Genomic DNA, 47354 nt, shown 5'->3' on the forward strand with positions numbered 1-47354 from the left:
GGCGGCGGGGGCGCACCGGGCGGCGCGGGCAGCCCGTGCCGGGCGTGGAGGCAGACGACGCCGGGGATGGAGGCGGCCGACGCCGGGCGTGGCGGGCAGGCGACCTCGGCGGTGCGGGCAGGCCATGCCGGGCAGTGCGGGCAGGCGATAGGGCCCGTTCGCACTTACCTGCGGGCCCCGGTCCGGCCACCATGGGAGAGGCAGTTTGGCCATTTCTGGCTGGATTGAGCTGATATCCCTGGAGGGCTCATGGACGCCCCGACCGCGACGACGGCCGACCAGGTCGCGCAGGACGACCCGCACGACGACGCGACCGATCCGACCGTTCACATTCTCTGGATCAACGCGGGGCTGAGCTGCGACGGGGACTCGGTGTCGCTGACCGCCGCGACCCAGCCGAGCATCGAGGAACTGGCGCTCGGCGCCCTGCCGGGACTGCCCAAGGTGGCGGTGCACTGGCCCCTGATCGACTTCGAGTGCGGGCCCGTCGAGGGCGCCGACAATTTCGTCGAATGGTTCTTCAAGGCCGACCGCGGCGAGCTGGAGCCCTTCGTGCTGGTCGTCGAGGGGTCCATCCCGAACGAACGGGTCAAGCCCGAGGGCTACTGGTGCGGTTTCGGGGACGATCCGGAGACGGGCCAGCCGATCACCACCAGCGAGTGGCTGGACCGGCTCACCCCGAAGGCGCTCGCCGTGGTGGCGATCGGGACGTGTGCGACGTACGGCGGGATTCACGCGATGGCCGGCAACCCGACTGGGGCGATGGGCGTGCCGGACTATCTGGGCTGGGAGTGGAAGTCGAAGGCGGGCATCCCGATCGTCTGCATCCCGGGCTGCCCCGTGCACCCGGACAACGCCTCGGAGACACTGCTGTATCTGCTCTACCAGGCGGCGGGCGCGGCGCCCATGATCCCGCTGGACGAGGAACTTCGGCCGACCTGGCTGTTCGGCGCCACCGTGCACGAGGGCTGCGACCGGGCCGGGTACTACGAGCAGGGCCAGTTCGCCACCGAGTACGGGTCCCCCGAGTGCCTGGTCAAGCTGGGCTGCTGGGGGCCGGTGGTCAAGTGCAACGTGCCCAAGCGTGGCTGGATCAACGGGGTGGGCGGCTGTCCGAACGTCGGCGGGATCTGCATCGCCTGCACGATGCCGGGCTTCCCCGACAAGTTCATGCCGTTCATGGACGAACCGCCGGGCGGCCATGTGTCCGCGACGGCGAGCGGTATCTACGGCTCGGTCGTGCGGCGGCTGCGGCACATCACCGAGAAGACCGTCGAGAAGGAACCCAAGTGGCGCGGCAAGGGCGAGAAGCTCACGACCGGCTACAAGGCCCCGTGGTGACCACGGTCATCCGCTGAGCAGGACATCCGACAGGAAGGCGGCGCGGCACCATGGCGACGGCGACGAACAAGCCGGCCGGTGACGGCCTCACGGAGATGTCGTGGGATCCGATCACCCGGATCGTGGGCAGTCTCGGCATCCACACCAAGATCGACTTCAAGGCCAAGCGGGTCGCGGAGTGCTACAGCACCTCGTCCGTCTTCCGCGGGTACAGCGTGTTCATGCGCGGTAAGGACCCGCGCGACGCGCACTTCATCACCAGCAGGATCTGCGGGATCTGCGGCGACAACCACGCGACCTGCTCGGTGTACGCGCAGAACATGGCCTACGGGGTGGCGCCCCCGGCCCTCGGCGAGTGGATCATCAACCTCGGCGAGGCCGCGGAGTACATGTTCGACCACAACATCTTCCAGGAGAACCTGGTCGGGGTGGACTACTGCGAGCGGATGGTCCGCGAGACCAACCCGGGCGTGCTGGAACTAGCCGAGCGCACCGAGGCCCCGCACGCCGCCGACCACGGCTACCGCACGATCGCCGACATCATGCGCTCGCTCAACCCGCTGGAGGGCGAGTTCTACCGTGAGGCGCTCCAAGTCAGCCGCTACACACGGGAGATGTTCTGTCTGATGGAGGGCCGCCATGTGCACCCCTCCACGCTCTACCCGGGCGGCGTCGGCACGGTCGCGACCATCCAGCTCTTCACCGACTACCTGACCCGGCTCACCCGCTACGTGGAGTTCATGAAGCGAGTCGTCCCGCTCCACGACGACCTCTTCGACTTCTTCTACGAGGCGCTGCCGGGCTACGAGGAGGTCGGCAGGCGCCGGGTGCTGCTCGGCTGCTGGGGCGCGCTCAACGACCCGGAGTACTGCGACTTCCAGTACGCGCACATGGAGGACTGGGGCCGGCGGATGTTCGTCACCCCCGGGGTCGTGGTGGACGGCAAACTCGTCACCAACAGCCTGGTGGACATCAACCTCGGCATCCGCATCCTGCTCGGCAGCTCGTACTACGAGGACTGGGCCGACATGGGGAAGTTCGTCGAACGCGACCCGCTGGGCAACCCCGTCGACGAGCGGCACCCGTGGAACCAGCACACGATCCCGGCGCCGCAGAAGCGCGACTTCGAGGACAAGTACAGCTGGGTGATGTCACCGCGCTGGTTCGACGGCAAGGACTATCTCGCGCTGGACACCGGGGGCGGCCCGATCGCCCGGCTGTGGTCGACGGCGCTGTCCGGGCTGGTGGACACCGGCTACGTGAAGGCGACCGGGCACAGCGTCCAGATCAACCTGCCGCGCACGATGACCAAGCCGGAGATGGCTCTGGAGTGGCGAATCCCGCAGTGGAGCAACGCGCTCGAACGCAACCGGGCCCGCACCTACTTCCAGGCGTACGCGGCCGCCGCCGCGCTCTACTTCGCGGAGCGGGCGATGGAGGAGATCCGCGCCGGACGCACCCAGACCTGGGAGAAGTTCGACGTGCCGGACGAGTCGATCGGCTGCGGCTTCACCGAGGCCGTACGGGGCGTGCTGTCCCACCACATGGTGATCAGGGACGGCAAGATCGCCAACTACCACCCGTATCCGCCGACGCCGTGGAACGGCAGCGTGCGCGACAGCTACGGCACACCGGGACCGTACGAGGACGCGGTGCAGAACACGCCCATCTTCGAGGAGAACCCGCCGGAGACCTTCAAGGGCATCGACATCATGCGGGCCGTGCGCAGCTTCGACCCGTGTCTGCCGTGCGGCGTGCACATGTACGTCGGCGGCGGGCGGACCGTCGAGGAGACGCACATGCCGACCGGGCTGAGCGGACTGGCGGTCTGACCTTCCTCAGGAGAGGTGCTTGCCGATGGCCGGACAGGAGACGGGCGAGCGGATCGAGGCGCTGCTCGACGAGCTGGCGCAGCGGGCGGGGCCGGAGGCGCGCGACACCGCGGACGAACTGGTGCGCTCCCTGGTCGAGTTCTACGGCGAGGGCCTGGAGCGGGCGGTACGGCTGCTGGGCGCCGCGCCCCGGGGCGCCGACCCGCTGGCCGTCCTCACCGCCGACGAACTGGTCAGCGATCTGCTGATCCTGCACGACCTGCATCCGGAGGACACCGCGGCCCGGGTGGGCCGGGCGCTCGACAAGGTCCGGCCCTATCTCGGCTCGCACGCGGGCGACGTCGAGGTCGCCGGGCTCGACCTGGCGGCCGAGGACGGTCCGACGCTGCGGCTGCGGCTGCGCGGCAGTTGCGACGGCTGTCCTTCCTCCACCCAGACCGTCCGCTGGACCATCGAGGAGGCGGTCGCCCGGCTCGCCCCGGAGGTGGCGCACATCGAGGTCGAGGGAGTGGCCGCCGAGGAGCCGCGGCCGGCCCTGCTCCAGATCCTCCCGCACCGCCCGGACGACGCACCGGGGCCGGACGGCACAGCGAGCGCGGCGGGTACGGCGGGTGCACCGGGCACGGCGGGCGCACCGGGTACGGCGGGCACGGTGGGCGCACCGGGTACGGCGGGCACGGCGATCACGGCGGGCACGGCGGGCACGGCGGGTGCACCGGTCGGGACGGCCGGTCCCGAGCACGCGGAGGACCCGGCCCGCTGGTACACCCTCGGCCCCGGCACACTGCCCGTCGGCGAACACACCACCGGCGTCACCGAGGTGTCCGGACGCGCCCTGCTCCTCGTCCGGCTGCCGGGCCGTTGGTACGCCTACCGCGACCGTTGTCCGGTGTGCGCGGCGAGCCTCGCTGCCGCGGCGCTCGACGGTGAGCTGCTGCGCTGCGCGGAGTGCGCCGCCGTCTTCGACGTGCACCGGGCGGGCCGGGGCGACCGGGCCCATCTGGAGCCCGTCCCGCTGCTGGAGGAGAACGGCGAGGTACGGGTGGCGCTGCCCGGCGAGCTGCTGGGGGCGGGACCGTGACCACCGACGTGCTCAGGCAGTTCACCCGCCGGCCGCCTCCGGTGGGGGAACGCTGCGACCTGTGCGGCGAGCCGCTGCCGGCCGAGCACCGGCACCTCGTCGACACCGCCCGGCGGTCCCTGAAGTGCGCCTGCCCGCCCTGCCATCTGCTGTTCACCCGGCCGGGCGCGGGACAGGGCCGCTTCCGGGCGGTGCCCGGCCGGTATCTCACCGATCCCGGGTTCGAGCTGGCCGAGGCGGACTGGAACCGGCTGCAGATCCCCGTCGCGCTGGCGTTCTTCTTCCGCAACTCCGACCTCGACCGGCTCGCGGCCTTCTACCCGAGTCCGGCCGGCGCCACCGAGAGCGAACTCGACCCGCGGACCTGGGACACCGTCCTCGGCCGCGGCCGGCTCGCCGCTCTCCTCGAACCGGACGTGGAGGCCCTGCTGTTGCACCACGAACCCGGCACCCCGGTGACCTGCACACTCGTCCCGGTGGACGTCTGCTACGAACTCGTCGGACGGATGCGGCTGCACTGGAAGGGCTTCGACGGCGGAGCGGAGGCCCGCGCGGACATCGCGGAGTTCTTCGAGCGGATCACGGCGGCGGCCCGGCCACTGGAACCCGACCAGAGCCCGGAGACGGGCCGCCCGGCTCCCGGCGGCACGGGGACAGCCGGCACGGGGACAGCCGGCAAGGGGCCGGGCTCCGGGAGCACGGCCACGCACCCCGGAGGCGCCCCGTGACCGATCTCCGCTTCACCTGCACCGGTGTGCGCCCCGAACCCTTCGGCGCCGGGCCCACGCTGCTGTTCGGGCTGCGCATCGAGGAGGCCGACCACCAGCCCGTGCACGCCGTCGCGCTGCGCTGCCAGATCCGGATCGAGCCCGCGGGACGCGCGTACGACCCGGACGAAGTCGGCATGCTGGGCGACCTGTTCGGTGAGCCGGAGCGCTGGAGCAGCACGCTCAAGCCGCTCCAGTTCGCGCACGCCTCCATCACCGTGCCGGGATTCACCGGCGCGACCGAGGTGGATCTCCCGGTGCCCTGCACCTACGACACCGAGGTGGCCTCGGCCTCGTACTTCCGGGCGTTGTCCCGGGGCGAGATCCCGCTGCTGCTGCTCTTCTCCGGCACGGTGTTCACCGGCCGGGACGGTTTCCGGGCCGAGCCGGTGCCCTGGCACAAGGAGATCGCGTACCGGATGCCGGTGGACGTGTGGCGGAACATGATCGAGCAGTACTTCCCCAACTCGGCCTGGCTGCGCGTCCGGCTGGACGTGCTGGACGCCCTGCGCCGCTACCGCTCCTCGCGCGCGCTGCCGTCCTGGGAGCGGGTCTTCGAGGAACTCCTCGCGAGCACCGAGGCGAAGGGGGCGCAGTGAGATGAGCAACCCTCTGGAGGACGGCTTCGAGCAGGCCCGCGCGGTCGCGGACGCGGTGCTGTTCGAGGGGTACGTCCTGTATCCGTACCGCGCCTCGGCCGCGAAGAACCAACTGCGCTGGCAGTTCGGCGTGTTGGTGCCGCCTGCCTGGACCGCCACCACCGGGGAGCACGCCGTGCAGCGCACGGAGTGCCTGCTGGAGCCGCGCGCCGCCGACCGGCTCCACGCCGAACTGCGCTTCCTGCACATCCGCCGGCGCACCGTCGAGCGGCTCGACGCGGACGGCGGCTACACGGAGGTGCCCGAACTGGAGCTGCCCGACCGGGTGCTGGTGCCCTGGGACGAGGGGCACGAGGAGCGCGTCCTCGTGCACGAGACGTTCGCGGAGCTGACGGGCGATCAGGCGGCGTCGCACGCGGTGCGGTTCGAGCTGCCGGCCGCCGTCGAGCACGAGCCGGTGACCGACGCCGAAGGCCGGACGGTGGGCCGGCTCGTCCGGCGCCGCCAGCGGCTGACCGGTGAACTGCGGCCCGGCATCGAGGAGTTGCCCGGCCCCTACCGGGTGCTGCGACTGACGGTGGGCGTGCACAACACCACCGCCGTCGAGGAGGACGCCGGGACCGGCCGGGAGACGGCCCTCGCCCACGCCATGATCGGCACCCATCTGCTCCTCGGTGTGCCCGGCGGCCGGTTCCTGTCGCTGACCGACCCGCCCGAGTGGGCCCGGCCGCTCGCGGCGGCCTGCTCGAACGACCACACCTGGCCGGTGCTCGCGGGCCCGCCCGGCACCGAGGACGTCATGCTGTCCTCGCCGATCATCCTGGAGGACCACCCGGCCGTCGCCGCCGAGAGCCCAGGCCCGCTCTACGACGCCACCGAGATCGACGAGATCCTCTCGCTGCGCACGGCCGCGCTCACCGAGCGGGAGAAGCGCGAGGCCCGGGGCACCGACCCGCGCGCCGCGGAGGTCATCGACCTCGTCGACGAGATGCCGGAGGCCGTCCGGGAACGGCTGCACGGGGCGATCCGCGGGCTGCGCGACATCACCGGAGAGGGTGTCCCGGGCGAGGCACCGGCCGGTCCGCAGAGCGGGCTGAGCCTGCCGGAGGGCCCCGGCCGGCCCTGGTGGGACCCCGCGCTCGACCCCGAGGGTCCCGAAGTGCCGGCCGGTGTGGTGATCGACGGCGCCACGGTACGGGCGGGCAGCCGGGTGCGGCTCACCCCGGGCGCCCGGCGCTCCGACGCCCAGGACTCCTTCCTCGTCGGCCGGCACGCCACCGTCGAGGCCGTGGTCGGGGACCTCGACGGCGAGACCCACCTCGCGGTCGTCCTGGACGACGACCCGGGGACCGACCTGCGGCGCGCCCAGGGCCGCTTCCTCTACTTCAAGCCGGACGAGGTGGCGCCGCTCGGGGAGCGGCTACAGGACGGGAAGGAGGCCGCGCCATGACCGGCCCCGAACGCACCGGCCCAGAACGTACCGGCCCCGAACGCACCGGCCCAGAACGCACCGGCCCCGACGGCACCGGCCCAGAACGTACCGGCCGCGACCGCACCGGCCCGGACGGCACCGGCCGCGAACGCACCGGCCCGGACGGCACCGCACCCGGACACACGGCCCCCGTGGGCTCCGCGCCGTCCGGTCCCGCCGAGCCCGACGGCGACGGGCGGGTGCTCGTGGCCGGGGTCGGCAACGTGTTCCTCCAGGACGACGGGTTCGGCGTGGAAACCCTGCGGCGGCTCGCCGTCCGGACCCCCGAACTGCCGCCCGGCGTCGAGCTGATGGACGCCGGCATCCGAGGGGTGCACCTCGCCTACCGGCTGCTGGAGGGCTATCGCACCCTCGTCCTGGTGGACGCCGTCGCCCGGGGCGGCCCGCCGGGCACGCTCTACACGATCGACGTCGGCCCCGCGCCCCCCACGGAGCGGCCCGCCCCGGGCCCCCTGGACACCCACGCCATGGACCCCGCGACCGTGCTGGCGCTGCTGCACGACCTGCACGCCGGCGCGGGCGGCACACTGCCCGGCGAGGTGTACGTCATCGGCTGCGAACCCGGCGCGACGGACGAGGGCATGGGCCTGACACCGCCGGTCGCCGCGGCCGTGGACGCCGCCGCCGGCCTGGTACTGGACCTGGTGCGCCGCGACAGCGCCGTACCGCAGAGGAGCTGAGGACGATGGAGGCAGGCATGGAATGGACATGGGTCGGCGTGGCCGCCGGACTCGTGGTGGCCTACGGGCTCGCCAGGAACCTGTCCGACATCCGCCGCTACTTGCGCATGCGGCGCATGTGATCCGGCGTGCGCGCGTGATCGGGCGAACCACCCTCGGCGGCACCCGGGCCCCCGCCCTCACGGCCGGGACGTCCGGCGACCCCGTCGAGCTGCACGTACCGCTCCAGGAACAGGTGCAGTGTGCCGTGCAGGTCGCCGAGCCGGACGAACCACAGGGCGAGGTTCATGGCGCCCTGCTGGGTGATGGCGTAGACCCGGCGGGCGGGGCCGCTCTCCGAGGCGTGCCAGTGCGAGGTGACCTCGCCGCCGCTCTCCATGCCCCGCAGCAGCCGGTACACGTGGGCCGGGTCCGCGTCCGCGCAGCCGAAGGCGCCCAGGCGCTGAACGAGCTCGTAGCCGTGGCCCTGTCGTTCGGCCAGCAGCAGGAGCAGCACCGGGGTCAGCAGCGCGCGTCGCTCGACCTCGTGGCCAGTCATCGTCTTCTCAGACTAGCCAGTCGTCCGCGCACCACCCACCGGAGCGCGACCCGGGGTCACCGCAGAGCGACCCCGGCCGGGGCGGCGGCCACGGGAGGTGAGCGACGTGCATGAGCTGTCCATCGCCGTGGCGGTCGTCGAACAGGTCGAGGAGGCCGTCGGCGGTCAGGGGCGCCGGGTGGAGTCCCTGACCCTGCGGATCGGTGAGCTGGCCGGGGTGGTGCCCGAGGCGCTGGACTTCGCGTTCGCGCTGGCGACGGAGGGCACCTCGCTGGCGGGCGCCCGGCTGCTGATCGAGACTGTCGAGGGGCGGGGGCGCTGCGAGGGCTGCGGCCGTGAGGCGCCGACGGGGATGCCACCGGTGCTGTGGTGCGCCGCCTGCGGGGCGACGCTCTCCCTGCTCGGCGGCCGGGAGCTGGAGATCGTCCGGGTGGTGCTCGCCGACGGGCCGCCGGGCACGCGGGGCGCGCAGGACGGGCCCCGGCCCGCCGTGGCCGGGCCGCCGACACGCGACGAGGAGGCGGGCCATGTGCCGCACCGTTGATCTGCATCAGGCCGTGCTGGCGAGGAACGACGAGAACGCGCTCGCCCTGCGGGGCTATCTGGGTGACCGAGGCGTGGTGGCGGTCAATCTGCTCTCCAGTCCGGGCAGCGGCAAGACGGCCCTGCTCGAACAGTTGCTGGCCCACGCGGTGGCGGGCGGTGTCCCGGCCGCCGCGGTGACCGCCGACCTGGCGACGGAGAACGACGCGACCCGGCTGGCCCGGTCGGGTGCCCCGGTGCGGCAGATCCTCACCGACGGGCTGTGCCATCTGGAGGCGGGCATGCTCCAGGGGAAACTGGAGGGCTGGCTGCCGGAGGGCACCCGGCTGCTGTTCGTGGAGAACGTCGGCAATCTCGTCTGCCCCGCCTCCTACGACCTCGGCGAGACGCTGCGGATCGCGCTCGCGTCGGTCACCGAGGGCGAGGACAAGCCGGTGAAGTACCCGACGGCTTTCGGCCTCGCCCAGCTCGTCGTGATCACCAAGACGGACATCGCGGACGCCGTCGGTTTCGACCGGGAGGCGTTCCTGGCCGGAGTCGAGCAGGTCAACCCCGGGGTGCCGGTCCTGGAGACCTCGGCCCGCACCGGGCAAGGGGTGGACGCCCTGCTGGCCCACGTCCTGAGCGCCGCCGACGGCGCGCGATCCCACGTCCCCGTCCTGGCCCGGGACCACGAGCGGTACCTGCACAGCCACGACCACGGGGACGGGACGCACCCGCACCCGCACCCGCACGACGACCACGGTCACGGTCACAGCCCCGACCACGCGACCGGGCCGCACTCCCACGACGACCCCGACCACCATCACGCCGACGGCCACCGGCACGACGGGACGCCCCACGGGGCCGACCCCGCCACCGCCGAGGCAGCCGCCGCCCCCGTAACCGCCGCGCCACGCGGGGAGGTGCCGTGACAGGCCCCCCGGAGCGCGAGCGCCGGCACGTCACCGTCACCGGTGTCGTGCAGGGCGTCGGCTTCCGGCCCTTCGTCTACACCCTCGCCGAGGAGTTCGGCCTGTCCGGCTGGGTCACCAACAACGCGCGCGGCGTCGAAGCCGAGGTCGAGGGCCCGGCCGCCGCCGTGGCCGGGTTCTGCGCGGCCCTCCGGACCCGGCCGCCGCCGCTGGCGGTGGTCGAGTCCGTCGAGGCGCGTGCCCTGCCGCCGGAGAACGACGGTCCGGTGTTCACCATCCGCCCCTCCTCCGGCGGCCCGGGGCGCACGCTGGTCTCCCCCGACACCGCCACCTGCGACGCCTGCCTGCGCGAGCTTGCCGATCCCGACGACCGGCGTTACCGGCACCCGTTCATCACCTGCACGCACTGCGGGCCCCGCTTCACCATCGTCACGTCGCTGCCCTACGACCGGGACCGCACCACGATGGCGGGCTTCCCGATGTGCGCGGACTGCGCCCGGGAGTACGCCGATCCCGCCGACCGGCGCTTCCACGCCCAGCCGATCGCCTGCCCCGCCTGCGGCCCCCGGCTCACGCTGCGCACCGGGATCGGCGAGTCCGGCGATGCGGGTGATCCCGGCGATCCGGGCGTGCTGCGCGACGCCGACGCACTGGCCGAGGCGCGCCGGCTGCTGGCCGGGGGTGCGGTGGTGGCGGTCAAGGGGATCGGCGGCTACCACCTGGCGTGCGACGCGGGCGATCCGGCGGCCGTGCGCGCCCTGCGCAAGCGCAAGAACCGGGGCGGCAAGCCGTTCGCGGTGCTCGCCGACTCCCCGGAGACCGTACGGCGCCTCGCCCTGCTCGGCCCGGCGGAGGAGGAACTGCTGACCGGGCCGCGCAAACCGGTGGTCCTGCTGCGGCGCCGGGACGCCGCCGCCGACGCGCTCGCCGCGGGGGTCGCGCCCGGCAGCCCCGACCTCGGCTTCATGCTCCCGTACACCCCCCTGCACCGGCTGCTGCTCGGTCTGCCCGGCGATCCAGCGGGGCCCGCCGTCCTGGTCATGACCAGCGGCAACCGCTCGGGCGAGCCCATCGTCACCGACGACGAGGAGGCGCTGACGAGGCTGGCGGGGCTGGCCGACGCCTGGCTCGCGCACGACCGCCCGATCCACGTGCCCTGCGACGACTCGGTGGTCCGGATCTGCGCCGGCGCCGAACTGCCGGTGCGCCGCTCGCGCGGCTACGCCCCCTTCCCGGTCGCGCTGCCGGTCCCGGTACTGCCCGCGCTGGCCGTCGGCGGCGACCTGAAGAACACCTTCTGCGCAGGGGACGGCCGCTACGCCTGGCTGTCCGCGCACGTCGGGGACATGGACGACCTCGCCACCCTGACCGCGTTCGAGCGGGCCACCGGACATCTGACGGACCTCACCGCCGTCACACCCCGGCTGCTGGTCGCCGACCGGCATCCCGGCTACCGCTCGACCCGCTGGGCGCAGCGGGCCGCCGAGGCGCGCGGGCTGCCGCTGCGCCGGGTGCAGCACCATCACGCCCATGTCGCCTCCTGCATGGCGGAACACGGCCTGGACGGCTCGGCGCCGGTGATCGGCGTGGCCTTCGACGGGACGGGGTACGGCGACGACGGCGCGGTGTGGGGCGGTGAGGTGCTGCTCGCCGACTACGACGGATACCGGCGCTTCGCGCACCTGGACTACGTGCCGCTGCCGGGCGGCGACGCGGCGGTCCGCAACCCGTACCGGATGGCGCTGTCCCATCTGCGGGCGGCGGGTCTGCCCTGGTCGGAGGAACTGCCGTGCGCGGCTGCCGCGACTCCCGAGGAGCGGCGGCTGCTCGAACGGCAGCTCGAACGAGGGCTGAACTGCGTGCCCACCTCCAGCATGGGCCGGCTCTTCGACGCGGTGTCCTCGCTCGCCGGGGTCTGCCACCGGGTCGAGTACGAGGCGCAGGCGGCGATGGAGCTGGAGAACGCGGCGCTCGCCGATCTGAGCGGGCCGCCGGGCGAGCTGTCCAGGCCGCTCGGCGACGACGAGCGGGACGGCGCCTACCGGTTCATCCTGAAAGCGGGCCCGGAGGGTTCCCAGGGGCCCCGGGGCCGCCGCGAGGACACCGGGTCGACGCCCCCGGAGGCCGATCCGGGGCCGGCCCTGGTAGCCGATCCGGGGCCGGTCCTGGCCGCCGCCGCGGCGGACGTCCGGGACGGCGTCACGGCGGGTCCGGTGGCCCGCCGGTTCCACTGGGCGGTGGTCGCCCTGGTCCAGGAGGTGTGCGCGGTGGCACGAGACCGCACCGGAATCCGCACGGTGGCCCTCAGCGGCGGGGTGTTCTGCAACGCCCTGCTCTCCGAGGGCTGCGGCGCCGTCCTCGAACGGGACGGCTTCACCGTACTGAGGCACCACAGGGTTCCCCCCAACGACGGCGGTCTTGCCCTCGGGCAGTTGATCGTCGCCGCCCGAGCACAGGACTAGCGAGGAGCGCGTCATGTGTCTGGCCGTACCCGGCCGAGTGCTGGAGATCGAAGAACGCGACGCGACGCGGATGGCCAAGGTGGACTTCGGCGGAGTCGTCAAGGACGTGTGTCTGGAGTACGTGCCGGACATGCGGGTCGGGGACTACGCCATCGTCCACGTCGGGTTCGCCCTGCAACGGCTGGACGAGGAGTCGGCGAAGCAGACCCTGGAGCTGTTCGAGAACCTCGGGGTGCTGGAGGAGGAGTTCGGCGACGCCTGGGGCAAGGCGGCCCGGGACGCGGGGGCCGAACGCCCCGCCGGAACCGGACCGCCGCCCGTGGACGGCACCGGGAAGCCCGTGGAGGAAGCGGGGAAGTCCGTGAACGGCACCGGGACACCCGTGGAGGACGCGGGGAAGTCCGTGAACGGCACCGGGAAGGAGGCGCTGTCATGAAGTACCTGGACGAGTTCAGCGACCCGGTCCTCGCCAAGCGGCTCTTCGACGACATCAGGGCGATCACCACCCGGCCCTGGGCGCTCATGGAGGTGTGCGGCGGCCAGACGCACTCGATCATCCGGCACGGCATCGACCAGCTCCTGCCCGAGGAGATCCAGCTCATCCACGGCCCGGGCTGCCCGGTCTGCGTGACCCCGCTGGAGATCATCGACAAGGCGCTGGAGATCGCCTCCCGTCCCGACGTGATCTTCTGCTCGTTCGGCGACATGCTGCGTGTGCCCGGCAGCGGACGCGATCTGTTCAAGGTCAAGAGCGAGGGCGCGGACGTCCGGGTCGTCTACTCGCCGCTGGACGCGCTGAAGATCGCCCAGGAGAACCCCGACCGGCAGGTGGTGTTCTTCGGCATCGGCTTCGAGACGACGGCACCGCCCAACGCGATGACCGTCTACCAGGCGAAGAAGCTCGGCATCCCCAACTTCAGCCTGCTCGTCTCGCACGTGCGGGTGCCCCCGGCCATCGACGCGATCATGCGCTCGCCGGACTGCCGGGTGCAGGGCTTCCTCGCGGCGGGCCATGTCTGCACGGTGATGGGCGTGGCGGAGTATCCCGCACTCGCCGAGGAGCACCGGGTGCCGATCGTGGTGACCGGCTTCGAGCCGCTCGACATCCTGGAGGGCATCCGGCGCGCGGTACGGCAGTTGGAGGCGGGCGAGCACACCGTGGAGAACGCCTATCCGCGCGCGGTGACCGCCGAGGGCAGTCCCGCGGCCAAGGCCATGCTGGCCGACGTGTTCGAGGTGACCGACCGGGCCTGGCGCGGGATCGGCGTGATCCCGGCGAGCGGCTGGCGGCTCTCGCCCAAGTACCGCGACTACGACGCCGAGTACCGCTTCTCGGTGACCGGCATCGAGACGCGGGAGTCGACGGTGTGCCGCAGCGGCGAGGTGCTCCAGGGGCTGATCAAGCCGCACGAGTGCGCCGCGTTCGGCAAGGAGTGCACCCCGCGCAATCCGCTCGGCGCGACCATGGTCTCCAGCGAGGGCGCGTGTGCCGCCTACTACCTCTACCGGCGGCTGGAGACCCCGGACAAGGAGGCGAGTTCCGTTGGCTGATTCCGCGTCGGCTCCGGTCGACTTCTCGTCCTGGACCTGTCCCGCGCCGCTGCGCGACCACGACCGGATCGTCATGGGACACGGCGGGGGCGGCACCCTCTCCGCCGAACTGGTCGAGCACCTGTTCGCCCCCGCGTTCGGCAGCGACGTGCTGGCCGAACTGGGCGACTCCGCGCACCTGAACCTGGGCGGCGCCCGGCTCGCCTTCTCCACCGACTCCTTCGTCGTACGGCCGCTGTTCTTCCCCGGCGGCAGCATCGGGGACCTGGCGGTGAACGGCACGGTCAACGACCTGGCCATGGCGGGCGCGGTGCCCGCCTATCTGTCCTGCGGGTTCATCCTCGAAGAGGGCATCGAGCTGTCCGTGGTGGGCCGGGTGGCCGAGGCCCTGGGCGAGGCCGCCCGCACGGCCGGCGTGGTGGTCGCGACCGGCGACACCAAGGTGGTCGACGCGGGGCACGGCGACGGCATCTTCATCAACACCGCCGGGATCGGGCTGATCCCGGACGGCGTCGACATCCGCCCGCAGCGCGCGGCACCCGGTGACGTGGTCCTGGTCAGCGGGCCGATCGGGGTGCACGGCGTGGCGATCATGAGCGTCCGGGAGGGGCTGGAGTTCGGGGTGGAGATCCAGAGCGACACCGCCTCCCTGGCCGGGCTGGTCACGGACATGCTGGCCGCCTGCCGCGACCTCCATGTGCTGCGCGACCCCACCCGGGGCGGTCTCGCCACCTCGCTGAACGAGATCGCCGCGGCGGCGGGCGTCGGCATCACGCTCGACGAGCGGTCGCTGCCGATCCCGGACACGGTCGCCAACGCCTGCGCGTTCCTCGGCCTCGACCCGCTGTACGTGGCCAACGAGGGCAAGCTCGTGGCGTTCGTGCCGGCCGAGCACGCGGACGCCGTCCTCGCGGCGATGCGCGCGCATCCGCTGGGCAAGGAGTCGGTGGCGATCGGCCACTGTGTGCCCGAGCATCCGGGCATGGTCGTCGCGGCCACCGGACTGGGCGGCACCCGGGTGGTCGACATGCCGCTCGGCGAGCAACTGCCCCGCATCTGCTGACCCCGCCCGCCTGATGCCCGGCCGGTGTCCGGCTCCTCATGCCCGGCCGGTGTCCGGCTTCTGATGCCTGGCCGGTGTCCGGCGGGGTGTCCGGCTCCTGCAACCCCGTCGCAACGTCGGGCGTGGTGTGCTGATCGGCGCCCTCGTATCAGTCGTGGTGCGCCCCGGTGGGAGTCGTAGGAGGCGGCGGGCGCGAGGGCCGCGTAAACAGCCGCGAGGAGCCGCAAGCAGTCGTGAGTAGCTGACGGGATGTGCCGATGGACGACGACAAGGACGACGTCGCGCGAGTGGAGCTGACCCCGGCCGCCGCCGATCTGCTCCGGCGGCTGCACGGCCTGCACGGGCCGCTGATGTTCCACCAGTCGGGCGGCTGCTGTGACGGCAGCGCGCCCATGTGCTACCCGGCGGGCGAGTTCCGCACCGGCGACTCCGACATCCTGCTCGCGGAGCTGGAGGTTGAGGGCGTCAAGGAGCCGGTGACCTTCTGGATGTCGAAGAGCCAGTACGAGCTGTGGAGTCATACGCGCCTCACGGTCGACGTGGTGCCGGGCCGGGGCAGCGGCTTCTCCCTCGAAGCACCCGAAGGAGTGCGTTTTCTGATCCGTTCCCGGGTCGTCGGCGGCTAGCCACCGGCCCGGGCACCGTCCTCTGGTGCAATCCCCCTGAGTCCTGGGAAGGTTGACGAGACATCAGGGGGAACCGTGACGCGTCGCGACGGACGGTTCAGATCGGCACTGACGGTTTTCACGGCATGCGGAGCGCTGGCCGGTATCGCCCTCGTCGGGGCGGCACCGGCCAGCGGCGCGCAGGGCACCGCCGCACAGGGCACCGGCGCGCGGGACACCGCGACCACCACCATCGCGCCCGGTGTCGAGTACAGCGAACTGGACATCCCGGCCGCCAGGGGAGTGGCGCGCGCCCACGTCCTGACCGTCGACCTGCGCGATCCCCGGGTGCGGGTCGACCTGCTGTATCCGGGAACCGTGGCCGCGCGGGCGCCCGTGTCCCGGCTGGCCGCCGACCGGGGCGCGGTCGCGGGGGTGAACGGCGACTTCTTCGACATCGAGGAGTCCCAGCACCCGGGCGTCGAGGCGACGGGCGCGACCGTGGGGCCCGCGATCGCGGGCGGCCACGCGCTCAAGGCCGCGGTCCCGGACGGCCAGCGTTTCGGACCGGCGCTGCCGCCCGGCACGCACACCGAGGACGTGTTCGGGGTCGGCGTCGACCGCACGGCCCGGCTGGACGCCCTGGACCTCGACGGGTCCGTGCGCGGCGAGGACGGCATCTGGCCGCTGGGCGGGTTCAACCAGTACGCGCTGCCGGTCGGCTCCGTCGGCGCCTTCACCGCGGACTGGGGCGCCGTCTCCCGGCTGCGCGCCACCTGCGGTACGGACACCGACCGCGCCGCGCCGTGCGGCACCGACACCTACGAGGTGACGGTGCGCAGCGGGCGGGTGACCGCCGTCGCCGATGTCCCCGGCAGTGGGGCCATCGCGGCGGGCACGACGGTGCTGGTGGGACGGGAGGCGGGCGCCCAGCGGCTGCGGAAGCTGTCCGTCGGCGAGCGCGTCCTCGTGCGGCACGGGCTGGTGGCCAGGTCGTCCCGAGTCCCGTTCCGCTTCGCGCTCGGCGGCTATCCGATGATGACCGGCGGTGTGCCGCTGCCGGGCCTGGACGACACGGTCTCGGCCGTACGGACCGCGGTGGGCCTCTCCGACCACGGGCACCGGCTGCGGCTCCTCGCCCTGGACGGCGCACCGGAGTTCCGCGGCGGGCTGACCATCGCCGAAGTGACGGGCGTGATGCGGGAGTTGGGCTCGCAAGACGCCTTCACCCTGGACGGCGGCGGCTCCACCACGATGGTCGCCCGGCAGCCGGGCTCCGAGACCGTCGGCGTCCTCAACCACCCGACCGGCGGCGCCGAACGCCCGGTGCCGAACGGCATCGGGGTGTTCTCCCGTCCGTGACACACCGTCACTCCCCTTGCCTCCGGGGCGGCCCGTCGGGCCGGGCGCGCCCCGGAGCGTCAGGGCGTGAGGCTGCCGACGATGTCCGCGGTGGCGGTGAGTCCGCTGTGGATGGTCGGCGCCATGCTCGTACTGGCCAGCAGGAAGCCGAGCAGGGCGCAGACCAGGGCGTGGGAGAACTTGAGTCCCCCGCTGCGCAGGAAGATCACCGCCAGCACCAGGAGCAGCAGCACCGCAGAGATGGAAATCGCCATCGTCACCCTCCTCCGCCACGTCCGCTTCGCGGCGTTCGGCCGCAAGTGTGGCGCAGCGGGGAGTTCGTCCGGGTGACTGACGTGTCCTCCGAACGAGTGGTGTCCTCGGCCCTGTCGTCAAATCCCCGCCCCCCTGCCTGCCGGCCGAACGACGGGGATGCGACGAGAGGACCTAGCGACGGTCGTGGGCGTCCAGGAACCGTTGGAGACCGCCCAGGTCATCGGTGTTGAGGTAGTCGACGCCCGCGGCGAGCAGTTCGCGCCACAGGGCCTCGCGCTCCGGTCCTGCCACGTCCGGCGTCGCCCAGAACCGCACCTTCTGCCCACGCCGGTGTGCGGTGGCCGTGATGCTGCGCAGCTTGGCCCGTTCGGCGTCCGGGAAGGGTCCCGAGCCCAGCCAACCGAAGCTGAGCGTCCAGTTGTCGCTGATCAGCGGGACGAAGGAGGCGGGGGCGGCGCTGCCGAGGTCGGTGAGCCGGCCGTCGTAGAAGGCGTGCCGGACGGTCTGCGCCTCCATCGGCGCCCGGGCCGCGCGGTCCCCGGAGATCACGGCCGTGACCGGCCCGGGGTGCACCCGGCCGTGCGCGTAGGTCGTGAACAGGTGTCGGTGGCGGCGCAGTTGGCGGTCGAGTTCGCGGTACGCCGCGGAGCCCTCGGTCTTGATGTCGATGAGCAGTTGCAGCGGGGTGCGGTGCCCGCGGTAGACCGAGCCGTGCTGGGCGCGCACGCGAGCGGCCAGCGGCTCGAGGTAGAGGGATTCGAGGGTGCGGGCGGGGTCGAGGTCCACCGGGTCGTGGGCGACGAGGAGTTGGCCGCCGACGAGGTAGATGTCGGCCTCGACGCTGCCGAAGCGGTGGTCGAGCGCGTCGAGCAGGGGGCGCGGGTGGTCGTAGTCGTTGTGGGCGTGGGCGCGCCACAGGGGCCGGGTGCGGGGCTTCGCGTCGGCGGCCAGGGCCCGGGACGCGGGCGGCGCGACCGAACCGGCGAGGGCGGCGCCGAGGGTGCCGAGGGCTCTGCGGCGGGTGGTGAGGGCCATGCTCTGCCTCCCTTGAGGGGTGCCGTACGGGACCTCAGGGAGTATGCGGTGCGGCGGCGGGCGGCCAACCCTGTCCGCGCGGGAGTTGGCCGGACCGCCGCGGGGCGTTCACTTCACCGGATCCGGGCGTTCCACGGCGTATCCGCACGGGTGGTGACGCCCCGTCACGCGCCGGGACCGTCCTCGCTCGGGCCGCCTGTGCTCGGGCCGCTGGACCGTCTCCGCTCAGGCCGCCCCCGCTCGGACCACCTGCGCCGGGCCGTCTCCGCTCGGCTGTGGCCGGGCGCACGGCGAAGGCCCGCCCCGAGGGGGGCGGGCCGTGCGGGGCGCGATGTGCCGTGGGCCTCAGGGGGCCTGGAGGTCGACCAGGCCGGCCAGGGCCGTCCGGTGCGCGCCCGCCGTGCCGTAGGCGATCGAGTCGGCCTTGGCGCGCTTCAGGTAGAGGTGCGCCGGGTGCTCCCACGTCATGCCGATGCCGCCGTGCAGTTGAAGGGCCTCCTCCGCCGCGTGGACGGCGACCGGGGCCGCGTACGACTGGGCGACGGCCACCGCGATGTCGGTGTCGGCGCTGCCGGTGGCGAGCGCGTCGGCGGCGTTCCGGGCGGCGGCACGGGTGTTGACGACCTCCAGCCACACCTGGGCCAGCCGGTGCTTGAGCGCCTGGAAGCCGCCGACCGGCCGGTTGAACTGCTTGCGCTCCTTGAGGTAGCGGACGGTCTCGGTCAACGCCCAGTCGGCGAGGCCGAGTTGTTCCGAGGCGAGCAGTCCGGCACCGGCCCGCAGCGCGCGCCGTACGGCGGTCGGCGCGTCGTCGGTGAGCAGGCGGGCGGGCGCCCCGTCGAAGGAGATCCGGGCGAGCGGCCTGGTCTGGTCGAGGCAGACCTGCCCGGTGACGGTGACGGCGTCCGCGTCGACGGCGTACAGCCCGCCGTCGTCGGCCGGTACCAGCAGGACGTGGGCGGCCGCCGCGTCGGCGATGCCCGTCAGCTCGCCGTGCAGGGCGCCGTTCTCCAGCCGGACGGTCCGGTGGGCGCCGCCAGGGCCGGTGTTGAGCGCGACGGCGAGGACGCCGACGGTGCGGCCCGAGGCGAGGGCGGTGAGCAGGCCGGCCGCCTCCGGTGTCGTACGGGCGAGCAGGGCCTCGGTCGCGACCACGGCGCTCGTCAGATAGGGGACGGGGGCGACGGCGCGGCCCAGTTCCTCCAGGACGACGGCGGCCTCGCGGTGGGTGGCGCCCTGGCCGCCGTGCTCCTCGGGGACCAGGAGTCCGGCGAGTCCCATGCCGTCGGCGAGGGCCTTCCACAGCTCGGGGTCGTGCGGTGTGGCGGACTCGCCGCGGGCGATGACGTCGGCCGCGGCGCAGCGGTCGGTGAGGAGGTCGCGGACGGCGGCGCGCAGCGCCTCTTCCTCCTCCGTGTAGAGGAGATCGGGCTCGGTGCTCACCTGGCTCATCGGGCGAGGTCCTTCCATGCGACGTCCTTGTCGGTGCGCGGCTCGGAGGGCAGGCCGAGGACGCGTTCGGCGACGATGTTGAGCAGGACCTCGCTGGTCCCGCCCTCGATGCTGTTGCCCTTGGAGCGGAGGTAGCGGTATCCGGCGTCCCGGCCGGTGAAGTCGACCAGTTCGGGCCGGCGCATGGTCCAGTCCTCGTACAACAGGCCTTCCTCGCCGAGGAGTTCGACCTCCAGGCCGCTGATCTCCTGGTTGAGCCGGGCGAAGCCGAGCTTCATGCCGGAGCCCTCGTGGCCGGGCTGTCCCGCCACGAGCTGCTGACGCAGGCGTTCGCCGGAGAGCCGGGCGACCTCGGCCTCGACCCACAGCCTCAGCAGGCGCTGGTGGGTGTCGTGGGTGCGCAGTTCGGGCCGTTCGCGCCAGGTCTTCGCGACCGGGCCGATCATGCCGCCCTCGCGCGGGACGCGCATGCCGCCGATGGACACGCGCTCGTTCATCAGCGTGGTCTGGGCGACCCGCCAGCCGTCGCCGACCTCGCCGAGGCGGTGGGCGTCGGGGATGCGGACGTCGGTGAGGAAGACCTCGTTGAACTCGGCCTCGCCGGTGATCTGGCGCAGCGGCCGCACCTCGACACCGGGGTCGGTCATGTCGCAGATGAAGTACGTGATGCCGCGGTGCTTGGGCACGTCCGGGTCGGTGCGGGCGATGAGGATGGCCCAGCGGGCGAGGTGGGCGCTGGACGTCCACACCTTCTGCCCGTTGATCACCCACGTGCCGCCGTCGGGCGCGTCGGCGCCGGTGCGGACGGCGCGGGTGCCGAGCGCGGCGAGGTCCGAGCCGGCGCCGGGCTCGCTGAAGAGCTGGCACCACACCTCCTCGCCGGTCCACAGGGGGCGCAGGAAGCGCCGCTTCTGCTCCTCGGTGCCGAAGCCGAGGATGGTCGGGGCGGCCATGCCGAGGCCGATGCCGATGCGCCGCGGGTCGTTGTCGGGCGCGTCGGCGGCGGCGAGTTCGGCGTCCACGACGGCCTGGAGGCTGCGCGGGGCGCCGAGGCCGCCGAGCCCCTGCGGGTAGTGCACCCAGGCGAGTCCGGCGTCGAAGCGCGCCTTGAGGAAGCCCAGCCGGTCCGTGTCGGCGGGCGGGTGCGCGGCCAGCAACTCCTGGGTGCGGCGGCGCAGTTCGGCTGCGTCGGTCATGCGGCGGCTCCGTTCTCCAGTGCGGGCACCACGGCGATACGGCCGGTGGTGACCCCGTCGGCGACGCGCTGCACGGCGGCGGCGGCCCCGCCCAGCGGTACCCGCTCGCTCACCAGCGGCTTGATCGCGCCGCGTGCCGCCAGCTCGGTGAGCTGTTCGTGGCAGTGCTGGACGAGCTTGGGGTTCTTGGTGTTGTACAGGCCCCAGTGCAGGCCGAGGATGGCGTAGTTCTTCACCAGGGCGTGGTTGAGCGCCGGGCTCGGGATGGTGCCGCTCGCGAAGCCGACGACCACGATCCGGCCCTCGAAGGCGACGACCTTGGTGGACTGGGTGTAGGCCTCACCGCCGACGGGGTCGTAGACGACGTCGGCGCCGCGTCCGCCGGTCGCCTCCTTGACCGCGCCGATCACGTCCTCGGCGCGCCGGTCGATGACGACGTCGCAGCCCAGTTCGCGTGCCACGGCGGCCTTGCCGGCGCCGCCGACGACCCCGATGACGGTCGCGCCGGCCGCCTTGCCTAGCTGGACGGCCGCGCTGCCGACCCCGCCGGCGGCGGCGTGCACGAGCAGCGTCTCGCCGGCTTCGAGGCGGGCCCGGCGGTGCAGGCCGAACCAGCCCGTCTGGTAGCCGATGTGCAGGGCGGCGGCCTCGGCGTCGTCGAGGGCGTCCGGGGCCGGCAGCAGGGCCGCGGCGTCGGCGACCGCGTACTCGGCGAATCCGCCGTACGGCAGCACGGGGTTGGCGATCACCCGGCGTCCGTCCTCGGTCTCGCCGCAGATCTCCACGCCGGGGGTGAACGGCAGCGGAGGCCTGACCTGGTACTGGCCGCGGCACAGCAGCGCGTCGGGGAAGTTGATGTTGGCGGCGCGGACCGTCAGCAGGACCTGGCCGTCACCGGGCGTGGGCCGGTCCACCTCCTGGAGGCGCATCGCCTCCGCGGGCTCGCCGTTCTGGTGCACTTGCCATGCCTGCATGCGGGGCCTCCAGGGGACTGCGTCGTCTGACCGGGGTCGATCGCATACTAAGCGGTCGCTTGCCCACCTGGGAACAGGGGACGCCCGTCCTCTTCACCACGCCCCGCGGGATGCCCGCCCCGCCCGGATGGCCGCACCCGCCCCCGAATCGCCACGCCCGATGGCCGCACCCGCCCCCGAATCGCCACGCCGCCCCGCCGGACGCCCGCACCGCCCCCGGATCGCCACGCCGCCGGATCGCCGCGCCACCCCGCCGAAGCGCCCCCAGCCAGTCAGACCTCCCGACCGCGCACCTTCGGCCGGGCCCGTACGTGCATCCGCTCGCCCTGCGGCCCGAACAGGCTCAGGAACTCCACCGGCCCCTCCCCCGTCGACCCGAACCAGTGCGGCACCCGCGTGTCGAACTCCGCCGCCTCCCCCGGGCCGAGCACCACGTCGTGCTCCCCGAGCACCAGGCGGAGCCGCCCGGACAGCACGTACAGCCACTCGTAGCCCTCGTGGGTCCGCGGGTCCGGGGCCATGGTCCGCTGCGGTTCGAGCACCTTGTAGGCCTGGAGGCCGCCGGGCTGGCGGGTCAGCGGCCAGTGCGTGCGCCCGCCCCGCACGATCGGCTCGGCCCGCACCCGGGGGTCGCCGACCGGCGGGGCCCCGACCAGTTCGTCGAGCGGGACCTGGTGGGCCCGCGCGATGGGCAGCAGCAGTTCCAGGCTGGGCTTGCGCAGCCCCGACTCCAGCCGCGACAGGGTGCTCACCGAGATGCCGGTCGCCTCGGACAGGGCGGCGAGGGTCGCTCCGCGCTCCTTGCGGATACGGCGCAGCCGGGGCCCGACCTCGGCGAGCACCTCGTCCGTCCCGGCGTCCCCGTCCGCCCCTGGCCGGGCCGCCGGGTGCGCATGCGTGTGCGTGTGCGTCTGCTCGCTCATCCCTTCATTGCAGAATCGGCAAGCCGATTTGTCAATCCGGTGGTCGTCGGCGACGTTCGGGGGCGGAGGTGGTCACCATGACCCAGACACCCGGAGCAACCGGGACATACGAAGCGGTCGTCGTCGGCGGCGGCGCGGCCGGACTGTCCGCCGCGCTGGTCCTCGGCCGGGCGCGGCGCCGCACCCTCGTGGTCGACGCGGGCGAGCCGCGCAACGCGCCCGCGGCCCACACGCAGGGCTATCTGACCCGGGACGGCATGCCGCCCGCCGCGTTCCTCGCCGAGGGCCGGCGGGAGGTCGAGGGCTACGGGGTGGAGGTCGTCCGGGACCGGGTGGTGGACGTGGCCCGGGACGGCGCCGGCGAGTTCGAGGTGACGCTGACGGCCGGCGGCGGCGTCCACGCGCGCCGGCTGATCGTCACGACCGGTCTGGCCGACGAACTGCCCGCGGTGCCCGGCGTGGCCGAGCGCTTCGGACGCGATGTGCTGCACTGCCCGTACTGCCACGGCTGGGAGGTCCGCGACGAGGCCTTCGGCGTGCTGGCGACGACACCGATGGCCGTGCACCAGGCGCTGATGGTGAGCCAGTGGTCGAAGGACGTGACGCTGTTCCGGCACACGGTCGCCGAGGACGAACTCGCCGACGAGGATCTGCGCAGGCTGTCCGTCGCCGGGGTGGCCGTGGTGCCCGGGGAGGTCGCGGAGCTGGTGGTCGACGCCGACCGCCTCACCGGTGTCCGCCTGGCCGACGGTTCCACGCACGAGCGGTCGGTGCTGTTCGTGGCGCCTCGCGCGCTGCCGCGGACCGGCCTGCTCGAACGGCTGGGCGCCGAGCTGACCCAGACCCCGTTCGGCTCCTATCCGGTGACCGACCAGAGCGGGCTGACGAGCGTGCCGGGCGTCTGGGCGGCGGGCAACGCGGCCGGCTTCGCCGAGCAGGTCGTGAACGCGGCGAGCGGCGGCTATCGCGCGGCGGCGGCCCTCAACGGCGAACTGCTCTTCAGCGACCTGGACGCGGCCGTGGCGCGGACCCGGACCTGACGCGGCCGGTCCTCCTCGGCCCCGCACGGGTGTGAACCCGGCGTCCGCGTTGCACCATGGCTGCATGCTGCTGAGCCGGCTCGCCCATGTGTCCCAGGAGGTCGCCGCCACCTCGGCGCGGACCCGGAAGACCGCTCTGCTCGCGGAGCTGTTCCGGGACGCCGAGCCCGACGACGTGCCGATCGTCATCCCGTATCTCGCGGGCCGGCTGCCGCAGGGCCGGCTCGGTATCGGCTGGAAGGTGCTGGGCAACCGGGTCGCCCCCGCCGCCGAGCCCACCCTCACGGTGCGCGGGGTGGACGCCCGGCTGACCGCGCTCGGCCAGGTGTCCGGCGCCGGATCACAGGCCGAACGGGCCCGGCTGGTGGGCGAGTTGATGTCGGCGGCGACCGAGGAGGAGCAGCGCTTCCTGTTCGGGCTGCTGACCGGGGAGGTGCGGCAGGGCGCGCTGGACGCGGTCGCCGTGGAGGGGCTCGCCGCAGCGACCGGCGCCCCCGCCGGGGACGTACGGCGGGCGGTGATGCTGGCCGGTTCGCTCCAGACGGTGGCGCGGGCGCTGCTCGCCGACGGTCCGGAGGCGCTGGCCGCGTTCCGGCTCACGGTCGGCCGGCCGGTGCTGCCGATGCTGGCGCACAGTGCCGCGTCGGTGTCCGAGGCGGTCGGCAAGCTCGGCGCCTGCGCGGTCGAGGAGAAGCTCGACGGCATCCGCGTACAGGTGCACCGCGACGGCGAGGTGGTGCGCGTCTACACCCGCACCCTCGACGACATCACCGACCGGCTCCCCGAACTGACCTCTGCCGCGAGGGAGTTGCGGGGCGAGCGGTTCATCCTGGACGGGGAGGTGATCGCGCTGGACGAGGACGGCCGGCCGCGTTCCTTCCAGGAGACGGCAGGTCGCGTCGGGTCCCGCGTGGACGTCGAGACGGCCGCGCGGGCGGTGCCCGTCTCCCCCGTCTTCTTCGACGCCCTCTCGGTGGACGGGCGGGATCTGCTGGACCTGCCGTTCACCGAGCGGCACACGGAACTGGCCCGCCTGGTGCCCGAGCCGATGCGGGTCCGGCGGACGCTGGTGCCGGGCCCGCAGGACACCGCCGACGCCGAGCGGTTCCTCGCGGACACGCTGGCGCGCGGCCACGAGGGTGTCGTGGTGAAGGCGCTCGACGCCCCCTACAGCGCGGGCCGGCGCGGCGCGTCCTGGCTGAAGGTCAAGCCCGTGCACACCCTCGACCTGGTGGTCCTGGCCGCCGAGTGGGGGCACGGGCGGCGCACCGGCAAGCTCTCCAACCTGCATCTGGGCGCCCGCGCCGAGGACGGCTCCTTCGTCATGCTCGGCAAGACGTTCAAGGGCATGACCGACGCGATGCTCGGCTGGCAGACCGAGCGGCTCCAGGAGCTGGCGACCGGGGAGGACGGCCATGTGGTGACCGTACGGCCGGAACTGGTCGTGGAGATCGCCTACGACGGTCTCCAGCGGTCCACCCGCTATCCGGCCGGCGTCACCCTGCGCTTCGCGCGCGTGCTCCGCTACCGCGAGGACAAACGGCCGGAGGAGGCCGACACGGTCGACACCCTGCTCGCCGCCCACCCGGAGGTGTCGGGATGACCGGCAAGAGCCCCGGGAAGGTCAAGCGGAGCGCGGGGCTGCTGCTCTTCCGGCGCACCGACGACGGTCTGGAGGTCCTGCTCGGCCATATGGGCGGCCCCTTCTACGCCCGGCGCGACGCCGGGGCCTGGACGGTCCCCAAGGGGGAGTACGAGCCCGACGAGACCGCCTGGGACGCGGCCCGCCGCGAGTTCGGCGAGGAACTCGGGCTCCCGGCGCCGGACGGCGAGGCCGTCACGCTCGGTGAGGTCACCCAGGCGAACGGCAAGATCGTCACGGCCTGGGCGATCGAGGCCGACCTCGATCCGGCGGCGATCGTGCCGGGCACCTTCACGATGGAGTGGCCGCCCAGATCGGGCCGGCGGCAGGAGTTCCCCGAACTGGACCGGGTGGAGTGGATGAGCCCGGACCGGGCCCGGGCGCTGATCGTCTCCGCCCAGGCGACGTTTCTGGACCGGCTGACGGAGCACTCGCTCTGAGAGCCGGCGTTCGGCCACGTGCGCCGGCTCCCCCAGCAGCCCTCCGCGTTGCGCCGTACCCCGGCGCGCGGGAGGGTCGAGGAACAGCACGCTCTCAGGAGGTCGGCCCATGGCCATCGCGACGGTGAACCCGGCGAACGGCGAGACGCTCAAGACGTACGACGCGCTCGGCGCCGAGGAGATCGAGCACAGGCTCGCCACGGCCGAGGCCACGTTCCGCGCGTATCGCACGACCTCGTTCGCCGAGCGGTCGCGGCTGCTGCACCGGGCCGCGGACCTGCTGGAGCAGGACCAGGACGACATCGGCCGGGTGATGACGGTCGAGATGGGCAAGCCGGTCAAGCAGGCCCGCGCGGAGGCCGCCAAGTGCGCCAAGGCGATGCGCTGGTACGCCGACCGCGCCGAGTCGCTGCTCGCCGACGAGCACCCGGACGCCGCCGACGCGAAGGACTCCGGCGCGTCCCGGGTGCTGGTGCGGTACCGGCCGATCGGCCCGGTGCTCGCGGTGATGCCGTGGAACTTCCCGCTGTGGCAGGTGGTCCGGTTCGCCGCGCCCGCGCTGATGGCCGGAAACGTGGGCCTGCTCAAGCACGCCTCGAACGTGCCGCAGACCGCGCTCTACCTGGAGGACCTGTTCCGCAGGGCGGGTTTCCCCGAGGGCTGCTTCCAGACGCTGCTGATCGCCTCGGGCGCGGTCGAGGACATCCTGCGCGACCCGCGCGTCAAGGCGGCCACGCTCACCGGCAGTGAACCCGCGGGCCGGGCGGTCGCCGCGGTCGCCGGTGACGAGGTGAAGAAGACGGTGCTGGAGCTGGGCGGCAGCGACCCGTACATCGTGATGCCGTCCGCCGACGTCGAGCGCGCCGCGGCGACCGCCGTGACCGCGCGGGTGCAGAACAACGGGCAGTCCTGCATCGCGGCCAAGCGGTTCATCGTGCACACGGACGTGTTCGACGCGTTCGCGCAGCGCTTCGCGGAAGGGATGCGGGCCCTCAAGGTGGGCGACCCGCTGGACGAGGACACCGAGGTCGGCCCGCTCTCCACCGAGCAGGGCCGCGCCGATCTGGAGGAACTCGTCGACGACGCGGTGGAGAACGGCGCGACCGTGCTGTGCGGCGGGGAACGCCCCGAGGGGCTGCGGGACGGCTGGTACTACGCGCCGACCGTGCTGGCCGACATCACGCCCGAGATGCGTATCCACCAGGAGGAGACGTTCGGCCCGGTCGCCACGCTGTACCGCGCGGCCGACCTGGACGAGGCGGTCGCCATCGCGAACGACACCCCGTTCGGGCTCAGCTCGAACGTGTGGACGCGGGACGAGGCCGAGGTGGAGCGGTTCGTCCGGGACATCGAGGCGGGCGGCGTCTTCTTCAACGGGATGACGGCCTCGCACCCGGCGTTCCCCTTCGGCGGGGAGAAGCGGTCCGGGTACGGACGTGAGCTGTCCGAGCACGGAATCCGCGAGTTCTGCAACATCACCACCGTATGGCACGGAGCGTGAGCGTTCCGCGGCTACGATCCCCCCTGTGAACCGCGAAGTGACCCTCCCCCTGATCGTCGACGACCGCGGCACGTTGCAGGTGGCGGCCGCCGACGTCAGCAAGCTGCTGCGCACGGTGGGCGGCCGGTGGCTGCATCTGGTGGAGGCCGGTCAGGACGGGCTCGACGAGGACACGGTGGCCGCGCTCACCATCGAGCTGGCGAAGCTGGCCGACCGCATCGACGTGGCCTGCATCGCGCACAGCAGCGGGACGAGCGCCGACTGACCCGGGCGCCGGCCGGGCCGTGGCGCGTCACCCCGCGCCCGGCCGCACCGGCGCCGCGCCGTCCGTGCGTCCGCCCGACTGCGGCCCGTCCCCCGGTCCATCCGTCGTTCTGCGGCCCATCCCCGGTCCGGCCATCCGCGGCTAGCGGATCGGCATGCCGGACAGCGTCCGGGCGATGACCAGCCGCTGGATCTCGCTCGTGCCCTCGAAAATGGTGTAGATAGCGGCGTCGCGGTGCATGCGCTCCACCGGGTACTCGCGGGTGTAGCCGTTGCCGCCGAGGATCTGGATCGCCTGGCCGGTGACCTTCTTCGCCGTCTCGCTGGCGAACAGCTTCGACATCGACCCCTCGGCCGCCGTGAACGGCTTGCCGTTGACCGCCATCCAGGACGCCCGCCAGACCAGCAGCCGCGCCGCGTCGATCGAGGTGCGCATGTCGGCGAGCTGGAAGGCGACGCCCTGGTTGTCGATGATCGGGCGGCCGAACTGCTCGCGCGTCCGGGCGTAGTCGAGGGCGACCTCGTACGCGGCGCGGGCGGTGCCGACGGCCATCGCCCCGACCGCGGGACGGCTGGCCTCGAAGGTGGCCATCGCCGCGTTCTTCACCCGCTCGCCGCCCGTCCTGGCCCGCTCCCGGGCGCGGGCGAGCCGCTCGTCGAGCTTGTCCTTGCCGCCGAGCAGGCAGGAGCCGGGAATCCGCACGTCCTCCAGGACGACCTCGGCGGTGTGCGAGGCGCGGATGCCGTGCTTCTTGAACTTCTGGCCCTGGGACAGGCCGGGCGTGCCGGGCGGCACGATGAAGGAGGCGTGGCCCTTGGAACCCAGCTCCGGGTCGACCGCCGCGACCACGACGTGGACGTTGGCGATGCCGCCGTTGGTCGCCCAGGTCTTCGTGCCGTTCAGGACCCACTCGTCCTTGGCCTCGTCATAGACGGCGCGGGTGCGCAGGGAGGCCACGTCGGAGCCGGCGTCGGGCTCGGAGGAGCAGAAGGCCGCGACCTTGACATCGTTGGCGTCGCCGTACATCTGGGGGATCCAGGTGCCGATCTGCTCCTCGGTGCCGTTGGCGAGGACGCCCACGGCGGCGAGGCCGGTGCCGACGATGGACAGGGCGATGCCCGCGTCGCCCCAGAACAGCTCCTCCATGGCCATGGGAATGCCGAGGCCGGTGGGGTCGAAGTACTGCTGGGCGTAGAAGTCCAGGGAGTAGATGCCGACCTTCGCGGCTTCCTGGATGACCGGCCAGGGAGTTTCCTCGCGCTCGTCCCATTCGGCGGCCGCGGGGCGGATGACGTCGGCGGCGAAGCCGTGCAGCCAGTCCCGGACCTCCTTCTGTTCGTCGTTCAGCTCCATGGTGAACTCGGCCATGACCCCTCCAGCGCTGCACTGAATGTTACTTGCGGTAACGAGGAGTCTGTTACCGGCCAGTAGGAAAAGTCAACTCCCGGCCCCGGCTCGGCAGCCCGTTCGATCCCCGTATGCCGAACAGTGTTAGTTTGCGCAGGCGTCACCGAATCACCACGGGTGGGGAGAGCACATGGACACCACACAGCGGACCGACCAGCAGAGGTCCGCGGACCGTCGCAGGCGGGAGCTGCTGGAGGCCGCCGACCGCGTGGTGCTCCGCGACGGCCCCGGTGCCTCCATGAACGCCATCGCCGCCGAGGCCGGCATCACCAAGCCCATCCTGTACCGCCACTTCGGCGACAAGGGCGGGCTGTACGCCGCGCTCGCCAAGCGGCATACGGACGCGCTCCTCGGGGCGCTGCGGGCGGCACTGGACGCTCCGGCCGCCCGGCGTGAGCGCGTCGAGGCCACCCTCGATACGTATCTCGCCGCCATCGAGGCACGCCCCCAGGTGTACCGCTTCCTGATGCATCCGTCGGAGGGCGGCCAGCCCGGCGACCCCGGCTTCGACGTCGGCAAGTACTCGGCGCCGGTGCTGCGCCGCATGGGCGAGGAACTGGCCGAGGTGATCGAGGAGCGCGTGGACCTCGGTCCCGGCAGCCAGCAGCTCGCCCGGGTCTGGGGCCACGGGATCGTCGGCATGATGCACGCGGCGGGCGACTGGTGGCTCGGGGAACGGCCCTGCACGCGCGCCGAGTTGGTGCGCGGCCTGGCCGACCTGCTGTGGGGCCGGCTCGCGGCGGCGGGTGACCGCGTCGGCGGCCCCGGCTTCTGACCCGGGCTCAGCGGTTCCAGGAGGCCCGGCCGACCTGGCGCAGGAGCCGCTTCCCGCGCCACCCGGTGAGCCGGTCGGCGTACACCAGGCCGTCCAGGTGGTCGCACTCGTGCTGGAGGCAGCGGGCGAACCAGCCGGTGCCCTCGACGGTCACGGGCTCGCCGGTGACGGTGACCCCCTCGACGACGGCACGGTCGTGGCGCTCCGTCCCGGCCTCCAAACCCGGCAGCGACAGACAGCCCTCCGGCCCGCGCAGGACCACCCCGTCCGCCGCGACGAGCCGGGGATTCACCACATGGCCGACATGGCGGACATCGTCGTCATCCGGGCAGTCGTATACGAAGACCCGGAGTCCGACGCCGATCTGGTTCGCGGCGAGACCGACGCCCTCGGCGGCGTACATCGTCGCGAACATGTCCTCGACGAGCGCGGCGAGTTGGGGGCCGAAGTCGCCGACCTCGGCGCAGGCCGCGCGCAGGACGGGGTCGCCGAGCAGGGTGAGGGGCCGGACGCGCCCGTGGGTGCCCGGGATGGAGCCGTGTCGCATGGCGGCAAGGGTACGGTCCTCGAAGGCGCGCGCATGTCGCGCGGGCACCCAGGTGGTGCCGCGATTCGGGCACGTGAGTGGATCTCGATAGGCTGAGGCCCACACGGTGCCGGGGGCAGGGGCGCGGCGCGTACGCAAGGAGGATCGAGAAACGATGTCAGGCAACTCGGACCCGCTGTCGCCGCGGGCCAAGCTGGCCGTGACGGCGGGCAAGGCGGCGGCGGCCGTCTCGCGGGCCGCCGGACGCGGCAGCGGATCGGTGATCGGCGGCCGGGTGGCTCTCAAGCTCGACCCCGATCTGCTGGCGAGGCTCGCCACCCACCTGGACGTGATCCTGGTGTCGGCGACCAACGGCAAGACCACGACCACCCGGCTGATCGCGGAGGCGCTGCGCGCCGCCGGACCGGTCGTGTCCAACGCGCTCGGCGCCAACATGCCCGCGGGCATCACCTCGGCGCTGGCCGGCGGTTCGGACGCCAAGTTCGCGGTCATCGAGGTCGACGAGAAGTACCTCTCCGGTGTGGCGCGCGACACCGACCCGAAGTGCATCGCGCTGCTGAACCTCTCGCGCGACCAGCTCGACCGGGCCGCCGAGACCCGGATGATGGCCGAGCACTGGCGTGAGGGGCTCGCCGGTTCCAAGGCCGTCGTGGTCGCCAACGCGGACGACCCGCTGGTCGTGTGGGCCGCGTCCTCCTCGCCGAACGTCCTGTGGGTGGCGGCCGGCCAGATGTGGAAGGACGACGCCTGGTCCTGCCCGTCCTGCGGCGGTGTCATGCAGCGCCCCGGCGACGACTGGTTCTGCGGCGACTGCGGTTTCCGCCGCCCGACGCCGACCTGGGCGCTGTCCGGGGACCACGTCCTCGACCCGCACGGCTCCGCCTGGCCGATCCACCTCCAGCTCCCCGGCCGCGCCAACAAGGCGAACGCCGCCTCCTCGGCCGCCGTCGCCGCCGTCTTCGGGGTGCCGCCGCAGGTCGCCCTGGAGCGCATGTACCAGGTGCAGGCGGTCGCCGGACGCTACGACGTGGTGCAGTTCATGCAGCGCGACCTGCGTCTGCTGCTCGCCAAGAACCCGGCGGGCTGGCTGGAGACCTTCTCGCTGATCGACCCGCCGCCGACCCCGGTCATCCTCTCGGTGAACGCGCGCGGCGCCGACGGCACCGACACGTCCTGGCTGTGGGACGTCGACTACACCCGGCTGACCGGGCACCCGATCTTCGTCCTCGGCGACCGCAAGCTCGACCTCGCCGTGCGCCTCGAAGTTGCCAACCAGCAGTTCCAGGTCTGCGAGAACCTCGACCAGGCCGTGCAGATGGCCCCGCCCGGACGTATCGAGGTCATCGCGAACTACACCGCTTTCCAGGACTTGAGGCGTCGTGTCGGCAACTGAGCCACGGAGGACGAAGAGAATGAGTGACAACAGCCTGCGTCTGGTGTGGATCTACCCGGACCTGCTGAGCACCTACGGCGACCAGGGCAACGCCCTCGTCGTGGAGCGCCGGGCCCGCCAGCGCGGTCTCGACGTGGCCCGCCTCGACGTACGCAGCGACCAGCCGATCCCCACCTCCGGGGACATCTACCTGATCGGCGGCGGCGAGGACCGGCCGCAGCGGCTCGCGGCCGAGCGGCTGCGCCGCGACGGCGGTCTGCACCGCGCGGTGGGCAACGGAGCGATCGTCTTCTCGGTGTGCGCCGGCTACCAGATCCTCGGGCACGAGTTCATCAACGACCTCGGCCAGCGCGAGCCCGGCCTCGGCCTGCTCGACGTGGTCTCCACCCGCGGCGAGGGCGAGCGGTGCGTCGGCGACGTGCTCGCGGACATCGACCCGCGGCTCGGTCTGCCCCAGCTCACCGGGTTCGAGAACCACCAGGGCGTCACCCACCTCGGCCCCACCGCCCGCCCGTTCGCGAACGTGCGGCTCGGCAAGGGCAACGGCACGGGCGACGGCACGGAGGGCGCGTACAACGACACCGTGTTCGGTACGTACATGCACGGGCCCGTCCTCGCCCGCAACCCGCAGATCGCCGACCTGCTGCTGAAGCTGGCGCTCGACGTGAACGCGCTGCCGCCGATCGACGACCGCTGGTACGAGGCGCTGCGCTCCGAGCGCATCGCGTCCGCCACCCAGCCGGCCTAGTCGCACCGGCCCGCCGGGCTGAGGCCCGGGCGGCGGGCCGGGCAGAGGGGAACCGTTCCGAGGAGGAACGGTTCCCCTTCGTGTTTGCCCGGGTGGCGGACCGGGGCGGCCCCGGGGCCCGTCTGGCGCCGGGCCCGCACAGGTGAGCGGGTACGTCCAGCAGGCGGACGCACGGTGCGGTTTCGCCCCCTTCCGCCGGTAGGGTGGCGGGGATCCTGCCGGACAACGTGGTCCGGTCCCCGGCCCACGTTGAGAAGGTATTCCGGGCTATGCGCATTGGTGTCCTCACGTCCGGCGGCGACTGCCCCGGCCTGAACGCCGTCATCCGGTCCGTCGTACACCGTGCCGTCGTCGACCACGGCGACGAGGTCATCGGCTTCCGCGACGGCTGGAAGGGACTGCTGGAGTGCGACTACCTGAAGCTGGACCTCGACGCGGTGAGCGGCATCCTGGCTCGCGGCGGCACCATGCTGGGCTCCTCGCGGGTCCAGCCCGCCCACCTGCGTGACGGTGTGGAGCGCGCCCGCGGGCACGTCGAGGAACTCGGGCTCGACGCGATCATCCCGATCGGCGGCGAGGGCACGCTCAAGGCGGCCCGGCTGCTGTCGGACGCCGGCCTGCCGATCGTCGGCGTGCCGAAGACCATCGACAACGACATCGCCGTCACCGACGTCACCTTCGGCTTCGACACGGCCGTCGGCGTCGCGACCGAGGCCCTCGACCGGCTGAAGACCACCGCCGAGTCGCACCAGCGGGTGCTGATCGTGGAGGTCATGGGCCGCCACACCGGCTGGATCGCGCTGCACTCCGGCATGGCGGCCGGCGCCCACGCCATCGTCGTACCGGAGCGGCCCTTCGACATCGAGGAGCTGGCCGCGAAGGTCGGCGAGCGGTTCGAGGCCGGCAAGCGGTTCGCGATCGTCGTCGCCGCCGAGGGCGCCAAGCCCCGCGCCGGCTCCATGGAGTACGACGAGGGCGGCAAGGACGTCTACGGCCACGAGCGCTTCGCGGGCATCGCCCGGCAGCTCTCCATCGAGCTGGAGGAGCGGCTCGGCAAGGAGGCCCGGCCGGTCATCCTCGGGCACGTGCAGCGCGGCGGCACCCCGACCGCGTACGACAGGGTCCTCGCGACCCGGTTCGGCTGGCACGCGGTGGAGGCGGTGCACCGCGGCGAGTTCGGGAACATGACCGCGCTGCGCGGGACCGACATCGTCATGGTGTCGCTCGCGGAGGCGGTGGAGACGCTGAAGACGGTCCCGGACGAGCGCTACGCCGAGGCGGAGTGCGTGCTCTGAGCCGTTCGCCACTGGAACCGCCCCCGGTCGTCGACACGACCGGGGGCGGTTCTAGTCTGGTGCGGACAGACAGCGCACAACCCTCCCTCAGTGCCGCAAAAGGCCCGGGCCTCGACAGGCCCGGGCCTCGGACCGGCCGGGGGGACACCCCAGAAACAGGAGCCGGTGGATGGATCACAGCGGGCACGGCATGACCATGGATCTGCCGCCGTTCACGCTGGGACGGGGGCTCACATGGTCCGCGGACCCGTTCTTCCTCGTCGCCTGCCTGCTCGGCCTCGCCCTGTACGGCTGGGGTGTGGTCCGGCTCGCCCGGCGCGGCGACTCCTGGTCCTGGGGCCGCACGGTGTCCTTCGTCATCGGCGTGCTGACCGTGCTGCTCGTGATGTGCACCCGGCTGAACGACTACGGCATGGTCATGTTCAGCGTGCACATGGTGCAGCACATGGTGATCAGCATGCTCTCGCCGATCCTGATCCTGCTCGGGGCGCCGATCACCCTGGCGCTGCGGGCGCTGCCGGTGGCGGCGAAGCGGGGCAACAAGGGGCCGCGTGAGCTGCTGCTGATGTTCCTGCACAGCCGGTACATGCGGATCGTCACCCACCCGGCGTTCACCATCCCGCTGTTCATCGCGAGCCTCTACGCGCTGTACTTCTCCCCCGTCTTCGACTTCCTGATGGGCTCGAAGACGGGGCACATCGCGATGATGTGCCACTTCCTCGCCGTCGGGCTGGTGTTCTTCTGGCCGATCATGGGCGTGGACCCCGGCCCGCACCGGCCGGGCTATCTGATGCGGATGCTGGAGCTGTTCGCGGGCATGCCGTTCCACGCGTTCTTCGGCATCGCGTTGATGATGGCGTCGGAGCCGATGGTCGAGACGTACAAGAACCCGCCCGCCTCCCTCGGCATCGACGCGCTCGCCGACCAGACCGCGGCGGGCGGTATCGCCTGGGCGTTCAGCGAGATCCCGTCGGTTCTCGTGCTGCTCGCCCTGCTCTTCCAGTGGTACGGCTCCGAGCAGCGGCAGGCCAAGCGCCAGGACCGGGCGGCGGACCGCGACGGCGACAAGGAGCTGGAGGCGTACAACGCCTATCTGGCCTCGCTCAACGCCCGCGGCAACTGACCCCGCCCGGCGGTCCGGGGCGTCCCGCCCCTGGCGAAGCGCGTCCGTCCGGGTGAAAATGGCACCCAAGGCCACGGCCCGCGCTGCGGGCCCCGGCTGGAGGAGGGTGTCGCGATGCCCGGTACGACGAAGACGATGGGGGCGCTCACGGTGGGCGGGCTCGTCATGGTGACGGCCTACACGGTGGCGCTGGGCAGCAACGGCTGGCTGTGGTTCGGCTGGGTCGTGCTCGGCCTGATCACGCTCGGGATGGTGGTGTCCCACGCCTGACCCCGGCGCGGGCATCCGGAACGCCTGGACCGGGGGCTCGGGCGGGGGCGCAGTCCGGTCACCGCCCGGGGCGTGTGCCGATTCACGGCGGGGGGCGCGAGGCCGGTCAGGGCCGGGAGCACAAGCCCGGTCACCCGCCGAGGGCGCGAGCCCGGTCAGGGCCGGGAGTGCCGGGTCGCCGAGTGGACGCCCGGCTGGTACTTGGGCAGTCGCGCGGTGATCTTCATGCCCGCGCCCACGGCCGTCTCGATGACGAGGCCGTGGTCGTCGCCGTAGACCTGGCGCAGCCGTTCGTCGACGTTGGACAGGCCGATCCCGCCGGAGGCGCCGGCCTCCCCGGACAGGATGCGGCGCAGCCGGTCGGGGTCCATGCCCACTCCGTTGTCCTCGATGACGACGAGTGCCTCGGCGCCCGCGTCCTGCGCCGTGATGCTGATGTGGCTCTTGTCGGCCTTGCCCTCCAGGCCGTGCTTGACGGCGTTCTCCACCAGGGGCTGGAGGCAGAGGAAGGGCAGCGCGACCGGCAGCACCTCGGGGGCGATCTGGAGGGTGACGGAGAGCCGCTCCCCGAAGCGGGCCCGTACGAGCGCCAGGTAGTGGTCGATGGCGTGGAGTTCGTCGGCGAGGGTGGTGAAGTCGCCGTGTTTGCGGAACGAGTAGCGGGTGAAGTCGGCGAACTCCAGGAGCAGGTCGCGGGCGCGCTCGGGGTCGGTGCGGACGAACGAGGCGATCACCGCGAGCGAGTTGAAGACGAAGTGCGGGGAGATCTGGGCGCGCAGGGCCCTGATCTCGGCCTCGATCAGCCGGGTCCTGGACCGGTCGAGGTCGGCCAGTTCGAGTTGGACGGAGACCCAGCGCGCGACCTCGCCGGCGGCGCGTACGAGGACGGCCGACTCGCGGGGCGCGCAGGCGACGAGCGCTCCGTGCACCCGGTCCTCGACGGTGAGCGGCGCGACGACGGCCCAGCGCAGTGTGCAGGAGGGTTCGTCGCAGCTCAGCCGGAAGGCCTCGCCGCGGCCGGTGTCCAGCGGGCCGCCGAGCCGTTCCATGATCTCGGCGCGGTGGTGGGAGCCGACGCCGTCCCAGGCGAGGACCGACTCCTCGTCGGTGAGGCACAGCGCGTCGGTGCCGAGCAGGGTGCGCAGCCGGCGCGCGGAGCGGCGGGCCGTCTCCTCGGTGAGGCCGGCGCGCAGCGGGGGCGCGGCGAGCGAGGCGGTGTGCAGGGTCTGGAAGGTGGCGTGCTCGACGGGTGTGCCGAGGCCGCCGAGGTGCTGCGGGCGTGCGGTGCGCCGGCCGAGCCAGAATCCGGCGGCGAGCAGCGGCAGGGCGGCGACGCAGAGGCCGGCGAGGAATCCGCTCACCGGCCCGCCGCCTCGGTGAGTTCCTCCGGGAGGTGGAAGCGGGCGAGGATCGCGGCCGTTCCCGCCGGTACGCGGGCCGCGGTGGCCAGGGACACGAGCAGCATGGTGACGAAGCCGAGCGGGACGGACCAGAGGGCGGGCCAGGCGAGCAGGGCGTGCAGCGAGCCGGTGCGGGGATAGCCGGCCATGGTGGCGCCGACGGCGAGCAGGGCGGCGCCGCCTCCGACGAGCATGCCGGCGGCGGCGCCGGGCGGGGTGAGCCGGCGCCACCAGATGCCGAGGACGAGCAGCGGGCAGAAGGAGGACGCGGAGACGGCGAACGCGAGCCCCACCGCGTCCGCGACGGGCAGGCCGCCGACCAGGACGCTCGCGGCGAGCGGTACGGCCATCGCGAGGACGGTGCCGAGCCGGAAGTGCCGCACGCCCCGGGAGGGCAGCACGTCCTGGGTGAGCACTCCGGCGACGGCCATGGTCAGTCCGGAGGCCGTGGACAGGAACGCGGCGAAGGCGCCGCCCGCGACGAGTGCGCCCAGCAGGTTGCCGCCGGCTCCGCCGATCATCCGGTCGGGCAGCAGGAGCACGGCGGCGTCGGCGTCGCCGCTGAGGCTCAGTTCGGGGGCGTAGAGGCGGCCGAGGGCGCCGTAGACGGGCGGGAGGAGGTAGAAGGCGCCGATCAGGCCGAGCACGGCGACGGTGGTGCGGCGGGCGGCGACGCCGTGCGGGGAGGTGTAGAAGCGGACGACGACGTGGGGCAGGCCCATGGTGCCGAGGAAGGTGGCGAGGATCAGTCCGTAGGTGGCGTACAGCGGGCGTTCCTCGCGGCCGGCCGCGAGGGAGGTCGACATGCCGCCGTTGCTGCCCCGGTCGGCGGCGGGTACCGGGGCGCCGGGGTCGAAGGTGAGCCGGGTGCCGCGTTCGACGCGGTGGGTGCCGGCCGCCAGGTGCAGGCGCGCGCTGTCGTGGCGGCGGCCGTCCACGGTGCCGGTCGCGGTGACGGTGAGGGGCCGGGACAGTTTGAGGTCGAGGGTGGCGTCGATGCGGACGAGGCGCTGGTCGCGGAAGGCGGGCGGTTCGTCGAAGGCGTGGCGGGGCGCGCCGTGCGACTGCCAGGCGAGGACGAGGAAGAGGGCGGGGACGAGCAGGGCGGTGAGTTTGAGCCAGTACTGGAAGGCCTGGACGAAGGTGATGCTGCGCATGCCGCCCGCGGCGACGGTGGCGACCACGACGGCGGCGACGAGGACGCCGCCGAACCAGCCGGGCGCGTCGGTCATGACGGCGAGGGTCAGTCCGGCGCCCTGGAGCTGGGGCAGCAGATAGAGCCAGCCGACGCCCACGACGAAGGCTCCGGCGAGGCGTCGTACGCCCTGGGAGCCGAGGCGGGCCTCCGCGAAGTCCGGCAGGGTGTAGGCGCCGGAGCGGCGCAGCGGGGCGGCGACGAACAGGAGCAGGACGAGGTAGCCCGCGGTGTAGCCGACGGGGTACCAGAGCATGTCGGGTCCCTGGACGAGGACGAGTCCGGCGATGCCGAGGAAGGAGGCGGCGGAGAGGTATTCGCCGCTGATCGCGGCGGCGTTGAGCCGGGGGCCGACGGTGCGGGAGGCGACGTAGAAGTCGGAGGTGGTCCGGGAGATGCGCAGACCGAACGCGCCGACCAGGACGGTCGCGACGACGACGAGGGCGACCGCGGGAACGGCGTAGTTCTGGTTCACCGGTCAGCGGTCCTCGACGAGCCGCACGAAGTCGCGTTCGTTGCGTTCGGCCCGGCGCACGTACCAGCGGGCGAGCAGTACGAGGGGCGGGTAGACACAGAAGCCGAGGACGGCCCATTCGAGTCCGGGGCGGTCGGGCAGGGCGGCGAAGAACAGCGGCAGCGGGGCGACGAGCAGCACCAGGACGGCGAACACGGCGAGCGCCGCCCGGAGTTGACTGCGCATCAGGGAGCGTACGTAGGTGTGGCCGAGGGTGGTCTGTTCGTCGATCTCGGTCCGTGGCCGGTAGTAGCCGGACGTGTGGGGGTGGCGGCCGCGCGTGCGCGACCGGGCGTGGGTGAGGGTGCGCCGGGGCGTTCCGGTGACGACGACGCGGCGTTCGGCGGGGTCCTGCGGCACGCCGTCCTCCTCAGCTCGCGGTCCGGCGCAGCAGCAGATCGCGCAGTTGGCGGGCGTGGCGGCGGCTGACCTGGAGTTCGACGGATCCGACGAGGACGCTCACGGTGCCGGCATCCAGGCGGAGTTCGGCGATGTGGCGCAGGGCGACGAGGTGGCGGCGGTGGATGCGGACGAAGCCCCGGGAGCGCCAGCGCTCTTCGAGGGTGGACAGCGGGATGCGGACCAGGTGGGTGCCCTGCGGGGTGTGCAGCCGGGCGTAGTCGCCGTGGGCCTCGACGTGGGTGATGTCCTCGACGGCCACGAAGCGGGTGACGCCGCCGAGTTCGACGGATATGTGGTCGGGGTCGGGTTCGTGGACGGGGATCAGCGGTGCGGTGTCGCGGAGTTGGGCGGCCCGCCGGATCGCCTCGCCGAGCCGTTCGCGCCGTACGGGCTTGAGGACGTAGTCGACGGCCTTGAGGTCGAAGGCCTGGACGGCGAAGCCCTCGTGCGCGGTCACGAACACCACGAGCGGGGGCTGCGCGAACCCGCCGAGCAGCCGGGCCAGGTCGAGTCCGTCCAGGCCCGGCATGTGGATGTCGAGGAAGACGACGTCGATCGCCTCGGGGCCGCCCGGTCCGGACTCCAGGGCGCGGTTGATCCGGCGCAGCGCCTCGGTCGCGTCGCCCGCGCCCTCGGCGCTGCCGATCCGGGGATCGGCGTTCAGGAGATACAGAAGCTCCTCCAGGGAGGGTCGTTCGTCGTCGACGGCGAGGGCGCGCAGCATGAGAGTGGAGTGTAAGAGCGATTCGGGCGGCTGGACATGTGCGGGACATGGCCGTCGTGCCCGGCCGGGTGGCGGTCGCCGCTGGATACAGTGCCGCCATGAACAGCAAGCCCGCGATGTTCGACGAACTCGACCGCAAGATCATCACCGCTCTGATGGCCAACGCCCGGACGAGCTTCGCGGAGATCGGCGCGGCGATCGGGCTGTCCGCCACGGCGGTCAAGCGCCGCGTCGACCGGCTGCGCGAGACGGGGGTGATCACCGGGTTCACGGCCACCGTGAAGCCGGCGGCGCTCGGCTGGCGCACGGAGGCGTACGTCGAGGTGTACTGCGAGGGGGCGGCCCCGCCCAGGCGGCTCGCCGAGGTGGTGCGCAACCATCCGGAGATCACCGCGGCGATGACGGTGACCGGCGGCGCGGACGCGCTGCTGCACGTTCGGGCGGTGGATGTGGAGCACTTCGAGGAGGTGCTGGAGCGCATCCGGGTGGAACCGTTCATCCGGAAGACGATCAGTTACATGGTGCTGTCCCATCTGCTGCCCGAGGCTCCGGAGGCGGGAGCGACCCATGCCGCCCCCGGCGACGCAGGAAACGTGCGCTGACCCAGTCGATCACGCAGCGATACTGCGCAGACACGCAGCTCTCCTCGCTTGTCGCCCGTATCCCCCGTTTCCTACCGTGGAGGTATCCACCCAGCCGACACCGCAGGAAGCGGAGGGACCCCTCTGTGCCCGACAGCCGTGTGCCGCGCCCCCGGCGCTTTCTCGTCTGCGAACCCAGACACTTCGCCGTGCAGTACGCGATCAATCCCTGGATGCATCCCGACGCCCCCGTGGACGCGGATCTCGCGCGCGCCCAGTGGCGGGCGCTGACCGACGCCTATCGCGCGCACGGTCACACCGTCGAATCCGTCGAGCCGGTCGCCGGCCTGCCCGACATGGTCTTCGCCGCGAACTGCGCGCTCGTCCTCGGGGGCCGGGTCTTCGGCTCGTACTTCCACGCGCCGGAGCGGCGCCCCGAGTCCACCGCGTACGACACCTGGTTCAAGACGGCCGGGTTCGACGTCTACCGTCCCGAGTCGGTCTGCGAGGGCGAGGGCGATCTCGTCCCGACCCGGCACTTCGTCCTGGCGGGCACCGGCTTCCGTACGACACCAGAGGCGCATCGCGAGGTCCAGGAGTTCTTCGGCGTCCCGGTGATCACGCTGCGCCTGACGGACCCGCGGTTCTACCACCTGGACACCGCGCTGTTCGTCCTCGACGACGAGAACATCGCCTATTACCCGGACGCCTTCTCGCCGGGCAGCCGCGAGGTGCTGGCCCGGCTGTTCCCGGACGCGGTGATCGCCACCCGCGAGGACGCGTTCGCCTTCGGCCTCAACTCCGTGTCCGACGGCCGTCATGTGTTCATCGCGCCGCGCGCCGAGGCCCTCGCCGGGCAGCTCGCCCGGCGCGGCTACGTTCCCGTCCCCGTCGACCTCTCGGAGTTCCAGAAGGCCGGCGGCGGCATCAAGTGCTGCACTCAGGAGATCCGCTCATGACCGCTCCCGCCCGTGTGGGTACCTCCGCCGCCGACGGTACGCGCGGCTCCGCCGAGCTGATCCGTGCCGAGGCGCCGGTCCTGGCGCACAACTACCACCCGCTGCCCGTGGTCGTCGCGCACGCCGAGGGCAGCTGGGTCGAGGACGTCGAGGGCCGCCGCTACCTCGACATGCTGGCCGGCTACTCCGCCCTCAACTTCGGCCACCGCAACCCGGTGCTGATCGAGGCGGCGCACCGCCAGCTCGACCGGCTCACTCTCACCTCGCGGGCGTTCCACAACGACCGGCTGGCCGGATTCGCCGAGTCGCTGGCCGAGTTGACGGGCCAGGACATGGTCCTGCCGATGAACACCGGCGCGGAGGCGGTGGAGAGCGCCGTCAAGGTGGCGCGCAAGTGGGCGTACGAGGTGAAGGGCGTCGAGCCCGGCCGGGCGACGATCGTGGTGGCGGCGGACAACTTCCACGGCCGCACCACGACCATCGTCAGCTTCTCCACGGACGAGACGGCCCGGTCCGGGTTCGGCCCCTTCACGCCCGGTTTCCGGGTCGTGCCGTACAACGACCTGGCCGCGCTGGAGGCGGCCATCGACGAGACCACGGCGGCGGTCCTGATCGAGCCCGTCCAGGGCGAGGCGGGCGTCGTCATCCCGGACGACGGCTATCTCGCCGGGGTCCGCGACCTCACGCGGCGCGCGGGCTGCCTCTTCGTCGCGGACGAGATCCAGTCGGGCCTCGGCCGTACGGGCACCACTCTCGCGGTGGACCACGAGTCCGTCGTCCCGGATCTGGTGCTGCTCGGCAAGGCGCTGGGCGGCGGGATCGTGCCGGTCTCCGCGGTCGTCGGGCGGCGGGACGTCATGGAGGTGCTGCGGCCGGGCGAGCACGGCTCGACGTTCGGCGGCAATCCGCTCGCCGCCGCGGTCGGCTCGGCGGTCGTCGGCCTGCTGAGGACGGGCGACTACCAGCGGCGGGCCGCCGCGCTGGGCGTGGTCCTGCGGGAGGGACTGACGACGCTGGTCGGCCGGGGCGTGGTGGGCTTCCGCTCGCGCGGGCTGTGGGCGGGCGTCGACATCGACCCGGCCATCGGCACGGGCCGGGAGATCAGCCAGGCGCTGATGGAAGAGGGCGTCCTCGTCAAGGACACGCACGGCTCGACCATCCGCCTCGCGCCCCCGCTCACCATCACCGAGGAGGAACTCGGCTCGGCGCTCGGGTCCCTGGAGAAGGTTCTGGCCCGAGGGGTCTGACACTGGCCGGAGGACCGGCCCTGAAGACCTGCCCGGAGGACCGGCCCAGAAGACCGGCCTGGAAGACCAGCCGGGAAGACCGGCCGGGAGGACTGGTGGGAAGACGAGCCGGGAAGACGTGCTCCGAGGCGACAGAGAGTGACGTCCTGGTGGTTACGCCCGGCGACGGCCGCGCCTACACTGATCGCTCCCACGGGGAAACGAGGAGCGCTCAGTGTTCTATTACGTGCTCAAGTACGTGCTTCTGGGTCCACTGTTGAGACTGGTCTTCCGGCCTCGGATCGAGGGCCTTGAGCACGTACCGTCGTCGGGCGCGGCCATCGTGGCCGGCAACCATCTGTCCTTCGCGGACCACTTCCTGATGCCGGCGATCCTGAAGCGCCGGATAACCTTCCTCGCGAAGGCGGAGTACTTCACCGGGCCGGGGATCAAGGGCCGGCTGACGGCCGCGTTCTTCCGCAGTGCCGGGCAGATCCCGGTGGACCGCTCCGGCAAGGAGGCCGGGCAGGCCGCGATCCGCGAGGGCCTCGGCGTCCTCGCCAAGGACGAGCTGCTCGGCATCTACCCCGAGGGCACCCGCTCGCACGACGGCCGCCTCTACAAGGGCAAGGTCGGCGTCGCCGTGATGGCGCTGCGCGCCGAGGCGCCGGTGATCCCCTGCGCGATGATCGGCACGTTCGAGGCGCAGCCTCCCGGCCGCAAGCTCCCCCGGATCCGCCCCGTGTCGATCCGGTTCGGCGAGCCCCTCGACTTCTCGCGCTACGCCGGGATGGAGAACGAGAAGACGGTCCTGCGCGCCATCACCGACGAGATCATGTACGCCATCCTGACGCTCTCGGAGCAGGAGTACGTCGACCGGTACGCCGCCGACGTCAAGAAGGAGGAGGCGGCGAAGGCGGAGTCCCGGCGCCCGTTCCGCCGTACGCCGTCGAGCTGAGCGGCGCCGTCTGCCCGCGGGTCCGGTGGTCCCGCCAGGACGGGCGGGCAGCGTGACGGGGCGGCCGGTCGGAACCGGCCGCCCCTCGGGTCGCGGGGACTACGGCTGCGGAGTGGCGTGCGGCGCGCACGTCACGTCGGCCGCGTCCGTCTTCCCGGTGAGCAGGTAGGAGTCGACCCGCCCGTTGACGCAGGGGTTGACCAGACCGGTCACACCGTGCGAACCGGCGCCCTTCTCGGTGATGAGCCGGGATCCCTTGAAGCGCTTGTGCAGTTCGACGGCGCCCACGTACGGGGTGGCGGCGTCGTTCGTGGACTGCACGATCAGGACCGGCGGCAGGCCCTTGCCGGTCCTGACCTCGACCGGCGTCTGCTGCTTGACCGGCCAGGTGGCGCACGGGAGGTTCATCCACGCGTTGGCCCAGGTCATGAACGGGTAGTCCTTGTGCAGCCGGGAGTTGTCCCGGTCCCACTTGCGCCAGCTCGTCGGCCACTTGGCGTCGGTGCACTCGACGGCCGTGTAGACGGCGTTGCCGTTCTCCGCGGAGGCGTTGCCCGCGGTGTCGGACAGGTCGGGCGCGGCGGCGTCGACGAGCGCCTGGGTGTCACCGGCGACGTACTTGCTGAACACCGTCGCGATCGGCACCCACGAGGAGTCGTAGTACGGGGCGCTCTGGAAGAAGGAGATCAGCTCGGCGGGGCCGACCACACCGCCCAGCGGGCTCTTCTTGGCGGCGGCGCGCACCTTCAGCCACTGGTTCTGGACCTTGGCGCGGGTGTCGCCGAGGTGGAAGGTGGCGTCGTTCTTGGCGACCCAGTCCTGCCAGTCCTTCCAGCGGCCCTCGAAGGCGATGTCCTGGTTGAGGTTGGCCTGGTACCAGATGTTCTCGCGCTCGGGGTTGACGACACTGTCGACCACCATGCGGCGGACGTGGCCCGGGAAGAGCGTGCCGTAGACGGCGCCCAGGTAGGTGCCGTAGGAGACGCCCAGGTAGTTGAGCTTCTTCTCGCCGAGCGCGGCGCGGATGACGTCCAGGTCGCGGGCGGTGTTGGGCGTGGTCATCTGCTGGAGCACGGCCTTGCCGGTGCGCTCGGCGCAGCCGTCGGCGTACTCGGCGGCCAGCTTGCGCTGGGCGCGCTTGTCGGCCTCGCTGTCGGGGACCGGGTCCGCCTTGGGCGCCTTCACGAACTCCTGCGGGTCGACGCAGGAGATGGGCGCGGAGTGGCCGACACCACGCGGGTCGAAGCCCACGAAATCGTAGGCCTTCGCCGTGTTCACCCACAGGGGGTTCTTGCCGGTGACGCGGGTCGGGAAGCGCATGCCGGAGCCGCCGGGGCCGCCCGGGTTGTAGAGGAGGGCGCCCTGCCGCTCCTCCTTCGTGCCGGTGCTCGCGATCCGGTCGACGGCGAGCTTGAGCTGCTTTCCGTTCGGGTGCGCGTAGTCCAGCGGCACGCTGACCCAGCCGCACTGGATCGGCTTCACGAAGCCCCAGTCGGCCGGACAGTCCTGCCAGTCGATTCCCGCCTTGGCGGCCCGCTGCGCGGCCACGGCGGCACCGCGCTGCTCGCGGCTCTGCCCGTGGCTCTGTCCGTGGCTCCGGCCGTGACGCGAGTCGGCGGTGGCCGACGGGGCCGCCACGGCTCCGGCTATCAGGGTCGCCGTGACGAGCACGCCGGCCGAACCGAGCGCCGTCACCCGTTTCGTGGGTCGCTTGGACCTCAAGTGGGGCCTCCCGTACATCGTTGCGATTGGTACGGGGATCCTTTCGGCTGTGAGTCCCCTGAGAACAGATGTGACCGGCGTTCTTTACCATTCCGATAGCCGGTACGCCGTGCTCCGGTCAGCGGTGAGCTTTCCGTGAACCCGCCTTCCACCGGCGGTTTCTGACGTCATGTGAGGTCGTGCGACGCCTCGTCCAGGACCCGGCGCAGCAGCAGCGCGTCGGGGGCGAGCGCGGTGACGAGCGCCGCGGGGCCGGCGAGCGGGGTGAGCGCGGCGTACTCCCCCAGCAGCCGCGGGACCGGCGGCTGCCGCCCGAACTCCGGCCGTACGACGACGAGCTGGCCGAGCGCCCGGCGCCCCGCGAGGACGGCGGGACCGTCCCAGCCGCCCGGCGCTCCCGGGCCGCACGCCAACTCCTGGTCCAGCAGCGTCCGTCCGTCATAGCGCACGGTGAGCCGGCTGGTGAGCCGGCCCGGGTCCTCCCCCACCCGCCCGAGCACCTGCTCCTCCCGGAGGACGAGCCGTGCGCCGGGCCCGAGGTCGGCGCGCGTGGTGACCGTCAGCTCGCTGCCGCAGGCGGAGATCAACTGCTCGGGCAGCCAGTGCAGTTCGCCGCCCTCGGCGACGTCGAGCCGCACGTCGTAGCGTGCCTCGCCCTTGGACTGGCCGGGCAGCGCGATGGTGGCGGCGGCCGATCCGACCCGCAGGCAGGCGTCCGGGCCCACCCGTGTCCGCACGGTGAGGTGGTCGCCGCCGAGCGGCCCGTTCATCGCGCCGACCAGCGTCACCCGCGCCTCGGTTCCGGCGGCTCGGGTGCGGCGCGGGGCGAGCGGTCCCTCACCGTCGAGCACCGGCAGGGCCGTGCCGCCGCGCCCGTCCGCCCTGGCCTCGATCCGGGCGGTGGCGCGGACCCCCTGGGCCGTCATGCCGTCCATGCGACGAGCCGGTCGCGCACCCAGCCGGCGACGTCCGCGACGCCGGCCTCGCTACGCAACGACTGGAAGACGACGGGCAGTTGGTCGCGCTGCGCCTTGGCGTCGGCGGCCATGCGCGCGAGGTCGGACCCGACGTGCGGCGCGAGGTCGGTCTTGTTCACGACGAGCAGGTCGGCCGTGGTGACGCCCGGTCCGCCCTTGCGCGGGATGTCGTCCCCGCCGGCGACGTCGATCACGAAGATCTGCGCGTCGACCAGGCCCTTGGAGAAGGTCGCCGTCAGGTTGTCGCCGCCGGACTCCACGAGGATCAGGTCCAGTGGCCCGACCTCGTCCTCCAGGTCCTCGACCGCTTCGAGGTTCGCGGAGATGTCGTCGCGGATCGCGGTGTGCGGGCAGGCGCCCGTCTCGACGGCGGTGATCCGCTCGGGCGGCAGCACGGCCTCCCGGAGCAGGAACTCGGCGTCCTCGCGGGTGTAGATGTCGTTGGTGACGACGGCGAGGGACAGTTCGTCGCGCAGCGCACGGCAGAGTGCGGCGACGGTGGCGGTCTTGCCCGAACCGACCGGACCGCCGAGCCCGATCCGAAGGGCCCGACGCCGACCGTCGGGCCGGTGCGCGTCGGCACTGACGGCGGCGGGGCCGTGGTGGGAGTGGTCGAGATGCATGGGGGGCTCCTGTTTCTTCCGGTCGCTGGGATTCCGGTGGTTCCGCTGGGTGGTGCGATGCCGGGGTTTTGCCGGGTGGTCCGGGTGGTGCGATGCCGGCGGTTCCGCCGGGCGGGGTGATTCCGGCGGTTCCGCTGGGGGTGATTCCGGTGTTCTGTTGGGCGGTGTGATTCCGGTGTTCTGTTGGGCGGTGTGCTTCCGGTGGGTGCCTTTCGGTGCGCGTGTCCTTCGGTCCGCGTGTCCTTCGGTCCGCGTGTCCTTCGGGGGCTTGCCTCCTCCGGCCGGGTCCGCTCGGGCCGGCCCGACCTGGGTGGGCGGCGATCGAAGAGTCCGGGCCGGACGGCGATGCCCGGGCCGGACGGCGACGCCCGGGCCGGACGGCGACGTTCGCCGGGCACGTCGGCCGGTTCGCGCTCGGCTAGGACGCGAAGAGGCGTACCGGCCAGGCGGCGTGCGCCTCCGCGCTGATCTCCAGCAGGGGCGCCGACCCGGCGGGGAGTGCCTCGACGCCTTCGTCGAGCACCCGCCGCGCCGCACTCGCCGCCGCGTGCGCGACGATGTCCAGCTCCGGTGCCAGCCGCGCCAGGACGGCCGTCGCGTCGAACGGGTCGAGGCTCAGGAGTCGTACCGTCGCCGACGCCGGCCCGCTGACGCCCTCGTAGGCGGCGCAGTACGCGGCGTCCTCGGGTCCGAGCCCCGCGGCCCGTGCCGCCACGCCGAGCACCACCGGCTGGTGGGCTCCCTTGGGGAACTCCTCGGCCAGCCGGTCGAGTTCGGCGCCGGGCCAGGTGGCGCGGGCGGCCCGCATGAGCTGCCGCCCGAGCCGCCGCGCGGCGACGCGCAGCGCGAGCGAGGGGGTCCGGGCGTCGGCGGCGGCGTCCGGCCCGACGTGCGGATCGACCCCGACAGCTTCGCCGTGCACATCGACGGCGACCTCGTCGAGGTGACCCCGGCGGCCGAAC

Annotated in this window: 47 protein-coding genes; 30 read left to right on the plus strand and 17 right to left on the minus strand. The window is 72.9% G+C overall.

All coding sequences use genetic code 11. The features are described 5' to 3' along the window. Positions 1 to 249: 249 nt before the first annotated feature. The 7 genes from AB0912_RS28985 to AB0912_RS29015 are packed head-to-tail and all read left to right on the plus strand — an operon-like array spanning position 250 to position 7792. The gene (locus AB0912_RS28985) at positions 250 to 1341 is read left to right on the plus strand and encodes a hydrogenase expression protein HypE (RefSeq protein WP_366704919.1); all 1092 of its coding nucleotides are present in this window, start codon (positions 250 to 252) and stop codon (positions 1339 to 1341) included. A 50-nt stretch (positions 1342 to 1391) separates the two neighbouring features. Then, on the plus strand, positions 1392 to 3173 hold the full coding sequence (locus AB0912_RS28990) for a nickel-dependent hydrogenase large subunit (RefSeq protein WP_366704921.1): 1782 nt from the start codon (positions 1392 to 1394) through the stop codon (positions 3171 to 3173). A 25-nt stretch (positions 3174 to 3198) separates the two neighbouring features. Continuing rightward, positions 3199 to 4254 carry a NifU family protein gene (locus AB0912_RS28995; protein WP_366704923.1) on the plus strand — a complete coding sequence of 352 codons (1056 nt, stop codon included), beginning with the start codon at positions 3199 to 3201 and terminating at the stop codon, positions 4252 to 4254. After that, a complete protein-coding gene (locus tag AB0912_RS29000) occupies positions 4251 to 4982 on the plus strand; it encodes a DUF5947 family protein (protein WP_366704925.1) in 732 nt (243 codons plus the stop codon). Before AB0912_RS28995 ends, AB0912_RS29000 begins: the two co-directional genes overlap by 4 nt. Then, the gene (locus AB0912_RS29005) at positions 4979 to 5620 is read left to right on the plus strand and encodes a DUF6084 family protein (RefSeq protein WP_366704927.1); all 642 of its coding nucleotides are present in this window, start codon (positions 4979 to 4981) and stop codon (positions 5618 to 5620) included. Before AB0912_RS29000 ends, AB0912_RS29005 begins: the two co-directional genes overlap by 4 nt. A gap of 1 nt (position 5621) precedes the next feature. Beyond that, positions 5622 to 7070 (plus strand): hypothetical protein, encoded by a 1449-nt coding sequence (locus AB0912_RS29010; RefSeq protein ID WP_366704929.1) that lies wholly within the window; start codon positions 5622 to 5624, stop codon positions 7068 to 7070. Then, a complete protein-coding gene (locus tag AB0912_RS29015; protein ID WP_366704931.1) occupies positions 7067 to 7792 on the plus strand; it encodes a hydrogenase maturation protease in 726 nt (241 codons plus the stop codon). Before AB0912_RS29010 ends, AB0912_RS29015 begins: the two co-directional genes overlap by 4 nt. 97 nt (positions 7793 to 7889) lie before the next feature. Here the strand turns inward: AB0912_RS29015 and AB0912_RS29020 are convergent, their stop codons facing one another. After that, on the minus strand, positions 7890 to 8330 hold the full coding sequence (locus AB0912_RS29020) for a helix-turn-helix transcriptional regulator (RefSeq protein WP_366704933.1): 441 nt from the start codon (positions 8328 to 8330) through the stop codon (positions 7890 to 7892). Positions 8331 to 8436: 106 nt separating this feature from the next. Between AB0912_RS29020 and AB0912_RS29025 the strand changes: the two genes are divergently transcribed. From AB0912_RS29025 to AB0912_RS29060, 8 genes are all read left to right on the plus strand, one after another. Continuing rightward, positions 8437 to 8874, plus strand: coding sequence for a hydrogenase maturation nickel metallochaperone HypA (locus AB0912_RS29025; RefSeq protein ID WP_366704935.1), 438 nt, complete (start codon positions 8437 to 8439; stop codon positions 8872 to 8874). Continuing rightward, a complete protein-coding gene (gene hypB, locus AB0912_RS29030) occupies positions 8858 to 9787 on the plus strand; it encodes a hydrogenase nickel incorporation protein HypB (RefSeq protein ID WP_366704940.1) in 930 nt (309 codons plus the stop codon). The genes AB0912_RS29025 and hypB overlap by 17 nt, the downstream gene beginning before the upstream one ends. Beyond that, on the plus strand, positions 9784 to 12249 hold the full coding sequence (gene hypF, locus AB0912_RS29035) for a carbamoyltransferase HypF (RefSeq protein ID WP_366704942.1): 2466 nt from the start codon (positions 9784 to 9786) through the stop codon (positions 12247 to 12249). The genes hypB and hypF overlap by 4 nt, the downstream gene beginning before the upstream one ends. Before the next feature lie 13 nt (positions 12250 to 12262). Continuing rightward, positions 12263 to 12685, plus strand: a complete 423-nt coding sequence (locus AB0912_RS29040; RefSeq protein WP_366704944.1) for a HypC/HybG/HupF family hydrogenase formation chaperone — start codon at positions 12263 to 12265, stop codon at positions 12683 to 12685. Further along, the gene (gene hypD / locus AB0912_RS29045; RefSeq protein WP_366704946.1) at positions 12682 to 13800 is read left to right on the plus strand and encodes a hydrogenase formation protein HypD; all 1119 of its coding nucleotides are present in this window, start codon (positions 12682 to 12684) and stop codon (positions 13798 to 13800) included. The genes AB0912_RS29040 and hypD overlap by 4 nt, the downstream gene beginning before the upstream one ends. Beyond that, positions 13793 to 14863, plus strand: a complete 1071-nt coding sequence (hypE, locus tag AB0912_RS29050; protein WP_366704948.1) for a hydrogenase expression/formation protein HypE — start codon at positions 13793 to 13795, stop codon at positions 14861 to 14863. The genes hypD and hypE overlap by 8 nt, the downstream gene beginning before the upstream one ends. A 257-nt stretch (positions 14864 to 15120) precedes the next feature. After that, positions 15121 to 15489, plus strand: a complete 369-nt coding sequence (locus AB0912_RS29055) for a DUF779 domain-containing protein (RefSeq protein WP_366704950.1) — start codon at positions 15121 to 15123, stop codon at positions 15487 to 15489. A 75-nt stretch (positions 15490 to 15564) separates the two neighbouring features. Then, a complete protein-coding gene (locus AB0912_RS29060) occupies positions 15565 to 16830 on the plus strand; it encodes a phosphodiester glycosidase family protein (RefSeq protein ID WP_366704952.1) in 1266 nt (421 codons plus the stop codon). A gap of 59 nt (positions 16831 to 16889) precedes the next feature. On the opposite strand, the gene AB0912_RS29065 is transcribed toward AB0912_RS29060, so the two are convergent. The 6 genes from AB0912_RS29065 to AB0912_RS29090 form a co-directional block, all read right to left on the minus strand. Then, a complete protein-coding gene (locus AB0912_RS29065; protein ID WP_366704954.1) occupies positions 16890 to 17084 on the minus strand; it encodes a hypothetical protein in 195 nt (64 codons plus the stop codon). Between the two features lie 172 nt (positions 17085 to 17256). Next, positions 17257 to 18120, minus strand: a complete 864-nt coding sequence (locus tag AB0912_RS29070; protein ID WP_366704956.1) for a phosphatidylinositol-specific phospholipase C/glycerophosphodiester phosphodiesterase family protein — start codon at positions 18118 to 18120, stop codon at positions 17257 to 17259. A 345-nt stretch (positions 18121 to 18465) separates the two neighbouring features. Beyond that, positions 18466 to 19572, minus strand: a complete 1107-nt coding sequence (locus AB0912_RS29075) for an acyl-CoA dehydrogenase family protein (RefSeq protein ID WP_366704958.1) — start codon at positions 19570 to 19572, stop codon at positions 18466 to 18468. After that, a complete protein-coding gene (locus AB0912_RS29080; protein ID WP_366704960.1) occupies positions 19569 to 20768 on the minus strand; it encodes an acyl-CoA dehydrogenase family protein in 1200 nt (399 codons plus the stop codon). Before AB0912_RS29080 ends, AB0912_RS29075 begins: the two co-directional genes overlap by 4 nt. Further along, on the minus strand, positions 20765 to 21742 hold the full coding sequence (locus AB0912_RS29085; RefSeq protein WP_366704962.1) for an NADPH:quinone oxidoreductase family protein: 978 nt from the start codon (positions 21740 to 21742) through the stop codon (positions 20765 to 20767). The genes AB0912_RS29080 and AB0912_RS29085 overlap by 4 nt, the downstream gene beginning before the upstream one ends. Before the next feature lie 272 nt (positions 21743 to 22014). Continuing rightward, positions 22015 to 22665, minus strand: a complete 651-nt coding sequence (locus tag AB0912_RS29090; protein ID WP_366704964.1) for an XRE family transcriptional regulator — start codon at positions 22663 to 22665, stop codon at positions 22015 to 22017. Positions 22666 to 22742: 77 nt separating this feature from the next. Here AB0912_RS29090 and AB0912_RS29095 point away from each other — a divergent pair, with 77 nt between their 5' ends. The 5 genes from AB0912_RS29095 (at position 22743) to AB0912_RS29115 (ending at position 27553) form a co-directional block, all read left to right on the plus strand. Further along, complete coding sequence (locus AB0912_RS29095) at positions 22743 to 23705, plus strand: NAD(P)/FAD-dependent oxidoreductase (RefSeq protein ID WP_366704966.1); 963 nt, start codon at positions 22743 to 22745, stop codon at positions 23703 to 23705. A 64-nt stretch (positions 23706 to 23769) separates the two neighbouring features. Continuing rightward, entirely contained in the window at positions 23770 to 25308 is a 1539-nt protein-coding gene (locus AB0912_RS29100; RefSeq protein WP_366704968.1) for an ATP-dependent DNA ligase, read from the plus strand. Continuing rightward, a complete protein-coding gene (locus tag AB0912_RS29105) occupies positions 25305 to 25787 on the plus strand; it encodes an NUDIX domain-containing protein (RefSeq protein WP_366704970.1) in 483 nt (160 codons plus the stop codon). The genes AB0912_RS29100 and AB0912_RS29105 overlap by 4 nt, the downstream gene beginning before the upstream one ends. Positions 25788 to 25896: 109 nt before the next feature. Then, positions 25897 to 27288, plus strand: a complete 1392-nt coding sequence (locus tag AB0912_RS29110; RefSeq protein WP_366704972.1) for an NADP-dependent succinic semialdehyde dehydrogenase — start codon at positions 25897 to 25899, stop codon at positions 27286 to 27288. Positions 27289 to 27313: 25 nt separating this feature from the next. Beyond that, positions 27314 to 27553, plus strand: a complete 240-nt coding sequence (locus tag AB0912_RS29115) for a DUF6213 family protein (protein WP_366704974.1) — start codon at positions 27314 to 27316, stop codon at positions 27551 to 27553. Positions 27554 to 27694: 141 nt separating this feature from the next. Here the strand turns inward: AB0912_RS29115 and AB0912_RS29120 are convergent, their stop codons facing one another. After that, entirely contained in the window at positions 27695 to 28921 is a 1227-nt protein-coding gene (locus AB0912_RS29120) for an acyl-CoA dehydrogenase family protein (RefSeq protein ID WP_366704976.1), read from the minus strand. A 169-nt stretch (positions 28922 to 29090) separates the two neighbouring features. Here AB0912_RS29120 and AB0912_RS29125 point away from each other — a divergent pair, with 169 nt between their 5' ends. Further along, a complete protein-coding gene (locus AB0912_RS29125) occupies positions 29091 to 29735 on the plus strand; it encodes a TetR family transcriptional regulator (RefSeq protein ID WP_366704978.1) in 645 nt (214 codons plus the stop codon). A 7-nt stretch (positions 29736 to 29742) separates the two neighbouring features. Here AB0912_RS29125 and def read toward each other — a convergent pair whose 3' ends face one another. Continuing rightward, positions 29743 to 30282 carry a peptide deformylase gene (gene def, locus AB0912_RS29130; RefSeq protein ID WP_366704980.1) on the minus strand — a complete coding sequence of 180 codons (540 nt, stop codon included), beginning with the start codon at positions 30280 to 30282 and terminating at the stop codon, positions 29743 to 29745. Between the two features lie 154 nt (positions 30283 to 30436). Between def and AB0912_RS29135 the strand changes: the two genes are divergently transcribed. The 5 genes from AB0912_RS29135 (at position 30437) to AB0912_RS29155 (ending at position 35111) form a co-directional block, all read left to right on the plus strand. Continuing rightward, positions 30437 to 31675, plus strand: coding sequence for a MurT ligase domain-containing protein (locus tag AB0912_RS29135; protein ID WP_366704982.1), 1239 nt, complete (start codon positions 30437 to 30439; stop codon positions 31673 to 31675). Positions 31676 to 31694: 19 nt separating this feature from the next. Further along, positions 31695 to 32423: a glutamine amidotransferase gene (locus tag AB0912_RS29140; RefSeq protein ID WP_366704984.1), complete on the plus strand. Its 729-nt coding sequence runs from the start codon at positions 31695 to 31697 to the stop codon at positions 32421 to 32423. 269 nt (positions 32424 to 32692) lie between these two features. After that, complete coding sequence (locus AB0912_RS29145) at positions 32693 to 33718, plus strand: 6-phosphofructokinase (protein ID WP_366704986.1); 1026 nt, start codon at positions 32693 to 32695, stop codon at positions 33716 to 33718. A gap of 169 nt (positions 33719 to 33887) precedes the next feature. Next, positions 33888 to 34841, plus strand: a complete 954-nt coding sequence (locus tag AB0912_RS29150; protein ID WP_366704988.1) for a cytochrome c oxidase assembly protein — start codon at positions 33888 to 33890, stop codon at positions 34839 to 34841. 114 nt (positions 34842 to 34955) lie between these two features. Further along, on the plus strand, positions 34956 to 35111 hold the full coding sequence (locus AB0912_RS29155) for a hypothetical protein (protein ID WP_366704990.1): 156 nt from the start codon (positions 34956 to 34958) through the stop codon (positions 35109 to 35111). 155 nt (positions 35112 to 35266) lie between these two features. Here AB0912_RS29155 and AB0912_RS29160 read toward each other — a convergent pair whose 3' ends face one another. From AB0912_RS29160 to AB0912_RS29175, 4 genes are read right to left on the minus strand one after another with little or no spacing between them, the layout of a single operon-like run. Next, on the minus strand, positions 35267 to 36472 hold the full coding sequence (locus AB0912_RS29160) for a histidine kinase (protein ID WP_366704992.1): 1206 nt from the start codon (positions 36470 to 36472) through the stop codon (positions 35267 to 35269). Beyond that, a complete protein-coding gene (locus AB0912_RS29165) occupies positions 36469 to 38181 on the minus strand; it encodes a cation acetate symporter (RefSeq protein ID WP_366704994.1) in 1713 nt (570 codons plus the stop codon). The genes AB0912_RS29160 and AB0912_RS29165 overlap by 4 nt, the downstream gene beginning before the upstream one ends. A gap of 3 nt (positions 38182 to 38184) precedes the next feature. After that, entirely contained in the window at positions 38185 to 38580 is a 396-nt protein-coding gene (locus tag AB0912_RS29170; RefSeq protein WP_366704996.1) for a hypothetical protein, read from the minus strand. Positions 38581 to 38590: 10 nt separating this feature from the next. After that, positions 38591 to 39346, minus strand: a complete 756-nt coding sequence (locus AB0912_RS29175; RefSeq protein ID WP_366704998.1) for a response regulator transcription factor — start codon at positions 39344 to 39346, stop codon at positions 38591 to 38593. Between the two features lie 98 nt (positions 39347 to 39444). On the opposite strand from AB0912_RS29175, the gene AB0912_RS29180 reads away from it, so the two are divergent. The 4 genes from AB0912_RS29180 to AB0912_RS29195 all read left to right on the plus strand — a co-directional run bounded on the left by AB0912_RS29180 (position 39445) and on the right by AB0912_RS29195 (position 43070). Then, a complete protein-coding gene (locus AB0912_RS29180; protein WP_366705000.1) occupies positions 39445 to 39948 on the plus strand; it encodes an Lrp/AsnC family transcriptional regulator in 504 nt (167 codons plus the stop codon). Positions 39949 to 40073: 125 nt separating this feature from the next. Continuing rightward, positions 40074 to 40886 carry a dimethylargininase gene (ddaH, locus tag AB0912_RS29185; RefSeq protein ID WP_366705002.1) on the plus strand — a complete coding sequence of 271 codons (813 nt, stop codon included), beginning with the start codon at positions 40074 to 40076 and terminating at the stop codon, positions 40884 to 40886. Next, complete coding sequence (gene rocD, locus AB0912_RS29190; RefSeq protein ID WP_366705004.1) at positions 40883 to 42133, plus strand: ornithine--oxo-acid transaminase; 1251 nt, start codon at positions 40883 to 40885, stop codon at positions 42131 to 42133. Before ddaH ends, rocD begins: the two co-directional genes overlap by 4 nt. Before the next feature lie 214 nt (positions 42134 to 42347). Continuing rightward, entirely contained in the window at positions 42348 to 43070 is a 723-nt protein-coding gene (locus tag AB0912_RS29195) for a lysophospholipid acyltransferase family protein (RefSeq protein WP_366705006.1), read from the plus strand. Positions 43071 to 43169: 99 nt separating this feature from the next. Here the strand turns inward: AB0912_RS29195 and AB0912_RS29200 are convergent, their stop codons facing one another. From AB0912_RS29200 to AB0912_RS29215, 4 genes are all read right to left on the minus strand, one after another. After that, positions 43170 to 44792 carry an alpha/beta hydrolase gene (locus tag AB0912_RS29200; RefSeq protein WP_366705008.1) on the minus strand — a complete coding sequence of 541 codons (1623 nt, stop codon included), beginning with the start codon at positions 44790 to 44792 and terminating at the stop codon, positions 43170 to 43172. 167 nt (positions 44793 to 44959) lie between these two features. Beyond that, on the minus strand, positions 44960 to 45718 hold the full coding sequence (locus AB0912_RS29205) for an urease accessory protein UreD (RefSeq protein WP_366705010.1): 759 nt from the start codon (positions 45716 to 45718) through the stop codon (positions 44960 to 44962). After that, the gene (ureG, locus tag AB0912_RS29210; RefSeq protein ID WP_366705012.1) at positions 45715 to 46392 is read right to left on the minus strand and encodes an urease accessory protein UreG; all 678 of its coding nucleotides are present in this window, start codon (positions 46390 to 46392) and stop codon (positions 45715 to 45717) included. Before ureG ends, AB0912_RS29205 begins: the two co-directional genes overlap by 4 nt. A gap of 418 nt (positions 46393 to 46810) precedes the next feature. Continuing rightward, positions 46811 to 47354 (minus strand): urease accessory UreF family protein (locus AB0912_RS29215; protein WP_366705014.1); only part of this gene is annotated, 544 nt, incomplete at its 5' end.

The organism is Streptomyces sp. NPDC007084 (assembly GCF_040703595.1).
GTDB lineage: Bacteria > Actinomycetota > Actinomycetes > Streptomycetales > Streptomycetaceae > Streptomyces.

What these genes read in the sequence shown, in the direction of transcription:
- AB0912_RS29175 (WP_366704998.1), bottom strand. Translation starts at nt 39,346, where the DNA reads ATGCTGCGCGCCCTCGCCGTCGACGACGAACGACCCTCCCTGGAGGAG.
- rocD (WP_366705004.1), top strand. Translation starts at nt 40,883, where the DNA reads ATGACCGCTCCCGCCCGTGTGGGTACCTCCGCCGCCGACGGTACGCGC.
- AB0912_RS29155 (WP_366704990.1), top strand. Translation starts at nt 34,956, where the DNA reads ATGCCCGGTACGACGAAGACGATGGGGGCGCTCACGGTGGGCGGGCTC.
- hypD (WP_366704946.1), top strand. Translation starts at nt 12,682, where the DNA reads ATGAAGTACCTGGACGAGTTCAGCGACCCGGTCCTCGCCAAGCGGCTC.
- AB0912_RS29090 (WP_366704964.1), bottom strand. Translation starts at nt 22,665, where the DNA reads ATGAGCGAGCAGACGCACACGCACACGCATGCGCACCCGGCGGCCCGG.
- AB0912_RS29085 (WP_366704962.1), bottom strand. Translation starts at nt 21,742, where the DNA reads ATGCAGGCATGGCAAGTGCACCAGAACGGCGAGCCCGCGGAGGCGATG.
- AB0912_RS29020 (WP_366704933.1), bottom strand. Translation starts at nt 8,330, where the DNA reads ATGACTGGCCACGAGGTCGAGCGACGCGCGCTGCTGACCCCGGTGCTG.
- AB0912_RS29110 (WP_366704972.1), top strand. Translation starts at nt 25,897, where the DNA reads ATGGCCATCGCGACGGTGAACCCGGCGAACGGCGAGACGCTCAAGACG.
- AB0912_RS29180 (WP_366705000.1), top strand. Translation starts at nt 39,445, where the DNA reads ATGAACAGCAAGCCCGCGATGTTCGACGAACTCGACCGCAAGATCATC.
- AB0912_RS29080 (WP_366704960.1), bottom strand. Translation starts at nt 20,768, where the DNA reads ATGACCGACGCAGCCGAACTGCGCCGCCGCACCCAGGAGTTGCTGGCC.
- AB0912_RS29125 (WP_366704978.1), top strand. Translation starts at nt 29,091, where the DNA reads ATGGACACCACACAGCGGACCGACCAGCAGAGGTCCGCGGACCGTCGC.
- AB0912_RS29105 (WP_366704970.1), top strand. Translation starts at nt 25,305, where the DNA reads ATGACCGGCAAGAGCCCCGGGAAGGTCAAGCGGAGCGCGGGGCTGCTG.
- AB0912_RS29015 (WP_366704931.1), top strand. Translation starts at nt 7,067, where the DNA reads ATGACCGGCCCCGAACGCACCGGCCCAGAACGTACCGGCCCCGAACGC.
- AB0912_RS29040 (WP_366704944.1), top strand. Translation starts at nt 12,263, where the DNA reads ATGTGTCTGGCCGTACCCGGCCGAGTGCTGGAGATCGAAGAACGCGAC.
- AB0912_RS28990 (WP_366704921.1), top strand. Translation starts at nt 1,392, where the DNA reads ATGGCGACGGCGACGAACAAGCCGGCCGGTGACGGCCTCACGGAGATG.
- AB0912_RS29135 (WP_366704982.1), top strand. Translation starts at nt 30,437, where the DNA reads ATGTCAGGCAACTCGGACCCGCTGTCGCCGCGGGCCAAGCTGGCCGTG.
- AB0912_RS28985 (WP_366704919.1), top strand. Translation starts at nt 250, where the DNA reads ATGGACGCCCCGACCGCGACGACGGCCGACCAGGTCGCGCAGGACGAC.
- AB0912_RS29070 (WP_366704956.1), bottom strand. Translation starts at nt 18,120, where the DNA reads ATGGCCCTCACCACCCGCCGCAGAGCCCTCGGCACCCTCGGCGCCGCC.
- AB0912_RS29120 (WP_366704976.1), bottom strand. Translation starts at nt 28,921, where the DNA reads ATGGCCGAGTTCACCATGGAGCTGAACGACGAACAGAAGGAGGTCCGG.
- AB0912_RS29145 (WP_366704986.1), top strand. Translation starts at nt 32,693, where the DNA reads ATGCGCATTGGTGTCCTCACGTCCGGCGGCGACTGCCCCGGCCTGAAC.
- AB0912_RS29140 (WP_366704984.1), top strand. Translation starts at nt 31,695, where the DNA reads ATGAGTGACAACAGCCTGCGTCTGGTGTGGATCTACCCGGACCTGCTG.
- ureG (WP_366705012.1), bottom strand. Translation starts at nt 46,392, where the DNA reads ATGCATCTCGACCACTCCCACCACGGCCCCGCCGCCGTCAGTGCCGAC.
- hypB (WP_366704940.1), top strand. Translation starts at nt 8,858, where the DNA reads ATGTGCCGCACCGTTGATCTGCATCAGGCCGTGCTGGCGAGGAACGAC.
- AB0912_RS29150 (WP_366704988.1), top strand. Translation starts at nt 33,888, where the DNA reads ATGGATCACAGCGGGCACGGCATGACCATGGATCTGCCGCCGTTCACG.
- AB0912_RS29205 (WP_366705010.1), bottom strand. Translation starts at nt 45,718, where the DNA reads ATGACGGCCCAGGGGGTCCGCGCCACCGCCCGGATCGAGGCCAGGGCG.
- AB0912_RS29065 (WP_366704954.1), bottom strand. Translation starts at nt 17,084, where the DNA reads ATGGCGATTTCCATCTCTGCGGTGCTGCTGCTCCTGGTGCTGGCGGTG.
- AB0912_RS29055 (WP_366704950.1), top strand. Translation starts at nt 15,121, where the DNA reads ATGGACGACGACAAGGACGACGTCGCGCGAGTGGAGCTGACCCCGGCC.
- AB0912_RS29075 (WP_366704958.1), bottom strand. Translation starts at nt 19,572, where the DNA reads ATGAGCCAGGTGAGCACCGAGCCCGATCTCCTCTACACGGAGGAGGAA.
- AB0912_RS29010 (WP_366704929.1), top strand. Translation starts at nt 5,622, where the DNA reads ATGAGCAACCCTCTGGAGGACGGCTTCGAGCAGGCCCGCGCGGTCGCG.
- AB0912_RS28995 (WP_366704923.1), top strand. Translation starts at nt 3,199, where the DNA reads ATGGCCGGACAGGAGACGGGCGAGCGGATCGAGGCGCTGCTCGACGAG.
- def (WP_366704980.1), bottom strand. Translation starts at nt 30,282, where the DNA reads ATGCGACACGGCTCCATCCCGGGCACCCACGGGCGCGTCCGGCCCCTC.
- AB0912_RS29100 (WP_366704968.1), top strand. Translation starts at nt 23,770, where the DNA reads ATGCTGCTGAGCCGGCTCGCCCATGTGTCCCAGGAGGTCGCCGCCACC.
- AB0912_RS29095 (WP_366704966.1), top strand. Translation starts at nt 22,743, where the DNA reads ATGACCCAGACACCCGGAGCAACCGGGACATACGAAGCGGTCGTCGTC.